Source organism: Pseudomonas sp. NFIX28 (assembly GCF_900107395.1).
Taxonomy (GTDB): Bacteria; Pseudomonadota; Gammaproteobacteria; order Pseudomonadales; family Pseudomonadaceae; genus Aquipseudomonas.
On the sequence record NZ_FNPW01000001.1, the window covers coordinates 58,127 to 111,848 of the forward strand.

At 63.1% G+C, this 53,722-nt stretch carries 49 protein-coding genes and 3 pseudogenes; 29 read left to right on the plus strand and 23 right to left on the minus strand.

Going from position 1 to position 53,722, the window contains the following annotated elements; translation table 11 throughout:
• The 5 genes and pseudogenes from BLV20_RS00185 to BLV20_RS00205 form a co-directional block, all read right to left on the minus strand.
• Positions 1-1,724 (minus strand): annotated as a pseudogene (locus BLV20_RS00185) (hypothetical protein); the annotation flags it as partial.
• 292 nt (positions 1,725-2,016) lie between these two features.
• Positions 2,017-4,854, minus strand: coding sequence for a DUF5801 repeats-in-toxin domain-containing protein (locus tag BLV20_RS00190; protein WP_092295259.1), 2,838 nt, complete (start codon positions 4,852-4,854; stop codon positions 2,017-2,019).
• A gap of 164 nt (positions 4,855-5,018) precedes the next feature.
• A pseudogene (locus tag BLV20_RS00195) lies at positions 5,019-5,210 on the minus strand (methylmalonyl-CoA epimerase); the annotation flags it as partial.
• Between the two features lie 189 nt (positions 5,211-5,399).
• Entirely contained in the window at positions 5,400-5,906 is a 507-nt protein-coding gene (locus BLV20_RS00200; RefSeq protein ID WP_139192646.1) for a hypothetical protein, read from the minus strand.
• A gap of 514 nt (positions 5,907-6,420) precedes the next feature.
• Positions 6,421-8,175 carry a dipeptidase gene (locus BLV20_RS00205; protein ID WP_092295265.1) on the minus strand — a complete coding sequence of 585 codons (1,755 nt, stop codon included), beginning with the start codon at positions 8,173-8,175 and terminating at the stop codon, positions 6,421-6,423.
• Positions 8,176-8,610: 435 nt separating this feature from the next.
• On the opposite strand from BLV20_RS00205, the gene BLV20_RS00210 reads away from it, so the two are divergent.
• Positions 8,611-9,627: a GlxA family transcriptional regulator gene (locus BLV20_RS00210; RefSeq protein WP_092295268.1), complete on the plus strand. Its 1,017-nt coding sequence runs from the start codon at positions 8,611-8,613 to the stop codon at positions 9,625-9,627.
• 19 nt (positions 9,628-9,646) lie between these two features.
• Here BLV20_RS00210 and BLV20_RS00215 read toward each other — a convergent pair whose 3' ends face one another.
• From BLV20_RS00215 to BLV20_RS00240, 6 genes are all read right to left on the minus strand, one after another.
• Positions 9,647-10,129: a DUF4265 domain-containing protein gene (locus BLV20_RS00215; RefSeq protein ID WP_092296939.1), complete on the minus strand. Its 483-nt coding sequence runs from the start codon at positions 10,127-10,129 to the stop codon at positions 9,647-9,649.
• Between the two features lie 106 nt (positions 10,130-10,235).
• Complete coding sequence (locus BLV20_RS00220; RefSeq protein ID WP_092295271.1) at positions 10,236-10,616, minus strand: c-type cytochrome; 381 nt, start codon at positions 10,614-10,616, stop codon at positions 10,236-10,238.
• Positions 10,617-10,669: 53 nt separating this feature from the next.
• Complete coding sequence (locus BLV20_RS00225; protein WP_092296942.1) at positions 10,670-10,978, minus strand: immunity protein Imm33 domain-containing protein; 309 nt, start codon at positions 10,976-10,978, stop codon at positions 10,670-10,672.
• A gap of 53 nt (positions 10,979-11,031) precedes the next feature.
• Entirely contained in the window at positions 11,032-11,481 is a 450-nt protein-coding gene (locus BLV20_RS00230) for a hypothetical protein (protein WP_092295274.1), read from the minus strand.
• A gap of 81 nt (positions 11,482-11,562) precedes the next feature.
• A complete protein-coding gene (locus tag BLV20_RS00235; RefSeq protein ID WP_256577625.1) occupies positions 11,563-12,735 on the minus strand; it encodes an MFS transporter in 1,173 nt (390 codons plus the stop codon).
• A gap of 147 nt (positions 12,736-12,882) precedes the next feature.
• The gene (locus BLV20_RS00240) at positions 12,883-13,932 is read right to left on the minus strand and encodes an NAD(P)-dependent alcohol dehydrogenase (RefSeq protein WP_092295279.1); all 1,050 of its coding nucleotides are present in this window, start codon (positions 13,930-13,932) and stop codon (positions 12,883-12,885) included.
• A gap of 167 nt (positions 13,933-14,099) precedes the next feature.
• On the opposite strand from BLV20_RS00240, the gene BLV20_RS00245 reads away from it, so the two are divergent.
• Complete coding sequence (locus BLV20_RS00245; RefSeq protein WP_092295282.1) at positions 14,100-15,008, plus strand: AraC family transcriptional regulator; 909 nt, start codon at positions 14,100-14,102, stop codon at positions 15,006-15,008.
• Between the two features lie 61 nt (positions 15,009-15,069).
• Here BLV20_RS00245 and BLV20_RS00250 read toward each other — a convergent pair whose 3' ends face one another.
• Positions 15,070-15,513, minus strand: coding sequence for a helix-turn-helix domain-containing protein (locus BLV20_RS00250; RefSeq protein ID WP_092296945.1), 444 nt, complete (start codon positions 15,511-15,513; stop codon positions 15,070-15,072).
• A 79-nt stretch (positions 15,514-15,592) separates the two neighbouring features.
• Here BLV20_RS00250 and BLV20_RS00255 point away from each other — a divergent pair, with 79 nt between their 5' ends.
• The 10 genes from BLV20_RS00255 to BLV20_RS00300 all read left to right on the plus strand — a co-directional run bounded on the left by BLV20_RS00255 (position 15,593) and on the right by BLV20_RS00300 (position 25,179).
• On the plus strand, positions 15,593-16,111 hold the full coding sequence (locus tag BLV20_RS00255; protein ID WP_092295285.1) for a DUF2938 domain-containing protein: 519 nt from the start codon (positions 15,593-15,595) through the stop codon (positions 16,109-16,111).
• Positions 16,112-16,250: 139 nt separating this feature from the next.
• A complete protein-coding gene (locus tag BLV20_RS00260) occupies positions 16,251-17,144 on the plus strand; it encodes an amidohydrolase family protein (protein ID WP_092296948.1) in 894 nt (297 codons plus the stop codon).
• Positions 17,145-17,179: 35 nt separating this feature from the next.
• Positions 17,180-18,154 carry a dienelactone hydrolase family protein gene (locus BLV20_RS00265; RefSeq protein ID WP_092295288.1) on the plus strand — a complete coding sequence of 325 codons (975 nt, stop codon included), beginning with the start codon at positions 17,180-17,182 and terminating at the stop codon, positions 18,152-18,154.
• A 235-nt stretch (positions 18,155-18,389) separates the two neighbouring features.
• Complete coding sequence (locus BLV20_RS00270) at positions 18,390-19,385, plus strand: GlxA family transcriptional regulator (RefSeq protein ID WP_092295291.1); 996 nt, start codon at positions 18,390-18,392, stop codon at positions 19,383-19,385.
• A 346-nt stretch (positions 19,386-19,731) separates the two neighbouring features.
• A complete protein-coding gene (locus BLV20_RS00275; RefSeq protein WP_092295293.1) occupies positions 19,732-20,421 on the plus strand; it encodes an ABC transporter permease in 690 nt (229 codons plus the stop codon).
• A complete protein-coding gene (locus BLV20_RS00280) occupies positions 20,418-21,416 on the plus strand; it encodes an ABC transporter ATP-binding protein (RefSeq protein ID WP_092295296.1) in 999 nt (332 codons plus the stop codon). The genes BLV20_RS00275 and BLV20_RS00280 overlap by 4 nt, the downstream gene beginning before the upstream one ends.
• A 2-nt stretch (positions 21,417-21,418) precedes the next feature.
• Positions 21,419-22,087 (plus strand): ABC transporter permease, encoded by a 669-nt coding sequence (locus BLV20_RS00285; protein WP_092295299.1) that lies wholly within the window; start codon positions 21,419-21,421, stop codon positions 22,085-22,087.
• Positions 22,088-22,141: 54 nt separating this feature from the next.
• On the plus strand, positions 22,142-23,023 hold the full coding sequence (locus BLV20_RS00290; protein ID WP_256577626.1) for a glycine betaine ABC transporter substrate-binding protein: 882 nt from the start codon (positions 22,142-22,144) through the stop codon (positions 23,021-23,023).
• Positions 23,024-23,183: 160 nt separating this feature from the next.
• Positions 23,184-24,728: an amidase family protein gene (locus BLV20_RS00295; RefSeq protein ID WP_092295305.1), complete on the plus strand. Its 1,545-nt coding sequence runs from the start codon at positions 23,184-23,186 to the stop codon at positions 24,726-24,728.
• A gap of 163 nt (positions 24,729-24,891) precedes the next feature.
• Entirely contained in the window at positions 24,892-25,179 is a 288-nt protein-coding gene (locus BLV20_RS00300) for a hypothetical protein (RefSeq protein WP_092295308.1), read from the plus strand.
• 39 nt (positions 25,180-25,218) lie between these two features.
• Here BLV20_RS00300 and BLV20_RS00305 read toward each other — a convergent pair whose 3' ends face one another.
• The 3 genes from BLV20_RS00305 to BLV20_RS00315 form a co-directional block, all read right to left on the minus strand.
• The gene (locus BLV20_RS00305; protein ID WP_175540131.1) at positions 25,219-25,764 is read right to left on the minus strand and encodes a histidine phosphatase family protein; all 546 of its coding nucleotides are present in this window, start codon (positions 25,762-25,764) and stop codon (positions 25,219-25,221) included.
• A 172-nt stretch (positions 25,765-25,936) separates the two neighbouring features.
• Complete coding sequence (locus BLV20_RS00310) at positions 25,937-26,989, minus strand: SDR family oxidoreductase (RefSeq protein ID WP_092295313.1); 1,053 nt, start codon at positions 26,987-26,989, stop codon at positions 25,937-25,939.
• Between the two features lie 3 nt (positions 26,990-26,992).
• The gene (locus BLV20_RS00315; protein WP_092295316.1) at positions 26,993-27,412 is read right to left on the minus strand and encodes an ester cyclase; all 420 of its coding nucleotides are present in this window, start codon (positions 27,410-27,412) and stop codon (positions 26,993-26,995) included.
• 116 nt (positions 27,413-27,528) lie between these two features.
• Here BLV20_RS00315 and BLV20_RS00320 point away from each other — a divergent pair, with 116 nt between their 5' ends.
• The gene (locus BLV20_RS00320; RefSeq protein ID WP_092295319.1) at positions 27,529-28,437 is read left to right on the plus strand and encodes a LysR family transcriptional regulator; all 909 of its coding nucleotides are present in this window, start codon (positions 27,529-27,531) and stop codon (positions 28,435-28,437) included.
• A 67-nt stretch (positions 28,438-28,504) separates the two neighbouring features.
• Here the strand turns inward: BLV20_RS00320 and BLV20_RS00325 are convergent, their stop codons facing one another.
• The gene (locus BLV20_RS00325; RefSeq protein ID WP_092296951.1) at positions 28,505-29,269 is read right to left on the minus strand and encodes a tetratricopeptide repeat protein; all 765 of its coding nucleotides are present in this window, start codon (positions 29,267-29,269) and stop codon (positions 28,505-28,507) included.
• A 200-nt stretch (positions 29,270-29,469) separates the two neighbouring features.
• On the opposite strand from BLV20_RS00325, the gene BLV20_RS00330 reads away from it, so the two are divergent.
• Positions 29,470-29,970, plus strand: a complete 501-nt coding sequence (locus BLV20_RS00330; protein ID WP_092295322.1) for a GNAT family N-acetyltransferase — start codon at positions 29,470-29,472, stop codon at positions 29,968-29,970.
• A gap of 57 nt (positions 29,971-30,027) precedes the next feature.
• On the opposite strand, the gene BLV20_RS00335 is transcribed toward BLV20_RS00330, so the two are convergent.
• A complete protein-coding gene (locus tag BLV20_RS00335; RefSeq protein ID WP_092295325.1) occupies positions 30,028-30,699 on the minus strand; it encodes a class I SAM-dependent methyltransferase in 672 nt (223 codons plus the stop codon).
• Positions 30,700-30,795: 96 nt separating this feature from the next.
• Complete coding sequence (locus BLV20_RS00340) at positions 30,796-31,785, minus strand: TerC family protein (RefSeq protein ID WP_092295328.1); 990 nt, start codon at positions 31,783-31,785, stop codon at positions 30,796-30,798.
• Between the two features lie 261 nt (positions 31,786-32,046).
• On the opposite strand from BLV20_RS00340, the gene BLV20_RS00345 reads away from it, so the two are divergent.
• The 3 genes from BLV20_RS00345 (at position 32,047) to BLV20_RS00355 (ending at position 36,107) form a co-directional block, all read left to right on the plus strand.
• Entirely contained in the window at positions 32,047-32,568 is a 522-nt protein-coding gene (locus tag BLV20_RS00345) for a sigma-70 family RNA polymerase sigma factor (protein ID WP_092295331.1), read from the plus strand.
• Entirely contained in the window at positions 32,565-33,524 is a 960-nt protein-coding gene (locus BLV20_RS00350; RefSeq protein ID WP_092295334.1) for a FecR domain-containing protein, read from the plus strand. The genes BLV20_RS00345 and BLV20_RS00350 overlap by 4 nt, the downstream gene beginning before the upstream one ends.
• A 102-nt stretch (positions 33,525-33,626) precedes the next feature.
• Entirely contained in the window at positions 33,627-36,107 is a 2,481-nt protein-coding gene (locus BLV20_RS00355) for a TonB-dependent siderophore receptor (protein WP_092295337.1), read from the plus strand.
• Positions 36,108-36,165: 58 nt separating this feature from the next.
• Here the strand turns inward: BLV20_RS00355 and BLV20_RS00360 are convergent, their stop codons facing one another.
• Positions 36,166-37,818 (minus strand): hypothetical protein, encoded by a 1,653-nt coding sequence (locus BLV20_RS00360; protein ID WP_092295340.1) that lies wholly within the window; start codon positions 37,816-37,818, stop codon positions 36,166-36,168.
• Positions 37,819-37,874: 56 nt separating this feature from the next.
• Here BLV20_RS00360 and BLV20_RS00365 point away from each other — a divergent pair, with 56 nt between their 5' ends.
• The 9 genes and pseudogenes from BLV20_RS00365 to BLV20_RS00405 all read left to right on the plus strand — a co-directional run bounded on the left by BLV20_RS00365 (position 37,875) and on the right by BLV20_RS00405 (position 47,625).
• The gene (locus tag BLV20_RS00365; protein WP_092295343.1) at positions 37,875-39,224 is read left to right on the plus strand and encodes a hypothetical protein; all 1,350 of its coding nucleotides are present in this window, start codon (positions 37,875-37,877) and stop codon (positions 39,222-39,224) included.
• 251 nt (positions 39,225-39,475) lie between these two features.
• Complete coding sequence (locus BLV20_RS00370) at positions 39,476-39,919, plus strand: CopD family copper resistance protein (RefSeq protein WP_092295346.1); 444 nt, start codon at positions 39,476-39,478, stop codon at positions 39,917-39,919.
• Positions 39,920-40,007: 88 nt separating this feature from the next.
• Positions 40,008-41,366: pseudogene (locus BLV20_RS00375) on the plus strand (coproporphyrinogen III oxidase).
• Between the two features lie 140 nt (positions 41,367-41,506).
• Positions 41,507-42,298, plus strand: coding sequence for a CbbQ/NirQ/NorQ/GpvN family protein (locus BLV20_RS00380; RefSeq protein ID WP_092295349.1), 792 nt, complete (start codon positions 41,507-41,509; stop codon positions 42,296-42,298).
• On the plus strand, positions 42,282-42,881 hold the full coding sequence (locus BLV20_RS00385; RefSeq protein WP_092295352.1) for a cytochrome c oxidase subunit 3: 600 nt from the start codon (positions 42,282-42,284) through the stop codon (positions 42,879-42,881). Before BLV20_RS00380 ends, BLV20_RS00385 begins: the two co-directional genes overlap by 17 nt.
• Positions 42,882-42,891: 10 nt before the next feature.
• Positions 42,892-43,170, plus strand: coding sequence for a cytochrome C oxidase subunit IV family protein (locus tag BLV20_RS00390; protein WP_092295355.1), 279 nt, complete (start codon positions 42,892-42,894; stop codon positions 43,168-43,170).
• Positions 43,171-43,267: 97 nt separating this feature from the next.
• Complete coding sequence (locus tag BLV20_RS00395; protein ID WP_092295358.1) at positions 43,268-43,708, plus strand: c-type cytochrome; 441 nt, start codon at positions 43,268-43,270, stop codon at positions 43,706-43,708.
• A 3-nt stretch (positions 43,709-43,711) separates the two neighbouring features.
• Positions 43,712-45,136 (plus strand): cbb3-type cytochrome c oxidase subunit I, encoded by a 1,425-nt coding sequence (locus BLV20_RS00400; RefSeq protein ID WP_092295361.1) that lies wholly within the window; start codon positions 43,712-43,714, stop codon positions 45,134-45,136.
• 653 nt (positions 45,137-45,789) lie between these two features.
• Positions 45,790-47,625, plus strand: coding sequence for a nitric oxide reductase activation protein NorD (locus tag BLV20_RS00405; RefSeq protein ID WP_092295364.1), 1,836 nt, complete (start codon positions 45,790-45,792; stop codon positions 47,623-47,625).
• A gap of 373 nt (positions 47,626-47,998) precedes the next feature.
• On the opposite strand, the gene BLV20_RS00410 is transcribed toward BLV20_RS00405, so the two are convergent.
• From BLV20_RS00410 to BLV20_RS31290, 3 genes are read right to left on the minus strand one after another with little or no spacing between them, the layout of a single operon-like run.
• Positions 47,999-48,193 (minus strand): protein DnrP, encoded by a 195-nt coding sequence (locus tag BLV20_RS00410; RefSeq protein WP_092295367.1) that lies wholly within the window; start codon positions 48,191-48,193, stop codon positions 47,999-48,001.
• Positions 48,190-48,873, minus strand: a complete 684-nt coding sequence (locus tag BLV20_RS00415; protein ID WP_092295370.1) for a Crp/Fnr family transcriptional regulator — start codon at positions 48,871-48,873, stop codon at positions 48,190-48,192. The genes BLV20_RS00410 and BLV20_RS00415 overlap by 4 nt, the downstream gene beginning before the upstream one ends.
• Before the next feature lie 42 nt (positions 48,874-48,915).
• Positions 48,916-49,068 carry a hypothetical protein gene (locus tag BLV20_RS31290; protein ID WP_175540110.1) on the minus strand — a complete coding sequence of 51 codons (153 nt, stop codon included), beginning with the start codon at positions 49,066-49,068 and terminating at the stop codon, positions 48,916-48,918.
• Positions 49,069-49,489: 421 nt separating this feature from the next.
• Here BLV20_RS31290 and BLV20_RS00425 point away from each other — a divergent pair, with 421 nt between their 5' ends.
• Together BLV20_RS00425 and BLV20_RS00430 are read left to right on the plus strand one after the other, a co-directional pair.
• Positions 49,490-50,680, plus strand: a complete 1,191-nt coding sequence (locus BLV20_RS00425) for an NnrS family protein (protein WP_092295376.1) — start codon at positions 49,490-49,492, stop codon at positions 50,678-50,680.
• Between the two features lie 29 nt (positions 50,681-50,709).
• A complete protein-coding gene (locus BLV20_RS00430; protein ID WP_092295379.1) occupies positions 50,710-51,150 on the plus strand; it encodes a CopD family copper resistance protein in 441 nt (146 codons plus the stop codon).
• A gap of 52 nt (positions 51,151-51,202) precedes the next feature.
• On the opposite strand, the gene ytfE is transcribed toward BLV20_RS00430, so the two are convergent.
• Positions 51,203-51,931 carry an iron-sulfur cluster repair protein YtfE gene (ytfE, locus tag BLV20_RS00435; protein ID WP_092295382.1) on the minus strand — a complete coding sequence of 243 codons (729 nt, stop codon included), beginning with the start codon at positions 51,929-51,931 and terminating at the stop codon, positions 51,203-51,205.
• Positions 51,932-52,087: 156 nt separating this feature from the next.
• On the opposite strand from ytfE, the gene norR reads away from it, so the two are divergent.
• Positions 52,088-53,614 carry a nitric oxide reductase transcriptional regulator NorR gene (norR, locus tag BLV20_RS00440; RefSeq protein ID WP_092296954.1) on the plus strand — a complete coding sequence of 509 codons (1,527 nt, stop codon included), beginning with the start codon at positions 52,088-52,090 and terminating at the stop codon, positions 53,612-53,614.
• Positions 53,615-53,722: the final 108 nt, after the last annotated feature.

Sequence of the window (53,722 nt, forward strand, 5' to 3'; positions counted from 1 at the left end):
TAGGCACCCGCGGCGCTGAGGCTGAAGGTGAATACGTCGGTGGTGCCGGCCTTGGCCGTCAGGGTGTCGCCGACCACGCTATAGACCAGCGCCACACCGCCCGAACTCAGGGCCGGCAGGCCGCTGGTGTCGCTGGACAGCGAATAGCTCAGCGGCACATCGACCCCCGATTGGAAGATGCCCGCGACGCTGCCGCTGGCGGTGGTGAGCTCGCCTGGTACGTCGCCGACCCCGCCGGCAATGCCGTTGGCCAGGCCGTCTTCATCGACGGTGCCCGCTTCGGCGGTGCCGGCCGCTGCCGGTCCATCGTCCTCGAAGACCATCTTCGAGCCGATTTCCGCGGTCGCGGTGGAGACCTCGCGCAGGGTGAAGCCGCCGATGTCGAAGTCGGCGTGGTCATTGCCCTTGGCGTCGAGTGCGGCGCCATTCTCGATCAGTACGCGGTTGTGGTCCGCGGCCGTGGTGTATTCGATCTGGTAGCCGGCCGTGACCCCGGTAATGGTGGCGACGCCGCCATCGAAGCTGATGGCAATGTTCGCGTTATCCACCGAGCCGTCCGAGTTTTCGATCACCAGCCCGGTGCTCTTGTCGATGACCAGCACCTGGGTGATGGCCACCGGCGTATCGTCCGCGTAGCCGTTGATGAAATCGTCGCCGGCTTCGACCTCGGTGCTAAAGGCACTGATCTCGACTACGGCGCTCTTGCCGCTTTGCAGCTGCACGACATCGAATCTGGCCGTCCTGGCATTGAACATCGCGGTGTAGTCGATATTGGATTCTTCGTCCGCTTCGTTCTGGTCCAGGTTGGGCACGGTCACGTCTTGCCGGGCACCGGTGACGAAGGTAAAGCGAATGCCTTCCTGCTCCGTGATCATCTGGTTATTGGTGCCGAAGGTCGCCGGGCCGCCCGCCTGGCTGGTGTTGATGGTGTCGCCGGTGTTGATGTTGACGCCGCTGGACTCGTCGGCGGGGTCCTTGCCGGTGGCGATGATCGTTGGATCGGTGATGCGCGAGGTGCCATTGTCATCGACCACCGTTGGGTTGGCCGTGGTGAACATCAGGAACAGGTTCTGCCCGGACGGTGCGTTGGTCAGGCTGAACGCCAGGTCCTGGCTGGCGCCGATAAACACCTTGTCCAGCAGGCTGAGGGCATCGTCCGGGTTGCTGCCGTCCGGATGCTTGAGCGGCTGGTATTCCACGGTCCAGAGCTTGCCGCCGCTGACCGGATCGCCGGTTTCCTCGATATAGGCGGCGAACACGATCGCGCCGTCGGGCCCGCCGGCGCGGCCCAGCAGGATGTTGTTGTCGGTATCGGTGTACAGCAGGATGGCGGTGCCATCGAGGGTGTCCAGCCCACTGTCCAGGCCATCGAGCGGCGCGCCAAGGCTGTCGGTAAAGCCGATATCGGTGATGGTCGCGCCGGGCGCCAGGTTGAGGGTGAAGGCATTGCTGCCGGTGTCGTCCACGGCCCCGGTATAGCCACTCAAGGCGGCATCGGTTGCGGTACCGGCGCCGAGTGCCGTCAGGCGGGTGGCGAAGGCCGAGGGCAGGGCGGCCAGCAGAATGTCATTGTCGTCGGCATCTCCCGCGGGAGCTGGCGTGGCGGTGGCGTTCTGCAAGCCGGCGGTTTCGTCCAGCGTGACGTTGACGCCGGTCGCGACAATGAGTGGAACGTCATTGAGCAGGTCGCTCGTGAGGGATGTGTTCTCTTGCAGGGTGGTCATGACATTCTCCTAGGCAGTTCCAGCCACGGGGCCGCATTCGGGCCCTCTGCTGGCAGATACAACAACTATGGGGACACACCGCTGATTGCACATTGGCCGATACTCCCAGGCGGCCTGGGAGTTTCAGCCTATGGGGAGCTATGGGAGGGCAGGTAGATAGGGGGGCTAAACGAGGGGCTAAACAGGAGAGAGCAGGGGCCCGTCGTTCAAGCGGCCCGCATGGCCGCTGCGGCTGTTGGCGCTGCAAAAAAAGCGAGGGTGGTTTCCAGGCCACCCTCGCATTGGCGATGGTTCAGACGCTGCCCAGGACGATGTCGGTGTTAAGCAGGTCGACCCCGACCAGGGTAATGGTCGTCAGCTGTCCGCCGGTCTCGGCGACCGTGACGACGCTGTCGGCGCCGGCGTTGTCGATCGACTGCACCACGGCCCCCGCATCGCCGATCAGCACCACCGCATCGCGTTGGCCTGCTCCCACATCGAAGCCGCTGATCTGGTACTGGCTCTCGACGGCCGCCAGGTCGATGTTGAAGGCATCCCGCTCACCACCCGTGCCCACCAGCCGGAAGTCGAAGAGGGCGTCGGCGGGGTCGTTGGCGAACAGGTTGGCGTCGAACGCGCTTGTTGCCGTATCCCCATCCTTGTCGGTTGTCGTCGCGTTGAACGACAGCAGGATGTCGCTGGCCAGGCTCTGGGTTTCCTGGATGAACTGGATCACCGGGATCTTGATCGTCCCGGTGCCCATCGTCAGCTGGACCGCGTCGATCATGTGGGAGCCGTCCCACTCGATGAGGAAGGATTTCTGGCCTTTGGCTTCCGCCTGCAAGTCGGCGGCCTGCACCTTGATGGGCGCGCCCGAAGTGGTGCCGTTGTCGTAGTAGATCGTGTAGTACAGCTCTTCCGTGGCCGGGTCGTAGCCCTGCACCGAGTTGTCGATGAAGACCTTCATGGCCGTCAGCAGGGTTTCGGGGTTGATCACGAAACTCTCGTCACCGGCGTTGATGCCGGCGGTGGTGTTGCCCTCCAGGTTGTTGTTGGCAATGCCGATGCCGGAAGTGCTGACGTTCATCGCCGCCGAGCCGATGAACGACGGCAGCGGGTTGGTCTGCAACTGGCCTTCGGTGGGGTCGGACGCGCCGAGCCCGATGCCGGTCAGGATGCTGTTGTCGCCGGTTTGCGGCGCCAGCGGGTTTGCCCCGAAGAACACCACTTCCTCGGTGCCAATGGTCAGCGTGCGTACCGGGTCTGGCCCGCCGGCGTCTAGCGAGCCGTCGGCGCTGCTGAGGACGATGGTCGAGCGGAAGCCTTCCAGCAAGTCCAGGGCGTAGGTGCCGTTGGCGTAGGCGGTCAGCGTGTAATTGACGGTGGTATCCGCCGTGGCCGCGTTGTTGTCGAAGTCACCGGTCAGGGCCCCGGCGAACTGGTAGGCGCCACTGCCATCCGGCGAAGGCGACTGCTCGACGAGCGTGCCGCTGCCGATGGTGGTGGTGTTGTCCGGCCGGACCAGGGTGAACTGGCCATTCACCAGCGAGATATCCAGGCCATCCGCATCCAGCCCGTCGGCGCCAGCCCCCATGTTCCAGTAGCCCTGTTGCGCCAGCTGGGTGCCGGTGCCGATCAGGTTGCCGAAGGCCAGGGTCGGTCCATCGTCCTCGAAGATCATGTGCGAGCCGATTTCGGCGGTGGTGGTGGAGGCCTGGCGCAGGGTAAAGCCGCCGATGTCGAAGTCGGCGTGGTCATTGCCCTTGGCATCGAGCGCCGCGCCGTTCTCGATCAGTACGCGGTTGTGGTCCGCGGCCGTGGTGTATTCGATCTGATAGCCGGCCTTGACGCCGGTGACGGTGGCCACGTCGCCAGTAAAGCTGATGCCGATGCTTGGATCATTCACCGAGCCGTCCGAATTTTCGATCACCAGCCCGGTGGCGATGTTGATCACGCGAACATTGGTGATCGCCACCGGCGTATCGTTCGCATAGCCATTGACGAAGTTCGCGCCACTTTCAACCGCGGTGTTGAAGGCACTGATCTTGACCACCGCGCTCTTGCCGCTTTGCAGTTGCACGATATCGAAATTGGCCGCCTTGGCATTGAACATCGCGGTGAAGTCGATGTTGGACTCCTCGTCCGCTTCGTTCTGATCGAGATTGGGAATGGTCACGTCCTGCCGAGCGCCGGTGACGAAGGTAAAGCGGATGCCTTCCTGTTCCGTGATCATCTGGCTGTTGGTGCCGAAGGTGGTCGGGCCGCCTGCCTGGCTGGTGTTGATGGTGTCGCCGGTGCTGATGTTGACGCCGCTGGACTCGTCGGCGGGGTCCTTGCCGGTGGCGATGATCGTCGGGTCGGTGATGCGCAAGGTGCCATTGTCATCGACCACCGTCGGGTTGGCCTTGGTGAACATCAGGAACAGGTTCTGCCCGGACGGCGCGTTGGTCAGGCTGAACGTCAGGTCCTGGCTGGCGCCGATATATACCTTGTCCAGCAGGTTGAGGGCATCGTCCGGGTCGCTGCCGTCCGTATGCTTGAGCGGCTGGTATTCCACGGTCCAGAGCTTGCCGCCGCTGAGCGGATCGCCGGTCTCCTCGATGTAGGCGGCGAACACGATCGCACCGTCGGGCCCGCCGGCCCGGCCCAGCAAGACGTTGTTGTTGGTATCGGTGTACAGCAGGATGGCGGTGCCATCGAGGGTGTCCAGCCCGCTGTCCAGGCCGTTGAGCGGTGCGCCGGAACTGTCGGTGAAGCTGACATCGACATTGATCGCCCCGGGCGCCAGGTTGAGGGTGAAGGCATTGCTGCCGGTGTCCCCCACGACACCGGTATAGCCACTCAAGGCCGCGCCCGTCGCGGTACCGGCGCCGAGTGCGGTCAGGCGGGTGGCGAAGGCCTCGGGCAGGGCGCTCAGCAGGATGTCATTGTCGTCGGCATCTCCCGCGGGGGCTGGCGTGGCCGTGGCGTTCTGCAGCCCGGTCGTTTCGTCCAGGGTGACGTTTGCGCCCGTCGCCACCACCAGCTGAGCGCTGTCGGCCAGGGCGTTGACGGCCAGCGTGTCGTCGGTGGGAAAAACGGGATACAGGTCGGTACTGCTGTTGGTGCTCAGGTCACTGGTGGGTGACAGGGTCGGTTGGCGGATAGTCATGACGCTCTCCTGGGTGAACCAGTCTGAAGAGGCCACGACGTGGCCCTTTGCTGGCAGGTGCGACAACTATGGAGAGGCGCCGAAGGCGGCGCATTGCCCGATACTCCCAGGCGACCTAGGAGTTTCAGCCTATGCGGCAGGAGAAACGCGAGAGCGCTGGTGCCTTACCTGTCCTCGGCGAATGCTTCCTCGATGAAGGCCTCCAGCTCCGCCTCTTCAAGCAGTTCGATGGAGAAATGCCCGAAGTGCTTGGGCAGCCAGAGGATGCGGGTGCCGCTGGGGGACTGGAGATTGTCCCGCGACAGGGGCTTGCCGTTCTCGTCTTCCGGCTGCACACCCTTGGCCACCAGCACGTCTACGTGGCTGAATTTCAGTTGCAATGGCTTCTCTTTTTTTCCGGGTGCGGCTCGTTGGCCGCAGGTCCGGCCAGGCTACCCATTTACCGCCTCGGGATGCACAAAAAAGCCACTCGCTGGAGTGGCTTTTTTTATGCCCAAGGCTGGCCTCGCCGCCAAACGGCCTTGGCGCAGGACGCTCGCATCGGCTCAAGGTTTGGGCGGCGGGGGCATGGTGCCCGGGCAATAGGCGGCTGTCCCATAGTTCTGGCTTTTCTTGACGATTTCGCTGAGGTCCGCCGCGCTGTTGAAGTCGTAGGCATAGATCCCCAGCTCAGGGTCGAAGAAAAACAGGTTGGTGGTGTTCCTGTAGATGCCCATCGCATGTCCGCCGCCGGCCACGCTGTGGCCCTCGGCGGAGACGAAGATGAAGTTTCCGGCCTTGAGGGCCTTCAGCGAATCCGCAGTGGTCGGCACCGGGTTGAACGGGGCGAAACTTGAAGTGGGCAGCAGCAGGGGGGGCAACAGGAAGACGAATGTCTCTCCGTCTTCTACCTGGTCCTGCAGGTCGTCGCATTGCTTGGGTGTCAGCTTCATGGCCTGGGCCAGGCCGGCGTTGTCGATGGCCGCCAGCCACTTCATCACGGCCGCCTCACAGACACCCTGGGGGTGCCGGTCGGTCCTGTTGATCCATTTGACTAATAGTTTTCCGCTCATGACCGCTCCTTGGTGATGCCTCTGTCCAGTTGTCCGGTGCGTTGAATGCCTGGCTCGCCGCGGGCGCGGCGAAGTCCAGGTCGCTGCCACCGTTGCCGGCGGCCTGTTGAGGTATAGATCGGCTTTTTTGCCTTCACAAGAAGCTCACGGCGCTGGCGCGATGACCGGTGCAGTGGCCCGCTCGGCGGGCCCTTGTCAGGGCGTGTGCAGGGCCAGCGCCGGGTCCGGCGGCGGTTTGATGAACCACGGCAAAAGCCCGAGGCAGAGCGCTTTGCCTGTGCGCGGCGCGGGTGTCGAGCCATCGCTCCGCCGCCGGTTGTCGAGTCTATCCTTTTGAATGGAATCAAAGTGCCACTTTTTTTATGGCGGGCAGGCGCAAAGCGGCTCGCGCCAGCAGGGCGCCGCACGTTGGACTTTCAGCTCGGGGGAGGTGGATCGAAGGGTCGCCCATGCCGGCGCGACCCGATGTTGCGGTCGATGCGCGGACCCGCCAGGGCGGCGGGCCCGCTCGGGCTTAGAGTTTCGGTAGCTGGCCGATGCGGCCGAACATTTCCGTGACGATCTGCAGGTCCAGCTGGAACTGCTCGACGGTCTTGAACTCGTTGTCGTTGTGGCCGGTGTACTTGACCTCTGGGCGGGCCAGGCCGAATTGCACGCCGTTGGGCAGTTCATGCACCGAGGTGGCGCCGGCGGAGGTGCCGAACTCGTGCTTCATGCCGAGGTTTTCGCTGGCCACCGCCAGCAATGCCTTGACCCATTCACCCTCGGGGTTGCGGTACATCGGTTCGGCGATCTTGTAGTCGAAGTTCACCGCGACCCGGTTCTGCTTGCTCCAGGCGGCCAGCTTGTCGGCGATCTGCTTTTGCAGCACCTCGGGGGTCTTGCCCTTGGGCACGCGCAGGTTGACCGCCAGCTTGAAGGCCTTTTCGTCCTGGCCGACATAGGTCAGGGAGGTGGTCAGCGGGCCCATGAAGTCATCGGCGAAACCCACCCCGAGCTTGTTGCCCAGGTAGTCCAGGCCCCAGTTGTCGGCGGCGTAGCGGGCGGCGTCGGTGATCTGGTTGTGCTTGAGCGCGACCTTGCCTTCGAGGCTGTTGATGAAGTCGAGCATGCGCGCCACTGGGTTGACCCCGGACTCGGGCTCGGAGGAGTGGGCGGACACGCCGGTGACCGTCAGCTTGACGTCCTTGCCGTCGACCTTGGCGGCCACGCTGAAGTCGCCGCCATGGGCCTTGGCGTACTCGGCGCCGGCCTTTTGCAGGCTGGCGGCGAGTTTCGCGGGCTGGTCCGTCACCAGGGTGGCGACCGAGGCGCCCGGGATCTGGTTGGTGGCCAGGCCGCCGGTCATCGAGACGATTTGTGCGCCTTTGCCCTCGGCGGCACGCAACGGGAAGCTGGCCATGACGGTGCCGTAGCCCTTCTCGGCGATCACCACCGGGTAGCCGCCGTCCAGCGCCAGGTTGTAGTTCGGCGTGGGGTTGCGTTCGAAGTAGTAGGGAATCGCGTCGCCGCTGGTTTCCTCGGTGGTGTCCACCAGCAGCTTGAAGTTGCGCGCCAGGGGCAGCTTCTCTTCCTTGATGATCTTCATGGCGTACAGCGCCACGACTATGCCGTTCTTGTCGTCCTCGGTGCCGCGGCCGTACATGCGGTCGCCGACCAGGGTGACCTTGAACGGGTCGAGCTTGGTGCCGTCCTGCAGCACCCAGTTCTCCGGCGTTACCGGCACCACGTCGGCGTGGGCGTGGATGCCCACCACTTCATCGCCGCTGCCGGCCAGGGAGATCTCGTAGACGCGGTTGTCGATGTTGCGAAAGTTCAGGTCGAAGGCCTGGGCCAGGCTCTTGATCTTGTCGGCGATCTTGATGAACTCGGGGTTCTCGTGCTGCGGCACGCCGTCGACACGCACGGTGGGGATGGCCACCAGCTCGCGCAGGGTCTCGGTGGCGGCCTTGCCGTACTTCACCCGCGCATACAGGCCAAGCAGGCGATGGATCTCGTTCTGCTGTTCGGCGGAAAGCGTCTTGTTGGCGAGGAAGGCGTTGATGGCCGGGCCGAGGTTGGCTTCTTTGACCACCTCGCTTTTGGCCGCCTCATTTTTGCTCAAGGTGCCGAGGAACTGGCGGAAATCCTTGACCGAGGCATCGGCGAAGCTCTTGAGGATCGCCGCGTTCTGCTGCGGGGTGATGTTGGCGTGGGCAGGGGCGGTGAAGGCTGACAGGCTGGCCAGCACCAGGGTGGCCGCAGCCAGTTGCTTGAGGGAGAAATCCATTGCGGGAGGCGTTCCTTGCAGATTGTTAGGAAATGTCTGATCGAACTTCCGCAACCTAACACCACGAAGCAGCGGTGCGGGAGCCCCCGAAATGGGATCTGTCGCACAGAACGGCAAAAGCGACGCAGAAACGAAAAAAAACGGCCCCAGGGCGACTGGCAGATCGGCTGCTTGTTAGCCGGCACGCAAGGCTCAAGCTCGAGGCTTGGCGGCCGTTTTTTTAAGGCTGCGCCCTGGCCGATATTTTCTGCCCCTGTGGGCCTGCGGGGGCAGTAGAATCCCGTCGCCCGGTGACGCCTGCGAGGTTGACACGGCAGGCCACGGCGGCGTTGTTGGCGCTGGCGTCCGGGCAGGTTTTTTGGCGTGGGCAGTGCCGGGTTTCTCCGGTGATTTACACTGAAACCGCATTGGGTCGGGTAAGACAGGCGAGGGCGTATGGCGGTTGAACGACGGGATTTCAGTGGCGGCATGAAGGGCAAGAACCTGCGTTACCTGGAAGAGGCGCGGGTGGCGCCTGCGGCCCATGCGCGGGCGGGCTTCCTGCTGCTCGAGCACTTCTCGTTGCCGGCCTTCACCCAGGCCCTGGATACCATCGTCACCGCCAACCTGCTGCGTCCCGCCTTGTTCTCCTCGACGACCTTTGGCTTGCAGGACGGCGAAGTCACCAGCGACCTCGGGCTGGTGATCCGCCCCGATGCGCGCCTGGATGCGGCGGCGCTCAAGGACCTCGACCTGCTGGTGATCTGCGGCGGCTACCGCACGGAGCTCAAGCTCGACCCCCAGCTGACCGGCCTGCTAAAAAGCGCCGCCGAGCTGGGCATCGCCCTGGCCGGGTTGTGGAACGGGGCCTGGTTCCTCGGCGTCGCGGGGCTGCTCGAAGGCTACCGCTGTGCGATCCACCCGGAGCACCGCCCCGCGCTGGCGGAAATTGCCAAGGCCAGTTGTGTCACCAGCGAGGCCTTTGTGGTGGACCGCGACCGGCTCACGGCGTCCAGCCCCGCGGGCGCCTTCCATATGGCCCTGGAGTGGATCAAGGGGCTGCACGGCAAGGCGCTGGTCGAGGGCATCGAAGACATCCTGTCGTTCGAGGAATCGCGCTACCGGCGCATCAAGCCGACGATGCATGTGTCGTTGAGCGCGCCTTTGCGTGAGGTGGTCAACCTGATGGACGCCAACCTCGAGGAGCCGCTGCAAATGGACCAGCTGGCGGAGTACGCCGGGCGCTCCCGGCGGCAGATCGAGCGCTTGTTCAAGGAGCAGCTGGGCACCACCCCGCAGCGCTATTACCTGGAACTGCGCATCACCGAAGCGCGCCGATTGCTGCAGCACACTGAACTGTCCCAGGTCGAGGTGCTGGTGGCCTGTGGCTTCGTCTCGCCGAGCCATTTCAGCAAGTGCTACAGCTCGTATTTCGGCTATCGGCCTTCGAAGGAAAAGCGCCTGGTGAAATGATCGTGGACGTCGGTATCTTTCAGCTTTCGAGCCACCAATCTAAAAGTGTCTCATCCTCGTCATCCGCCAGGTTTTTGTAGATGTTGGCGTAGTACCACTGGATCTCTGTTCTATCTCGGAACCTGTCAAAGAAGTCGTTGATCTTCTCCATCCCATTGCGCGCCGGAACCGCGAATGACAGGTTTCCCTCAAATACACCATCCAAGGTTCCGCCCAGCTCATGAACCACACCGTTTTCCAGCAAGGCCAGTTCTTCTTGAGGAATGGAGTCTGCATAGATCTGGATGCAGAAATTCCCACCCCGCTTCAAGACGACTGCCGGTGCTTCCCTGTCCTTGATTGAAACAATATCTCCTCGTGCCAGGTTCAGCGCGAGACCAGGAGAGGAGAGCAACTCGTAACTATCCTGGTCAATCTTGCGAGCAGGCAGCTCTTCAAAAAAAGGGCCGTCATCATCCGTTACATAAACGTGAATCAGAACAGGTGCTTCTTTAGTGTCCATGCACTGCTCCAGGGTTGTTCTGCTCAGCCTGCTGTTTTGTAGGAGGGGCATTTAAATCAATATTGTTCATTGGCGAAGTGCTCGTGAGAGGGCGACTGGCCGAGGATTATCGACTTTTTGAAATCACACTGTTCATGTATTGGTTTAAATCGCGCAGATCCTTAATGCTCCAGGCGTGCGGCGGTATCTTTACACCATTCTCGCGCAAGGTTCTGGGAATCAGGTCGCCATTGGGGCGAAGTATTATCGACGAGACAATAACGCCCGGATAATCATTGAGTCGTTTTTTGAACGCGGATGTTGTGAGGTCAGGTGTGGGAGGATTGCTTTTATGGGCCAGGGGGCCGGTTCCTTTGATATCGGCGCCGTGGCACACGGCACATCGCTGCGAATAGAGATTTTTCCCGTTGTTGTCGGCGAAGGACAGTGATGTTTGAGTTAGCGATAGAAATCCTAGCGAAGCGATGAACAATACATTTACTTTCAACTTTCATACGTCCTTGTTGTGTCAATCAGACCTGAATCGAGGGCAAACGCTGGTCAGCCTTCCATCCACACATCTTCGTAGCCTTGATTGTCGATAATGAACTTGGCGCCAGCGGGTAGGCAGAGGTAATTCATCACCTGTGGCAGCATTTCACTGAGATGCTCAGTGTGAACCGCTTGATAAAAATCATCAGCGTTCGAGTGTTCTCCACAGTGAATAAACCAACTGACATTGCCACCCTCCGGCAGCGAAATGCGTGCGCCATAAATAGGTGACTGGCCCAGAGTGGCAATCGCGATGGCGACCATTTCGTCTGGTGGAAGTACAGGTAGGCCGTATTTTTCACAAATATCATTCTGCATATCGGGCAGTGCCTCGAGGTACTTCGATCGGGTATGAGCAAGCGTTTGTGGGGTCATAACTTTTGAAAATGCTCAAAAAACGCCTGCGTCGCATCGGGGGCTACGTTCTTCAAGTAAAGATAAAAATAAAACAGTGGCGTTTCTTCGCCCGAACCATCTCGTAGCCAGTCGCTTTCATTGCCAAAGCAGCAAATAACAGTGCGGGCCAGGGCGGAGAGCGCTGGGTCCGACTCTCGATAGCTTTTTTCGATAGGCCATAGCTTGAGAAAGGATGCTTGCCTTAGGCTCTCATTGGATTCCAATGTTCCAGGGGCAATGGCTTGTTTCAAATAACAAGCCATTTCTTGAAGTTTCTCGTCAGAGATATTCTTTAGTTTTCTATTCTGGACAAGCTCAAGCAACAAATTTGCATAGTGACGTACCATGTCGTTAATTGAAATTTCATTGCCCAGCAATTGTGACTCAAGAGATTCAATGTCTTCGATTTCTTGATTGTCGATCATCTTGCTTTTTTGTGCCCGTAGTTGACATGGATCGAAGCGCTATCGAGAGGTCAGGCTTTTAAACCAAGCTAAAGGCAGTTGTCAAAGATTGCTCTTTATACGCAAAGCCGCCACCACGTTCGCTGCCGCGCAAGGCTTTACGGTGGCGGCGCGGGCGGCCAGTACCGCCAGCACGGCGGCTACTACCAACAGTGCCGCGCTCAGTTCGAAGGTCGCCCGATAACCGCTCAGGTCGAAGGCCAGGCCGCCCACCGTGGCGCCCGCGGCAATCGCCAGCTGGACGATCGCCACCATCAACCCGCCGCCGGCTTCCGCATCGTCCGGCAGCGCCCGGGTCAGCCAGGTCCACCAGGCGACCGGAGCGGCGGTCGCCACCAGGCCCCAGAGGCCCAGCAAGAGCGTGGTGACCGACACCGAGGCGCCAAACGCCACCAGGGCCAGGGCGATTGCCGCCATCATCAGCGGGATGATGATCAGCGTGCGATACAGGGCATTTTTCAGGAAGGCTTCGATCAGGAAGGTGCCCGCCAGGCCGGCCAGGCCGATCACCAGCAACATCAGCGACAGCGTGCTGACACTGACCTGGGTGACCGTCTCGAGGAAGGGCCGCAGGTAGGTGAACAGCATGAACTGGCCCATGAAAAACAGGCTGACCGCGAGCATGCCCAAGGCCACCGGCATTCTTTTCATCAGGCTGAAGGCATTGCCGGTGCCGGCGGCCGGCTGCGCTTTCAGGGTCGGCAGGCTGGCCAGCAGCCAGAGGGCGGCGAGGGCGGCCACCGGCACCACGCAGAAAAACGCCCCGCGCCAGCCGATGAGCGCGCCGAGGAAACTGCCCAGGGGCGCGGCGATCACGGTCGCCAGGGCGTTGCCGCCATTGACGATGGCCAGGGCGCGCGGCACCTGGTCCTCGGGTACCAGGCGCATGGCCGTGGCCGCCGACAACGACCAGAAACCGCCGATGGCCACGCCGATCAGCGCGCGGCCGGCCATGAAGGCCAGGTAGTTCGGGGCGAACGCCACCACGGTTCCGGAGACGATCATCAGCAGCGTCAGCGACAACAGCAGCCGCTTGCGCTCGACCCGGGCCGCCAAGGGGGCGATCAGCAGGCTGGTGAACAGGGCAAACAGCCCGGAGACGGCAATGCCCTGGCCGGCTTGCCCCTCGCTGACTTGCAGGTCGGCCGCGATCGGGGTCAGCAGGCTGACCGGCATGAATTCGGAGGCCACCAGGGCAAAGGCGGCGAGCGCCATGGCCAGCACGGCGCCCCAGGTGTGCCGGCGCTCGGGCGGCGCGGAGGGTATCGGTCATGGGGAGGGGTTCTCTATTTGTGCAAGCGCCCAGGCGGCCCGGCGATCATTGCCGGCCGGGCTACCGGGACGCTGGAGCAACGGTGGCGTTCAGCCCGCCAGGGTGGCGTTGTCGATGACGAAGCGGTACTTGACGTCGCCCTTGAGCATGCGTTCGTAGGACTCATTGATCTGGTCCGCGCGCACCAGCTCGATGTCGGCGACGATGCCGTGCTCGGCGCAGAAGTCGAGCATCTCCTGGGTCTCGGCAATGCCGCCGATCATCGAGCCGGCGAGGGTCCGGCGTTTCATGATCAGGTTGAACACATTGGGCGAGGCATGCGGAGTCGCCGGGGCGCCCACCAGGGTCATGCCGCCGTCGCGCTTGAGCAGCACCAGGAAGGCGTCGAGATCGTGGGGCGCGGCCACGGTGTTGAGGATCAGGTCGAAGCTCTTGGCATGGGCGGCCATTTCCTCGGCATTGCGCGACACCACCACTTCGTCGGCGCCCAGCTGGCGAGCGGCCTCGCGCTTGGCGTCGGAGGTGGTGAACGCCACCACGTGCGCGCCCAGGGCATGGGCCAGCTTGATGCCCATGTGGCCCAGGCCACCGATGCCGACCACGCCGACCTTCTTGCCGGGCCCGGCCTGCCAGTGGCGCAGCGGCGAATAGGTGGTGATGCCCGCGCACAGCAGCGGTGCGACGGCGGCCAGCTGTTCCTCGGGGTGGCGGATGCGCAGCACGTAGCGCTCGTGGACCACGATCTGTTGCGAGTAACCGCCCAGGGTCCAGCCCGGGGCGTCCGGCGTCGGGAAGTTGTAGGTGCCGATCATGCCGTCGCAGTAGTTCTCCAGGCCGTCCTCGCAGTCGGCGCAGTGCTTGCAGCTGTCGACGATGCAGCCGATGCCCACCAGGTCGCCCGGGTGGAAGCCGTGCACATGGGCGCCGACCGCCGCGACCCGGCCGACGATCTCGTGGCCGGGCACGCAGGGAAACTGCGTGCCATGCCACTCGGCGCGAACCTGGTGCAGGTCCGAGTGGCAGATGCCGCAGAAGGCGATGTCGATCTGCACGTCATGGGCGCCGGGGGCGCGACGGGCGATCTGCAGTGGTTGAAGAGGTTGGTCGCCCGCATGGGCGCCATAGGCGTTGACTAACATTGCACACTCCATCCTGCGTTACGTTAGATGATCATTCTCCCGGGCAGGCGCAGGCGGCCAGTAGTGCATTTCGCTGGAATTCTTGCCTGATTCTCTGGACTTTGGTTTTTTCGGTAGGAGCGGCACCGGGGCCGGGTTAACGTCTGGCAAGGAGGGTCCATACCGACATGACACGCCCACACGACACCCGCGCCCAGGCGCCCCAGGAAACCCTCGCGCGCCTCATTGGCGCCTGGATTAAACACTCGGGAGACTGCTCGACACCCATCCCCGGTCTGGGCTTCTTTCGCCGCGACATCCCTTCGCCGCCCTCCGTGTGCATGGTCGAGCCGAGCATCGTCCTCGTCGCCCAGGGAGCGAAACAGCTGTGGGTCGGCGGCGAAGCCTACCCGTACGACCCCTCGCGCTTTCTCGTGACCTCACTGGACCTGCCGGCCAATTCCGAGGTGACGGCGGCCAGCCTGGAACAACCCTGCCTGGGGCTGGGCTTCAAGCTCGACCCGCGCATGCTGGCGGAGCTGGCTGCCCAGGGCGGGTTGCTGCAACCTCGCGATCGAGGCGCAGGCAAGGGCGTGGGCATCGGCACCGCGACGCCGGCCATGCTGGCCTCGTTCGTGCGCCTGCTGCAGTTGCTGGACGAGCCCGAAGCCATCCCGGTGCTGGCGCCGCTGATCCAGCGCGAGATCCATTACCGCTTGCTGCTGAGCGACCAGTCGGCGCGGCTGCGGCAGATCGCCTCCGTCGACGGCCAGGGCCACCGGATCGCCCGGGCCATCGACTGGCTGAAGCTGAATTACACCGCGCAACTGCGGGTCGACGAACTCGCCGCCCGGGTGCAGATGAGCACGCCGACCTTTCACCACCATTTCCGCCAACTCACCGCCATGAGCCCGCTGCAATACCAGAAATGGCTACGCCTGACCGAAGCCAAACGCCTGATGATGAACGAACACCTGGATGTCTCCAGCGCCGCCTTCAGGGTCGGCTATGAAAGCCCCTCGCAGTTCAGCCGCGAATACGGCCGGCTGTTTGGCGCGCCGCCCAAGCGGGATATTGCGCAGTTGCGGGGAGTGTAGGAGGGGGTAGGAGTATTAGGGTTTAAGGAGTGCCTGAACTGAAAAAGGTGCGCGACCGTGACTAAGGCTTTTTTCGTCTGTGCAGGTCGCCTTTTCTGGTTTTTCTCTGGATATCCCCCGTACTGACGGCATTGAGCATTTTCTGAAACTTTGAGCATTCAATGTGACGAGCCGCAGGGCAGGACGCTACTCGACGAAGCTCGTCGCGTATGGCGCTGAGTCGCTCGATGGTGCGGTCCAGTTCGTCAGCCTTGTCGTTCAGCCGCTGGCGATCAATGTCAGGCTGGCCCTGCGCGTCCAGCATGGCGACGAGATCGTCCAGCGAAAACTCGGCCGACTGGCCGAGCGCAATCAAGGACAATCGCTGGAGTACATCGGCACGAAACACGCGACTCAGGCCCCGACGACCTATCGAACTGATAAGGCCTTTCTCTTCGTAGTAGCGCAGCGTTGAAGCCGGTAGACCGGAACGTCGCGCCACTTCACCAATATCCAGCTCTTTCATGCTTGACCTCAAGTCGACTTGAACTTGCAGACTGCTCGGATCAAACCGCCAAAACAGGTTCAAGGCAAGGAGCAATACCATGGGAACAGCCGAGACAGCACTGCGCATTCTGTTTGTTGGAATGGGGGCCACGCTGATCATGGACGTAGCGGCTTTTATTCAAGCGCGAGTGTTTGGCCTGGCGTCGCTTGACTATGGCCTGGTGGGTCGTTGGTTGGGCCACATGTTCCACGGGCGGTTTAGTCACTCCCCGATCATGACGGCGGCTCCTGTCAGGAATGAACGCCTGATGGGGTGGGTGTTCCATTACGTCACGGGCATTGTCTTCGCGATGGTGCTGATCGGTGCGAAAGGGCTTGCCTGGATCTGCAACCCGACGTTGGTGCCTGCGCTGGTGATGGGGTTGGTCAGTGTGATTGCGCCTTTCTTCATCATGCAGCCCGCGTTCGGTTTCGGCGTTGCTGCTTCGAAAACAGCGGCACCGAACGTGGCAAGGCGCAGAAGCGTTACTGCGCATCTGACGTTCGGACTGGGGCTTTTTGTGGCGGGATGGCTATTGATGCTGCTCTTTCCTGCATCGTCCTGTTCTGCAGTTTAAATCCGAGCGGTTACTCTCGAATCTTCCCTGTTCATAAAACCGTATATGGCGAAATTTTGATACTACACGTCGAGTTGGCGGGAGCGACGAGGTGCTAACGACGATTATTGTTTTCGCACAAAAGCCGGAAACAATAATCATGCTGCCGCTGACCGAAAGAATAGACAGTCACGTTCATTTTTATACGTCGGAAGATCTTCGTCGGGTGGCCGGTTCGTTGCCTTATACATTGCCTGAACCGCATCCGCTTACAGCCTATCTGGATATATTGATCGATGCCGGAATCACTCCGACGCTCCTCAATAATGTCCATCTAAGTATTCTGCCGGATTCCGAAAACGTATTTGCCTCATTTGACGAACTCAAGCAACTCCAGGCCATCAATCCTCAGCGTTATGGGAACGTCAAACTGGTGGGGACGATCAAGGCCGACCCGGCTTACGCCACCCAAGAGCGTCTCGCGCATCCCCAGGTGATTGGCGCTCGAATCGTTCTGCACGATGCAAGGCCTGAAACGGTTTCCGCTACATGCTTCAGCGATGAGTCGTGGTCGGCGTTGTATGCGCGCCTTTCGCCGCACCAGCACCTGCACATTTATGCGAAGGAAGCTGAGACCAATCTGCGTGTATTGCGCCAGATTCCTCGCGATGTGAGGGTGATCATCGATCATTTGGGCACTTGCCATTACGAGCGGGACGTCATCGAGCCGGCTTATATCGCGCTACTCGCCGAAGCGAGCGAGCGGGGCAACGTGTGGTTCAAGGGCCCTGGCTATCGAACCTCTGTTGATCCCGAGAAAACGGCTGGCTTCGTGAAACAGATTGTTGGCATGGTCGGGGCGGACAAGCTCATATTGGAAGCCACCGATGCTCCCCACGTCGGGACCGACAATCAGCGATCGCCATATTCCAAGTGTTTTGATTCAGGCAAGGCATTCAAATTTGTGGATGCCGTCGCCCAGCATGTTTCCAAACAAACAAAAATTCCTGTTGAACAACTTCTCCGAGGAGCAGTTGGCCAATTAGGCGCTTGATTTACTCCCACGCTTTAACTTCGAGATGATTAGCGATGACCAACATTACAACAAAAGAAATCAATTTTACCGTTAAGTACGGCGATGAAACCCTGAGCCTCAAAGGCACGGTTTTTCAGCCAGAACAACTTGACGCTACGTCGCAAAAACTGCCGCCGGTTATCTTCAACTCCGGTTTCACCGGCGGGGTGACGATGTACGGCCAACTATTCGGTCGCGCTCTCGCAGCCCGTGGTTATCGCGTGATGACCTACGACGTGGCGGGTTTCTTCTCCAACAAGCACATTCGCAACACCATTGTGTCGGGCGATAAAGTCATCACTAACGTCAACCTTGAAGACCAGAAAGACGAAGTCCTGGGTGCCGTTGAGTGGGCGCGAGAGCATTTTGGTGAGATGCCGGTAGTCGCGTCCTGGGCGATGGGCTCGGTGGCCAGCCTTGGCGCCGTGGCTGAATTGGCCGCGGCTGGTGGCGAGCAGATTCGCTTCTGGGTGCCGATGAGCTACACCAACATTCGCAAGCTGCAGGCCTTGCGTGCAGATGCCGTTGCGGCCGACGCAGCAATTGAGCAACTGGAAGATAATGCAGCGATCCCGCCGTTCGATACCGGCACCGATGCCACCCGTCTTGGCTACTATCCGCTGGATGCAGACACTCAGGCCTACGTTGATTCGCAATTGGGCGGCTACACCGAAGCTGGCGGCGCAGACCGCTGGCCTGGTTGCACCCACGTTACGGCGAAGTCCTACAAATCCTATGTGGTGTACGACCCGGAGCAATCCATCGAAGGTGCAAAAGGCTTCCCGCCTGCGCTGATCATTCATGGAGCCGACAACACTTTGCATATGCCCTCGGAGTCGGTGCGTCTGCATCAGAACTATCCTGGCGATGCCGGCTCAAGCGCGCTGATTATCCCGCACATGCAACACGGCCAGCAGAACCAGGTTGACAGCCTGGTGTTCAAGTCGATGATTCAGAGCATTGACGACGCCATCCGCGCGCGCGGCTGATTCGCTCGCCAATATCCCTGCGTGACCTTGGAGACCAGGTTGCGCGGGGGGTTCCAACATCTCCCCACCGGCATTGTTATCTGTCGCAATCCTCGGTCGGTTGCCTGGTCGTTCCATCGATTCAATCTGGCTGAATGAGTGCCTAACCCATAACATGGCGTGTCCAAAGCCACTCCTTCGGGCTGGCCTGAGCGGTTCAGCCGAACGTCTGGTACCTCCATGAAAGGATCCGGCGATGACAGCCTCAACAGAGTCACCGACACCTTCGATCGGCAATATCACCAAGCGAATCGGGCTGCTCATTCTGCCCGAGTTTTCCATGATGGCGCTGGCGGGTGCGAGCGAGCCATTGCGCTCTGCCAATCGGTTGTCCGGCAAAACGCTGTATGAGTGGACCTTGCTTACGGAGTCGGGTGGGCCGGTGAGTTCCAGCAGCGGCATCGAGATCCAGACCGTACCGGTCGATCAGGCGCCGGAACTGGATCGCGTGTTTGTTCTGGCGAGCCTGGACATCGAACATCAGAAACCGCCGAAAATATTGCGCTTTCTGCAGCGCGCAGCCGCTCGGGGAAAAACCGTTGGCGCCCTGAGCACCGGTACGTTCATTCTGGCGCGTGCGGGACTGCTGGACGGCAAGCGCTGCACGTTGCATTGGGAATGCATCGGCCAGTTTTCAGAAGAGTTCCCGGCAATCGAAGTCACCAAGGATTTGTACGTAAACGATGACAACCGTTGGACGTGCGGGGGAGGGACGGCGGCCATCGATTTGATGCTGGCGCAAATCGCCCTTGATTTCGGCAATCCGCTCGCGGCCAGTGTGGCCGAACAATTCCTGCATGCCAGGATAAGAGCCCCGGAAGAACATCAGCGGATGTCGATTCAGTGGCGATTTGGCATTCACGATCGACGGCTCACGGCCGCCATTGCCTTTATGGAGAATAATCTGGAGCGCGTCGTCGGCATCGAAGAGATCGCCGATCGGTGCAATCTGTCGCACCGTCAACTGGAGCGCTTGTGGCACCAGCACTTCGCGATGACCCCGAAAAAATTCTATCTGGAGTTGCGGCTGAACGAAGCGCGCCGTTTGTTGCGTGAAAGCACTCAGCCTATTGCCTCCATCGCCTACACCTGTGGCTTCGTGTCGGCCTCACATCTGGGCGCGGCGTATCGTCGAATCTGGGGCTGTACACCCGGGGAGGAGCGACGGAAATTTGATGATGCGCACTCCTGATCGCCGTCCCTGATCGCGATAAACCCAGGTAGAGGGGGCCTTCCATGCAACCGCTGGCATCTTCCACTTCGTAGAACCACATAGCTAGCTAATGACTTGGCTTCGCCGGGCGATGCGTTCGGCACGCCTGGGGTCCTGGACGATCCCGACACCTCTTTCTTCGTTTCACCCTTGATGGGGCATTGCCAGCTGGTGAAACGCGTGACGTCGGTTTTTTGATAGAAATCGTCGAACTCAAAGCTCAGGCTCCGTCCAGTAGCGCGGTAGTGTTTCTTTCATATCCGGCGTTCACTTCCAGATGCACGACCGAAAAACAACAACAATGACGTACAGAGGCATTACAACCATGGAAACCTTGAGTTTCATTCTGGAAAACGGCGGACTGATCAGTCTGTTGCTTGGGCAGCACCTGCTCATCGTGACGATAGCCGTGGGATTGGCAATTCTCACCGGTGTTCCAGTCGGGATCGCTATCTCCCAGCATCCCAGAACCCGCCGAGGGGTCCTGGCGTTCGCCGCTGTCTTGATGACCATTCCCTCCGCCGCGCTGTTTGGCCTGATGATTCCGGCCCTATCGCTGATTGGCTACGGAATCGGTGTTGTGCCGGCGGTCATTGCACTGTTTCTCTATTCCCAACTGCCCATTATCCGCAACACCACCACTGCGATCTCCAATATCGACCCCGCATTGCGCGAAGCGGCGATCGGCATGGGCATGTCGACCTGGCAGCGCCTGAGCAAGGTTGAGTTGCCCATCGCGGTGGGGCTGATCATGGCGGGTGTGAGGATGGCAACCGTGATCAACATCGGTATTGCGGCCATCGCGGCCTACATCGGCGCTGGGGGCTTGGGCAGCCTCATCATTCGCGGTATCGCCCAATCGGATACCCGACAGCTGGTGGCCGGCGCGATCGTCATCAGCGTGATCGCCATTGCCGCCGATTACGCGCTGTACGGCTTGCAGCGTGTCCTGACACCCAAAGGCCTGAACAAGAACAAAGTGGCCACTGGCCGAATGAAGGAAGCTACGACGTGATCCAGATCGAAAATTTAAACAAGAAATTCGGCTCAATCACTGCAGTAGAAGATGTCTCATTCAATGTTGAAGAGGGGCAGATCTGCGTACTGCTTGGGCCATCGGGCTGCGGTAAAACCACGACGCTGAAGATGATCAACCGACTGATCACGCCGACCTCGGGCACGATCCGGATCGGTGGTCGCGACACGTCCGAACTGGACAGCGTCACCCTCAAACGCTCCATCGGTTACGTGATCCAGCAAGTCGGGCTGTTCCCGAACATGACCGTCGAGGAAAACATCTGCGTCGTTCCCAATCTGTTGGGCTGGGACAAAACCAAGAGCCGCAAGCGTGCCGCGGAATTGCTCGAGGTTGTTGCGCTGGATCCGTCCAGATTCCTCAAGCGTTACCCGTGCGAACTTTCGGGAGGCCAGCAGCAACGCGTGGGCGTGGCCCGAGCCTTGGCCGCGGATCCACCGGTGATGCTGATGGATGAACCGTTCGGTGCGATCGACCCGATCAACCGGGAAGTGATCCAGGACGAGTTCATGCGCATTCAACGCCTCGTCAATAAAACCGTGCTGTTTGTCAGTCACGACATCGATGAGGCAGTGAAGATGGCGGACTGCGTCGCCTTGTTCCACAACGGCAAAATCCAGCAGTTCGGCAGCTCGGATGATTTGCTGGCGCGGCCCAACAGCGATTTCGTGGCCAACTTCATGGGTGGCGACCGGATCATGAAACGCCTGCGTCTGCTGCGGGCCGCGGACGTGGCCAGCAAGGTACCGCCGCGGGAGCATATGCAGGTAGTAGGCGGCACCAGCGGCGTAGCTTCGCACACGCATCTGGTCGTCAGGCCCGGGGATGATCTGCGCCAAGTGCTCTCGCAGTTGTTGGGGCGTGGCCAGGACTGGGCGCTGTGCAACGACAACGACGGCCGCTTTATCGGCTATGTCCACCAGGCCGACATCCTGGCGCGACTTGTTGAAAACATTACTCCGGTGGTGCATTGAAGATGTCTGACTTTCTGATCAGATTGTGGCAAGGGCTGCAGTTTTACTGGGGCGACATCAGCTACCTGACGGTCCAGCATCTGCAGATCGTGGCGGTCAGCGGGGCGCTGGCCCTGGCCATCGCTCTACCGTTGGGCGTCTGGATGAGCCGTCCGAAGAACCAGCGGTACGCCATGGCCAGCATGCAGATCCTGAATGTCGGCCAGGCGATCCCCAAACTCGCATTGCTGGCCTTGGCCATGAGTTTCATTGGCGTTGGCAGCGGCGCAGCGATCATCGGCTTGTTTGTCGCGACGTTGTTGCCGGTGGCCGTCAACACCTATGAGGGATTGCGCGCGGTCCCGCAGCACTTGGTTGAAGCGGCCGAAGCCATGGGCATGACGCCACGCGAAACGTTGTGGAAAGTCGAAATTCCCAATGCGATGAACGTGATTTTCGCCGGCATCCGCACGGCGCTGGCGATCAACGTCGGCACGGCGCCGCTGGCCTTCCTGGTCGGCGGCGGGGGATTGGGCGAGTTGATCTTTACCGGGATCGACCTGAATGACTTCGGCATGATGCTGGCCGGTGCCGCGGCGACCGCACTGTTGGCGATTGCGGTCGATCTGGGCTGCGGCTTGATTCAAAACATTGCTGTGTCACGGGGCTTGCGGTTGACCGGGCGCGAATGAATCTGAAGACCATATACAAAAATCAATAATATGAGGTGCGCGATGATTTATCGAATGCTGGCCAGTCTGATCTTTTCCCTGAGTCTTATTGCAAGTGGTATGGGCAGTGCTTCCGCCAACGCAACGATTGTGGTCGGTGGCAAAAAATTTACCGAGCAACAGCTGGTCGCCGAGATGACCACGCAACTCCTGCGCGCTAATGGTTACAACGTCGATAAACGACCGGACCTGGGTTCTTCCGTATTACGCGCGGCACAAGAGAATGGTCAGGTCGATGTGTACTGGGAGTACACCGGCACTTCGCTGATTACTTACAACAAAGTTACAGACAAGCTTGACGCTGACCAGACTTATAAGAAGATCAGCGAGCTTGACGCACAGAAGGGCATCACCTGGTTGAACCCTTCCAAGGCCAATAACACTTACGCTTTTGCCATGCGCAAGGACGAGGCCGAGAAAGATGGCGTGGCCTCGATCAGCGATCTTGCGAAAAAAATCGAGACAGGCAAGTCCTATAAGTTTGCGTCCAACGCCGAGTTCTTTTCCCGACCTGACGGTTTGCGTCCTCTGCAAGAGATGTACGGGTTTGAATTCGAGCGCAAGAACATCGTCCGCATGGACGGCGGGCTGACCTATCAGGCGCTCCGGGACGGTCAGGTCGATCTGGCTCTGGTTCTGTCGACGGATGGGCGGATTCCGGCGTTCGGCTTTGTGTTGCTGAAGGACGATAAACGCTTTTTCCCTAGTTACGCGCTGACACCCGTGATCCGTACGCAAGTGTTCAAAGACAATCCGAAGATCGGTGAATTGCTCAACGCGCTGTCCTCCAAGTTGGACGACGACACCATTGCGGGCCTCAACTCCCGAGTCGACATTGGTCGTGAATCCATCGAGAGCGTGTCCAAGGAGTTTCTGCAAAAGAACCAGTTGCTCTAATTAACCCGCGGTGCTGTCCAATCACGCGGTTTGCTCATGAGTGTCCGGGCCGGCTGAATATCGCTGGCCTCTTTTTATCCTGCCAAGTTGTGACGCTCATTCCACTCGCTTGGGGCATGGGCTCATTGCGTTCGTCTGTACTTATTAGGGGAAGAACCCGATGCAGTTGAATAAAAAGTTAGTTGCATGCTCGTTTTTGATATGGGCGGCAAGTGCCCAGGCGGATGACGGCATCGAGCGCATGACCCTTGCCGATATGCGCCATGCATTGGACACCGGGACCCTCACTTCCGAGCAACTGGTCCAGCACTATCTCAATAACATTCAGGCGAACAACCATCAGGGTCAGAACATCAATGCGCTGGTGACCGTCAATCAACAGGCGATCGATCAGGCCCGGGAATGGGATGCTCAACGGGCGAAAAATCCAACGGCCAGGTACGCTCCGCTCGCCGGCATTCCATTCGTGGTGAAGGATAATTTTGATACTGCCGGCATGGTCACTTCGGGTGGCTCCTACGTGCTGCGGTCTTCAGTGCCAAGCCAGGATGCTTTCGTCGTAAAGAAGCTGATCGACGGGCAAGCGATTCTGCTCGGCAAGGCCAATTTGTCGGAGCTGGCTGCGTCGTTTGGCTGGTTTGGCTACAGCTCGTTTGGTGGTCAGACATTGAACCCGAGAAACACCAAGCGCGATGCCTCCGGCTCGAGCAGCGGTTCTGCCGCCTCGGTAGCGGCGGCATTTGCACCTTTTGCCTTGGGCTCGGACACCAGCGGCTCGATCCGCGCGCCGGCCAGCGTTACTGGCACGGTCGGTCTGCGACCTTCGCTGGGGCTGATCAGCCGCAGCGGCATTATCCCGCTTTCGCTTGCGTTCGATACCGGTGGCGTCATCACCAACAGCGTGCTGGATCAGGCCATCGTGCTCGACGCGATCAAGGGCCAGGACGCCACCGATCCGGCGACCCTTGACATCGCCGCGGACAAAATACAGTTCGAATCCGCGCTAAGTGCTACCTCGCTGCAAGGCAAGACCATCGGGGTGGTCACCAACTTCAGAGGCGCGAATCCTGAAGTGGATGCGGTCTTCGAGTCTGCCCAGAAAACCCTCGCTAAACGCGGTGCGAAGGTCGTTACCATCGAACTGCCAAAAGCCTTTGAAACCTTATGGAGCGACGTTCTTGGCCCTGTGGGGGAGAGCGAATTCAAACCTCAGTTCGAACGCTACCTCGCCACGCTCAATCCAGGTCAGCCGCGCACGCTTGCGCAGTTTCTCGAGCTGGCCAGAAAAAACCAGGCTGAAAGCGGACCGCATGGCATGAATCCGGCGCGTCTGGCTGGACTGGAAACGGTAGCGAAAACCACCAGCACCGATTCGCCGCAATACATCTCCATCCTCTCGCGCAAGATTCCGCAATTGCGCGCACAACTGACAGACATCATGCACAAGAACAACGTCGATAGCCTGTTCTTCGCGACCATCAACTGCCCGGCTTCGGTGGTCCATGGCGTGACCGATGACAGTTATGTTTGCTCATCCGGAGATACATATGCGTCGTCCTACATTGCCTCGGCGACCGGATTCCCCGAGATCACCATTCCGGCGGGCACCATCAAGGGCAATCTGCCGGTCGGGGTGTCGTTCCTCGGTGGCTATGGCGAGGACGCCAAGGTTGTCAGTTTCGGCTACGCGTATCTCGGTCGGTAATCGTTCCGATACGGCTCCAATAGTGGTTTGATTTTTTCCGTGATTAGACCGATAAGAGAACAGCCTGCACTCCGCCTGCCTCAACTCGACCAACTATCGCCGCTCTCAAAAATGCCAGGAACACCAGGATGAAGACCCAACGGCCGCCAACGATGCCGCGCTCATGAAAACACTGCTGATCGCAACCACCCTGGCGTTATTGGCGGTGTTTTATGTCGGCTATTACCAGGCGCTCGAGGATGGCGATATCGAGACGATCGTCTTCATAAAGAAGCACCCGACGCTTCAAATGAAGTTCTACAACCTGCACGCCAACGATGGCGAGATCAGGAGAGTCGAGCGCCTTACCGAGCAGGAGCGGCGCTGGATCGTCGATTACTGCCGCTACCGGTTGGGCATCGACACCGCGTTTACCCGCCAGGACGAGGTGGAAACCTGTGGGAAAAAATAGCCATTAATAGGGCGTTCGGGATACTCCTCCGGCCACGGCCTAAACACCGCCGTATCGATATACCGTCGCACTCCAATAGCGGCTGCCACCGTTATGGGTTTGGCGGACCCACCCCTGTGTCTTCAGTTGTCGGGCGATCAGTCGATTCATGACGCCATGGCCGAGCAGCAGAACCGGTCCGTCGCTGGCGAGGGCTTGAAGGCGTTGCGCGGCGGTGCTGGCGCGGGTCCTTGCGGTGGCGGCGGATTCGACGCTGGGCGAGTAACCGCACAACCACAGGACCCGAAGGATAAATGCCCAGGTAAACGGCGATAGCCGTGGCCGTTTCCAGCGTCCGTAAGGTAGTTGCGCTTCAGAGAAAAGCGCATCGACCAGGGCCGGTTTCAGGCCCAGCGCCTGGACAGAGGCCAGCGCCCGCGGCGCGTTGCTGGAGACAATCACCCTGGCGGTGGCGGCGAGTTGCAGGCTGGCCCGCGGGACGGGCTGCTGGGTGATTTCGCAGCGGTTGTAGTGTTCGATCCAGCCCTTCATGTCGAGCGCGGACAGTTTGTCGGTGGCGGCCAGTTTTGGCTGGCCGTGGCGCATCAGGATGATTTCCCTGTTCACAGTCTTTTACGTCCTTGAGGTGAGTGTGGAGAGGGTACGCGAAGCGCGGTCGCGGGCACTCGAAGTATCTCTCGGGTGCCGGCGCGAAACCGCAGCAATGCGAGGCGAGCCCAGCGGCTTAGGGCTCGACGGTCACGCCATCGGCAACAAGTCAGTCTTCGGCCATGGCGCGGGCGTGTCTCGCACCCTGGGTTTCAAACCAGTCGCGGTCGCGGTACCACGCCACGGTGTCGGTGATCGTCAGCTCCAGCGCCCGAAAGTTCAGGCCCAGTTCTTGTTCGCTCTTGCGGTGGTTGAAACGGCTGCGGTCCTTCTCCCGTACCAACAGGCGCAAGGTGGCCAGGCTCAGCAGGATGGGCCTGCCGGTCAGGCGCGCGTAGACCTCCTGCACCGCCGCCAGGGTGTAGAGCAGGGGCAGCGGCACGTAGCGAGCAGGGGTCTTGACCCCGGCGATACGCCCGAGCACAGGCACCAGTTCGGCCATGGTCATATGCCGGCCCGCCGCCAGATAACGTTCGCCTCGCCGCCCGTGGCTGGCCGCGGCAATCTGCGCCAAGGCCACATCGCGGGCGTCGACGACGGAAAAGCTGCCGGGGATCAGCCCGGGCAACTTGCCGTGCAGGACATCGTCGACCAACTGCCCCGAGGAGGTCGGGCCCAGGTCGCCAGGGCCCCACATCCAGCCCGGCAGGACCATGCAGGCCTGCATCTCGGGATGGGCCTCGAGGAACGTCAGGACGGCACGGTCGGCGAGGATCTTGCTGCGGTAGTAGCCATCCGCGTTGGCGTCGGCGCGCAGGCAGGTTTCATCGATGGCGCTGCCAGGCGCGCCGTCGAGCACGGCAATCGAGGACGTATGGATGAACCGGCGGATACCGGCGCGGTAGGCCTGGTCGAGCAGTTCCCGGGTGCCGATGACATTGATCTTTTCCAGTTCCTGCCAGTGGCTGCCGCCCTTGTAGTTGTCGCGAAAGAACGCCGCGGTGTGAAACACCGTATCGCAGCCTCGCAGGGCCGCAGCGAAGGCCTCGACATCGCCCATGTCGCCAACGACCAGTTCCACGCCCGACAGGTTCTTGAACTGCTGTTCACCCTTGGCCCTCGAGCGCACCAGGGCCTTGACCGCGCAGCCACGCGCGAGCAATTCGCGCACCAGGTTGTTGCCCAGCAAACCGGTGGCGCCAGTCACGAATGCACAACGCATGGCTCAACCCTCGCTCGGTTCGGCTGACGGCATCAATATCGCGCTGTCGAAGAACACCTCTTCATGGATGGCCAGCCCGCCCTTGAAGGTGAAGTGCGCGGCGTAGTGCACGGCAATAAAGCGTCCATGGGGTGCAAGCACCCGGTCCGGCAGCACCAGGGGCGCTGCAAAGGTGCCGCTCAGCATGGCCGTCAGCGCCAGGCGATCGGTTCCGACGGCGAACGGGCTGAGGATAAGGTGGCCATCGGGAAAGGCTTCGAACAACGCGGTTTCTCGTTGGCGCATGGCTTCGCGGCCCACTTGTATTCCCATGCTATCGAGGTAGGTGAAGTCTTCGCTGACCAGCGCCAGCAGCGCCTCAATATCTCGGCGATTGAAGGCATTGGCGGCGCGTTGCGCATAGTCGTTGGGGCAAATCGGCATACAGTCCATTCCAGTCGTTTCCAGGGCCTGTAGATATACCGTCGAGCTCCCTCTCGAAAAACAGCGACTCCTGCATAATGGCTTTGCATATATGCAAATCAGGGAGCAGATGAAACATGGTGTCGGAAGCGAATTGGGACGATCTTCGCCTGCTGTTGGCCGTCTCGCGGCGTGGCAGTTTTCTGCAAGCGGGCCAGTCGCTGGGGATCGCGGCGTCTACCGTGTCCCGTCGGTTGACCCAGCTTGAGGAGGCCCTGGGCGAGCCGCTCGTCGAGCGCGGTGTCGAAGGATGCCGGTTGACCTCGCGGGGCCAGTCCCTGGTGGAGGTCGCCCAGGCGGCGGAAGCGGGCTTGAGGCGGCAAACCGTGACCGGTATGTCCGCGCTGGACAGCGAGCTGTCGGGCAGTGTCCTGGTCAGTGCGGGGGAGGGCTTTGCGTCGTGCGTGCTGGAGGCTGCGAGTCGCTTCACCGCGCTTCACCCGCGTTGCACGGTGGAATTGCTGGTGGCCGCCGACTTTCACAAGATCGTGCGCGGCGTGGCCGACATCGCGGTGCGCACTGCGCACCTGGGCGAGCCGTCATTGATTTATCGACCCATGGGCCGGCTCGCCTACGGGGTCTTCGCCGCTGCGGATTATCTGCGGCGGTTGCCACAGGTGACGCCGGCCACGGCCGTCAATATCGGCCTGCTGCCGCCGCTGGACATGTTGCCGCAAGTGCGCGCGGCCAAGGCCGCCGGCCTGGAGCGCGCGCAGATCAGCGTGAACTCGTTCGCCCTGCAGCTGGACGCGGTGAGGCGTGGCCTGGGGGTGGCAGTACTGCCGCGTGTGCTGGCGCAGGACTTGATTGAGTTGTTCCCGCAGCTCCAGCTTCCCGATATGGAGGTCTATCTGGTGACCCGGCCACAGGCCTTGAAGCAGGCTCATATCAGCTGTTTCTTTGCCATTCTGCAGCAGGTGCTGCTCGAAGCCCTTGCCCTGGAAACGGTTGAAAGTGACGCCTTGGGGGCGAGGCCTGAGGGGTGAAGCGATCCCGGTTTTCCTGTGTTATGCATGATCGGCAGAGCGCGGTCAGAAGCGGGCAGTCGGACACTCAACCCTGCACCAGGTAAGCTCCGGACGGAACCCGATCGCGCAGCTTCTTGCATTTGCCGGGTTTGGGTTGATGCCCCGGCGGGCGATCAGGAAACCAGATTCGACATTTACCCGGAGGCGGTCGATGGCCACGGGGAATTTCAACCTCGTCGTATGTGGGGGCTGGCTCGGCGGAAGTCATTCGCAGTCGCCCTTCGGGGCTTGGCCTGCCATCCGTCGGCCAGTCTGCTGCGCTCTGCGCCGCTTCGCGGGTGAAGTTCTCAGTGCGGCGCTCAGTGTCCGGAGTGGGCTGCTCAGCCGCGACAGTTTCTGCAGCACGGCGCCTTTTAACCTCTTCTTCCAGACCCTCCCGTACGGCAACCAGACGCTCGTCGGCGTTGGGTGGGTTATTCGACACCTGGGCCTTTTGCGCCGCCTGGATCAATTGGAGGTTGCGATTGCGTAACGCGAGGTTGCGACCAACCCGCATGTTGGAGCGCGTCGCGAGCGCTTCAGCCTGCTGATACTGCCCCTGCTGGAGACGCAACACGCCGAGGTAATGCAGCGTCGCGGGATTGTTCGGTTGGATATGCAGGGCACGCTCCAGCGTGGCGGCGGCCTGGTCCAACTGGCCATCTGCATACTGCTGCGAGGCGGATTCAATCAGGGTTGTTGAAGCGTTGTTACTTTGCTGAGAGGCTTTGCGCTCGGCAGCAACCGAACAATGCGACGCGGCTGCGCAGAGCGCCAGGATCAGACCCGGCAGAAAACTCTTGGTTGGCATCAGGGGGCAGACTCGGTTGATCATCGACGGCACTGGCATAAAACAGGCCTTCAGCGCTGCTTGGCTGGGGTTTGTTCACTGTCCCGCCATGCCCGATGAAGGGGCTCCTATCGACCTGGCCCGTACCCTGAAGTTCCTGCTGGAACGGCCAACAGGTGGGCAGGTCCATGCAATTACTCATGAGAAAAGCAGAGGTGTGTATGCCGCCATTCAAAATGCGCGAGCTAAGCCGTACCGATACGCAAGCGCTGCTGGCGTTCGAAACCCGGAACCGTGAGTGGTTCGAATCCCATATCGAGGCGCGCGCCCCGGCTTTTTATTCGTTGCAGGGCGTCGCCGAGCATATCGAGGGCTACCTGGCCGATTTCGCCGCTGGCACCTGGCATCCCTTGGTGATCGAGGATTGCAGCGGAAACATCATCGGCCGCGCCAACCTGAAAAACATCGATAAAGCGCAGCGTTCCGCCGAGGTCGGCTATCGGATTGCCCAAGACGCCTGCGGCCAGGGGCTTGCGACCCAGGCGCTGCGGCATCTGATCGAGCAAGCGCGGACGCGCTGGCACCTGACGCGGCTGGTGGCGTATGTCTACAAGGAAAATCTCGGCTCGACCAAGGTCGTGGAGCGTTGCGGGTTCTTGCCGGAGCAACCCGTAGAAGACGGCAAGGCGGGAGCCGAGCGCCGATTCGTGTTCCTGATCTAGATAGGGCTTGTGGCCGTTTACCGCGCTGCAACGGCTGGCTTTCAATCGCTACAGACCTTATCCGCGCCGCTCGGCCACCAGCAGCAACGACTGCGGCGCCGGGCTCTGCGGGTGCTGCGGTTCCTGCAGGCCGGCGAGCTGGAAGCCGGCCATGTCCAGGGCGTTGAACCAGCTGGAGAGGGTGCGCAAATACCACGGCATGGGTTGCCACTGGCCCTTGAGCCCGGCGAAGGTCTCTTCGCGCCAGCCATCCTGATAGTCGCCCGCCGCTGCGGTCCAGGGGTGCAGCGTCTGGATCACCAGCGCGCCGCCGGGGGCGAGCAGGGCGTTCATGGCGGCCAGCAGCGGGATGATGTCCTGGTGCAGCAGGGCAAAGTTGGCGCAGATCAGCGGGTAGTCGTGGCCGATGTCTACTTGCGCGTCCACCAGCGCTTCATAGCTGGCCAGATGCACCGGCGCCGAGCCTGCTTGGCGCGCCGCTGCCACCAGCGTCGCGTCGCCATCCACCCCAACCGCCTCGATGCCCCGTTGCGCCAGGGCGCGCAACAGCCAGCCCTCGCCGCAACCGAGGTCGAGCACCCGCGCGGGCTGACGGCCCAGCACAGCCAGCAGGATCGCCTGGTCGGTGACCTCGCGGCGGCTTTCGATGGCGCCGCCGCGGACGGCCTCGATCCAGGCCTGGGCGTTGTGCTGCCAGCTTTGAAGAAGGGCGGATTCTGGGGCAAGCATGTCGGTGTCCGGAAGAGGCGAGCCTGCTGGGCGATAGCGCTGACGTTAGCAGGCAGGGCGCCGGCGTCCAATACTGGGTTCGCCGCTCAGGCGCGCCTAGAGGATTCGCATCCGATCCTCGTCAGGCGATTTGCTGCGACGGGTGACCAGGCTCAGCAGCACCGACGCCAGGATGATCCCGCCGACAACGGCCAGCGACCACTCGATCGGCAGGTGAAAATCGAGCCACGGCATCAGGGTCATCTTGCCGCCGATGAATACCAGCACGATCGCCAGGCCGTACTTGAGCAGGTGGAAGCGCTCGGCCATGTCGGCCAGCAGGAAGTACAGGGCTCGCAGGCCCATGATCGCGAAGATGTTCGAGGTGAACACGATGAACGGGTCGGTGGTGATGGCGAAGATCGCCGGGATGCTGTCGACCGCGAACATCAGGTCGCTGGCCTCGATCAGCACCAGCACCAGGAACAGCGGCGTGGCCCAGCGCTGACCGTTTTGCAGCACGAAAAAATGCTCGCCATGAAAGCTTTCGGTGATGCGCATATGGCCGCGTATCCAGCGCAACAAGGGGTTCTTGTCGAGGTCCGGTTGCTGATGGGCGAATATCAGCATCTTGATCCCGGTAATGATCAGGAACAGCCCGAACACATACAGCAGCCAGGCGAATTTCGACACCAGCCACACGCCGGCGAGAATCATTGCCCCGCGCATCACGATCGCTCCGAGCACGCCGTACAGCAGCAACCGGCGCTGCAACTCCGGCGGCACTGCGAAGTAGCGGAAAAACATCACGAAGATGAACATGTTGTCGATCGACAGTGACTGCTCGATCAAATAGCCAGTCAGGAATTCCAGGGTCTTGTGGTGCGCGACCCCGGCGCCGAACTCGCCCTCCAGGTACCACCAGAGCAAACCCGCGAACACCAGCGCCAGCGAAGCCCAGGCAATCACCCAGCACGACGCTTCGCGCACCGACACCCGATGCGCCTTGCGCCCGCCGAACACAAACAGGTCGACGGCGAGCATGGCAAGAACGAAGGCGATGAAGGCGAACCACATCCAGGGCTCACCGATGTGCATGGACTGCATGTCGTTCTCCCTGACTGAAGGTGTGTGGAGCCGACCAGGTCATGCTAGCGGGCAGGTTGCGGCGAAGAAAAATCGATTATTCCTCACCCATGATTCGGTAATGACGAAGTGTTGCGCTGGCGTTACAACCTTGGCTGCGTTCGGGGCAGCCGCTGGGCCTTGAAAACGCGCCTGGAACCATGGCCTGCAGGTATTTGTTGCAAGCTGCGATGGCGCACATGACAATGCGAGTCATTATCAGTCGCGAATTATTCCATTGTCATGCCCGCCAACGATTTGTCCTTACGCAGTGCTGTCAACGATCTGTATTGCGACCATCACGGTTGGCTCCAGGGCTGGCTGCGCAAGCGCCTGGGCAACGCTTTCGATGCCGCGGACCTGACGCAGGACACCTTCGTCCGGGTGATCAAGGCCCGCTCCGCGCTGGATATCCGCGAGCCGCGCTCGTACTTGTCGATGATCGCCAAGGGCCTGCTGATCGACCTGTTTCGGCGGCGCTCGCTGGAGCAGGCCTACCTCGAAGTACTCACCGCGATGCCCGAGGCCCTGCAGCCGTCGCCGGAGGAGCAGGCGATCCTGTTCCAGGCGCTGATGGAAATCGACCGCCTGCTGCAAGGGCTGGGGCCGCGGGTCAAGCAGGCCTTCATCCTGTCGCAGTTCAATGGCCTGACCTACCCGCAGGTTGCCGAGCAGATGGGCGTCAGCGTGCGCACGGTGAACAACCACATGGCCAAGGCCATGGAGCATTGCTGCCTGATGCAGATCCAGTTGCAACTCCCATGAGCCTGCCTGCCGAAGAAATGAAAGCCATCGGTGTCGCGGCGCGCTGGTATGCCCGCTTGCATTCCGGCACGGCGACCGACGCCGATCGGGCCGCCTGGGACAACTGGCTGGCGGCCGACCCGGTGAATCGCCAGGCCTGGCAACGAATGGCCGCGGTGGCCGAACAGATGGCCAGCGTGCCGGGCGCCCTGGCGGCGCCGACCTTGAGCAAGGCCGGCACTAGTTCACGGCGCCAGGTGCTGCGCAGCGCCTTGCTGTTGACCAGCGCCGGTTCCCTGGGCTGGCTGGGCTGGCGCAGCCAGGCCGCACAGAACCTGATGTGCGACTACCGCACCAGGGTGGGCGAGCGCCGGGAATTGCGCCTGGTGGACGGCAGCAGCCTGAGGCTCAACACCGACACCTCGGTCAACTTGCGTTTCGATGGGCGCCAGCGGGTGCTGGAATTGCTGTGGGGCGAGATCCTGGTGAGCACCGCGCCTGATCCATTGCTGCGACCCTTCAAGGTGGTTACCCGCCACGCCGAGGTGCTGGCGTTGGGCACGCGTTTTATCGTCCGCAGCCAGCCCGGCGGCGGCGAGGTGGCGGTGCTGGAAAAGGCGGTGGAGGTCAGTGTGCCGGGCGGCGGTTCGGCGATGCGGGTCGAGGCCGGCAAGCGGGTGGCGTTCAGCGAGCGGAGCCTGGGCATGCCACGCGGCAACGATGTCTCGGTGGGCGCCTGGCAGCAGGGCAGCATCATTGCCATCGACCGGCCATTGGCGGCGTTACTCACCGACCTGTCGCGCTATCGCCCCGGCGTGCTGCGTTGGGACCCGGCCATTGGCGACCTCAAGGTGTCCGGGGTCTTTCCCATCGACGACACCGATCTGGCCCTGGCGGCGCTGGAGAGTGGGTTTGCCTTGCGCGTGACCCGCTACAGCCGTTTCTGGGTCCAGGTCGCGCGGGCCGATTCGCGCTGAAACAGACGCCTTGGAAAAATTTTTGCGGCGCTTGCACTTTTCCGCCGCGCCGTTCGGCTCATCCCTCAGTGAGTTGTTATTGACCGTTTTGGGGGAGGGAGCATGTCTCGGGTGAACGCGCCAGGTCGTCTGGCGAACGCAGTGAAAGTCGCTTTGCTGGCAACCAGCATGGCCAGCGCCGCTTCGGTGAGCGCCGAGCAGGCAACAGGCGCCGCGGCGCAACAGAGCCAGGTCCGCGGCTATGACATCGGCGCCGGCAGCCTGGTGGATGTACTGACCCGATTCTCCAGCGCCGCCGGCGCGGCGATTTCCTTTGATGCGCGCCAGACCCAGGGCCGGCAATCGCCCGGGCTCAAGGGCCAGTTCGGGGTCGACGAAGGTTTTGCGCGGATTCTGCGCGGCAGCGGCCTGCGGGCCGAACCCCAGGCCAACGGCAGCTATGTGCTGCGTGCGGTGCCGGTGCTCGGTTCGGCGCTGGAACTGGGCGCCACCCAGATCGACGGCCAGTTGCTGGGCGCGACCACCGAGGGCAGCGGCTCCTACACCACCGGCGCGGTGACCATCGGCAAGGGCCAGCACTCGCTGCGCGAGACCCCGCAGTCGGTGACGGTGATGACCCGCAAGATGCTCGACGACCAGAACCTGAACAGTATCGACCAGGTCATGGAAAAGACCCCGGGCATCACCGTCTACGACTCGACCATGGGCGGCAAGTACTTCTACTCCCGGGGTTTTCGCATGTCGGGCCAGTATCAGTACGACGGCGTGCCGCTGGACATGGGCAACCTCTACGTCCAGGCCGACAGCTTCAGCGGTGACATGGCCTATTACGACCGGGTGGAGATCCTCCGTGGCGCCGCCGGCATGATGAAAGGCGCGGGCGGCACCGCCGGCGGGGTGAACTTCGTGCGCAAGCGTGGCCAGAGCACTCCGCAGACCGAAGTCACGCTGTCCGGTGGCAGCTGGGACAACTACCGCGGGCAGGTCGACACCGGCGGCCCGCTCAACGCGTCCGGCACGTTGCGCGGCCGCGCGGTGGTGGCCGAGCAGAGCCGCCATTACTTCATCGACGACGCCAGCCGCAAGGACCAGGTGTATTACGGCGCGCTCGACTTCGACCTGAGCCCCGACACCACCCTCGGCCTGGGCATCGCCTATGAAGACGTCGACGCCAACCCGTGCTGGGGCGGCCTGCCGCGCTACAAGGACGGCAGCGACCTGAAGCTCGGCCGCTCGACCTGCCTCGACCCTTCCTGGAACACCTGGCGCAGCAAGCGCACCACGGTGTTCAGCGACCTCAGGCACCAGCTCAACGACGACTGGGCGCTGAAGGTCGCCGGCGTCTACACCAAGAACACGCAGGACATCAAATACGCCTTCGCCTCCGGTTCGGTGACGCCCGGCATCGACACCACCGGCATGCTCGGCAGCATGTACGACTACGACCAGGTCGATTACGGCCTCGATGCCTACCTGGATGGCAAGTTCACCGCGTTCGGCCTGCAACATGAGCTGGTGGTGGGAGCCAACGGCAGTCGCGCGGACAAGGACGATTTCTACTCGGTGGCCTTCCTGCCGCAGCGGCAGAACGTGTTCAACCCGGACCGGCATATCCCGGAACCGGACGACAGCTATTTCATCGAGAAATCGACCCGCGGGGGCCCGGTGAAGACCGTCACCGAGCAGCGTGGCCTGTACTCGACCCTGCGCCTCAAGCTGGCGGAACCCCTGACCTTCGTCGTCGGTGGCCGGGTGAGCTGGTACCGCTCGAAAAGCGATTCGGTGTTCCTCAGTTCGGGCACCTCGGAGCACGCCAGGAGCACCGAGACCGGCCAGGTCACGCCCTTCGCCGGCCTGTTGCTGGACCTCAACGACAACCTGACGGCCTATGCCAGCTACGCGGAAATCTTCACGCCCCAGGGCAATTACCGCTCCGAAAGCGGCTCGGCGCTCAAACCGCTGGTAGGGGAGAGTTATGAGCTGGGGATCAAGGGCGAATGGTTCGAAGGGCGCCTGAACAGCTCCTTCAACCTGTTCCAGACCGTGCAAAAAGACCAGGCGCAGACCGACTACAACTCCAGCTGCGCTTCATCGGACGGCTACTGCTACCTGAACTCCGGCAAGGTCCGCGCCCAGGGCTTCGAAGCCGAAATCAGCGGCGAGGTCATCGAGCGCCTGCAACTGCTGGCCGGCTACACCTACACTCAGACCAAGACCCTCGACGACATCGACAGCGGCCTCAATGGCGCCGCGTTCAACAGCTATGTGCCGCGCCACGTCCTGCGCCTGTGGGGCGACTACGCCCTCGACGGCGCGTTCGAACGCTTCAACATCGGGGCCGGGGTCAACGCGCAAAGCGACAACTTCCGCGTTTCGCCGGCCACCGGGGAAAAAATCACCCAGGCCGGCTATGCGGTGTGGAACGGCCGTATCGGCTACCGCATCGACGACACCTGGTCGCTGGCGCTCAACGGCAACAACCTGTTCGACAAGCGCTACTACGCCACCATCGGCACCGAGACTTTCGGCAACTACTACGGCGACCCACGCAACTTCACCCTGACGCTCAAAGCGCAGTTCTGAGTCGGGCAGCCAATAAAAAACGCCACTCCAATGAGTGGCGTTTTTGTTTGTGGCTGGTTCAGCCGATCTCTACCCATCCCGGGGCAGCGCCAGCGCTTAGCAGGGCATCGACCGGCTGCACGACAATTCGCCCATCCACCGTGCCCAGCGCCAACCGCCCGTCGCGGGCGTCCATGGCGTGGATGAGGGTGGGCAAGCCATCGATCCGCGCCTTGGCGTTCAGGCGCAACCGACCGCTGCGGGCCTCGATCAGCATGAGCGTCCCGTCCAGGAAAGCCGCGGCCACCAGGCCGGCTTCGGGCAGGTGGACGATCGCGCTGGGCGAGGCCGGGGTGGAGTGCCGCCACACTTCCTGGCCACGCTCCAGATGCCGACGGTAGATGAAACCCTGGTACGAGGCGCTGATCGAGGAGGAGTAGTGCTGGCCGGCGATGACCACGCCCGTGCCCAGGGTATCCGCCACGTAAGCGCCGCGGCATTCCATGGCGTGGCTGGCCTGGGTGCGGTCCTGCTTGAGCAGCGGCCAGAGCCTTTGCAGCGTGCCGTCGGGCCGGACGATGCACAGGTATTTGTGTTCGTGGGAGCTGGCCGGCGTGCCCTGGAGTGCGAACAAATGAGGAGCGCCGTTGATGCCGATGTAATGGTTGAAGCAGTCGTAATGGCCGACATCCACCGGCTGGACGCTGTCGCGGGCAGGGTCCAGCAGTACGTCGACGGCCTTCGCGCCGAGGCCTTTCAGGCGGTTGCGTCGCCCCAGCAGGTGGCCGTCGCTGGATGCCGAAAAGGTGTATTCATCGTCGTAGTCCTGCACCAGGACCAGCTCATTGTCCGCCAGCCGATACAAACGGGAGTCGCGCCGATAGGCCTCGGGGCCGTCCTGCACCAGCACGGCGTGCACATGCACGCTGGCCCCGCGCAGGATCTCGGCGCCGTAGCCCGAACCAGTGTGGTGGGCGAGCCGGGTGCCGTCCGTGCTGAAGATGTCCAGCAGGCAGTCGTCGTGGGTGACGCCCAGGCGGTCCGGGCCAAGCCAGGCGATGTCGCGGATTGTGCCCCGGCACGCCAGCTCGGGCACACCCAGCCATTTGGCCAGGCGCGTGGCCGCCGGGCCCTGGTCGTCTGCGGCCAGGCCCGAGGCCTCGACGGTCGCGGCCGGGTCCAGTTCCAGCACCGCGGGCGCTTGCCCAGCCCAGGCTGCCTCGCTGTCATCGGCCGGCACCAGGAACAGGGTGTCGAGGATCACCGACCAGTCGCTGTCGTCCAGCCCGTCCCATTCTTCGTTCCACGGCCGCACCCAGGCTTCGATCCGCTCGCCGCTGGCGTCGTAGCGGCAGCGCACCACTTCGGGAATATCGGCAAAAGGGCGCCGGCTTTCGCCGGTCTGCCAGTTCCACACCGCCAGCTCGCCTTCGAACAGGTAGCCGCCGTCATAGCGGCCGGCGCCGATCACGATGCGCGGCAGGGTGGGGTGGAAACCCACATCGTTGATCGGCAGGCACAGTTCGTCGAAGATGGCGAACGGCACCGGCTCGCCACGTCGGTACAGGCCGAGTCGATGACGCAAGCCGGTGCCGCCATAGGCCGCGCGCGCGGGCGGATTGACCAGCAATGCAAACTCCGAGACCACGGCGGCGATATCCCCCGCCGGGTTGAAGAACGCGCCGGTGATCCTGCCGGTTCCGCGCAAGGTGGGGTCCATGATGCTGGTCATTGCTGCTCCCTGAGTGGTGCTGTATCGATGTGTCGTTTCATTTCCATGGAGGGAGAATGCTCATTCAAACAATCCTGTTTTTCGCCAATCCGGCTAGCAGAGCGACCCTGCGGCGCGCCATCGCGACCGCTGCATTGCTGGTGGCCTCGTCTGTTGCGCCCCTGCAAGCGGCGTCGCTGTCATTGGAGGTCGAACTGGCCGACAGCTCCATTGCCTACCTCGATGAATCGACCCAGGCGCGATTGTGGCCGCAAGTATGGACGGGGGCCGAGCTCGTTGCCTATTACTTCCCCTCTATCGGTAGCAAGGGCAAGACGCAGAAGACGCGGCCCAGCTTGCAACTGTTCACCTGCATGGTCGGTACCGTCTGTGTCCCGGCGCCTCGTTTCGAGATGGAAAGCTTGCCGGTGCGGCGCCAAGTGACGGTTCGCGCACAGGTGTTGCAGGGCAGTGCGGGGCAGCCGCTGAAGCTGCGCTTCGAGTTGCCCGAAACACCTGCCGAGCATTACAGCTTCAGCCATGCCGAATTGCGCGCACCGGCGGAGGCGCTGTGGCGCGAGCCCTTGTTTACAAACTGGGCCCGCGATTTGTCGTGGGAGGCACGGCGGGGGTTCTCCAAGCGACGCAAGCAACCCCTGAGTATTGCGCTGGTCTTCCCGAAGCAGGATGTACCCGGTTATCAGATGGTGGATCTCGCCGTCAGAACGCCAGGGGGAGATAGCCACCCTGGCGACCCTATGGCGGTGACGACCTTGCGTGCCAACCTGAAGGCGCCGGACGGCAGCGTGCGACAGATGGCATGGCCGGGGCACTTGAGCCTGGACCTGCAGGAACGGCTTGAGGCGTCGCCGGACTGGGCCAGGACCGGCCGCGTGCCGGCTGCCGTCAAGCTCAATCAGTTTCCCAGACGACTCTATTCGTATAGTGCCAAGGAACGCATCAGCACCGTCGTGATGCCGGATAGCACACCGCGCTGGTACGGCTTGAAGCACTACAACGCGCCCAAGGGCGTGTGGTTGCATCTGACCCAAAGCGGTCCCCTCGCGCAGGTGGAACTGCTGGCCGAAGCGGGCGCTGAGCGGGCGATCGAGGGGCACGTGCCGGTCAAGCGCGAAACCTGGCTGTTCTTCGCAGGCAAGCTGATGCGCTACCGCGGGCAATTGCATTACAACAATGAGCCCCCGCTGCCCGGCACTGAGTGGCGGATGGACTGGAGCAATGGCGAGCGACTGGAGGCGAGCGCCGCGAATGTGTCGTCCAATTCACTGAGCAAACAGCTGCCGGATTGCCGCTGGAATGGCTGCCGGAAAAACCTGGCCGAAGCTCGGGCCCAGTTGGCGGCGAGCGATGTGCAGTTGCAATCGGAAGGCGAACGTTACCTGCGGCTTGCGGGTTATCGCGATTGAAGCGGCGGATCATGGGTGCGGTCGCTCTTTAGGCCTTACACAGTGAATGGGGTGATTACGACCCTCTCGGGGACTTGTGGCTTTCTTGATTGACGTCAACCGCACCAGCGGGGCGGCGCAGTAGTCTCGCGGCAACGTGCGAGGCCGGGGCGATTCCGCCTGGTCCGAGCCCATCGAGGTGGCGTTCTTTCCCACGCTGACCGGCGGCTGAGGCGCTGGCCCAGGCCGCGCAACTCTGATTCGGAGGGCCCATGATCTATCCGCTGCTGCTCACCCTGCACCTGCTCGCCGCGCTGGTCTTCATCGGCACAGTGTTCTTCGAGGTGCTGTTCCTGGAACACATCCGCCAGCAACTGCCCGCCAAGCTCATGGTGCTGCTCGAACAGGGCACCGCCCGGCGTGCTCGCCAACTAATGCCTTGGGTGCTGCTGGTGCTGTTCGGCGCCGGGCTGGGCATGGTCTGGGTGCGTTACCTGCCGGTGCTGGCGGCGCCCTTGGCGTCGTCGTTCGGCACCTTGCTGATGCTCAAGATCCTGCTCGCCGCCAGCGTGCTCGGGCATTTCCTGATCGCCATGCTGCTGTTCAAGAGCGGGCGCATGAATGAGCGCTACTCGCGCTTCATCCATCACAGCCTGTTCGGCCATATGCTGCTGATCGTGCTGCTGGCCAAGGGCATGTTCTACCTGAGTTGGTAGGTCGGTACCGTCCCCCGCTTGATGCATGTCAAGGAGCCTTCGGCGTTAACCCCGGACACTGGCCATCCACCGCCACCGGAGCCCTGTCATGGCTGATCTACTCCCGCACCGCAGCGAGCCGATCGTGCGACGCGATCAAGGCGTGCTCGATCCCAACTGCCATGCCGACACCCGCCGTTTTCACTCCGGCGTCGGCTCCCTGGACCTGTTGCGGGCGTTGCGCAGCAGCCGGCAGAAGCGGCGGCCACTGTCCCTGAACGTGCAGTTTCCGGCGCGCCTGGCGGGCCTGGCCGCTGGCGCTGGTGAAGATTATCTGCGCCGCCTGGAGCGCGAGATCGACCTGGTGGGCTGCCACCTGGCCCCGGAGCAGCGCATCGAGCAGTTCCACCTGGGTGGCGCCACTCCGCAGGCGGCGCAGTTGCAACGGCTGATGAAGCATTTGCGCCAGCGCTTCAACTTCCTCGAGCACGATTGCGGCGACTACAGCATCGACGTTGACCTGCACCACACCGACTGGGCGACCATGGGCCTGCTGCGCGACCAGGGCTTCAACCAGGTCAGCATCGGCGTGCCGGATATCGGCGGCGACAGCCAGCTGTCGGTGGCTCGCTACCAGGACCCGGCGCCCATCCATTCGCTGATCGACGCCGCGCGCACCTTTGGCTATCGCTCGGTGAGTGTCGACCTCGGCTATGGCCACGCCTGGCAGACCCCGTCGAGCTTCGCGCGCAAGCTGGGCACGCTGATCGAACTGGAGCCCGACCGCCTGCAGGTGTTCGACTACGCCCAGCCGCCCGCGCGCTACCGGCACCAGGGCCAGGAGCAGGCCGGGGCGGCGTGCAGCCAGGACGCCAAGGAGGCGATGCGGCGGATCTGCTTCGAGCGCCTGTTGGCCGCGGGTTACCAATACATTGGCCTGGGGCAGTTCGTGCGCCCCGACGACGACCTGATGATGGCCCAGGAGCGCGGCCGGCTGCGCCGCAACTGCCAGGGGTTTACCTGCCATGGCTACTGCGACCATGTGGGGTTCGGGCTGGGCGCCATCAGCCAGTTCGACGAGCTGTATACGCAGAACCACGAGGGCCTCGAGGACTATCTGCAGCAGCTGGACCTGGGCCAGCTGGCGACCTGCCGCGGCTGGCGCTGCGAGGCGGGCGATTAGGTCCGGCAACTGGTCGTGGAGCGCCTGGCGTGCGACCTGGAGCTGGATATCCTGGCCATCGAAAGCCGCTACGGGCTGATCTTTCGCCAATACTTCGCGGCCGCCTGGCTGCGCCTGCAACAGCTGAGCTGGAACGGGCTGGTGGAGCTTTCGGAGCGTTTCATCAGCATCCTGCCGGCCGGCCGCCTGGAGGTGGACAGCATCTGCCAGCTGTTCCAGCAGGAACCGGGCAGCCCGGGGCTGGCCTGCGCTGGCGAGTGCATCGAGCCTGACGGCGAGCGCTGATCCGGGCTTGTTCCCGGCCGCCGATTGCCGCCCGGCGCGGTGCGCTTGACGGCGATCAAGTTTGCCGGCCGGGTCGCTTGCCGGTCAGGGCGGGCAGCCTTAGCGTGGTCCTCGAACCCCGCTGTTGAATCAGGTAGCCCATGGATCTCGGAACGGCTTGCGAACCCTTCTATCAACCCTTGAACAATGAACAGGCGCTGTTCGAGCAGGCCTGGCGGCACGGCATGCCGGTGCTGATTAAAGGCCCCACGGGCTGCGGCAAGACCCGTTTTGTCCAGCACATGGCGCACCGGCTGAACCTGCCGCTGCACACCGTGGCTTGCCACGACGACCTCAGCGCCGCCGACCTGATCGGCCGGCACCTGATCGGCGCCCAGGGCACCTGGTGGCAGGACGGCCCCTTGACCCGGGCGGTGCGCGAAGGCGGCATCTGCTACCTCGACGAAGTGGTCGAGGCCCGCCAGGACACGGTGGTGGTCCTGCACCCCCTGGCCGACGACCGCCGCGAGCTGTTCCTGGAGCGCACCGGCGAAGTCCTGCGGGCACCGCCGTCCTTCATGCTGGTGGTGTCCTACAACCCCGGCTACCAGAACCTGCTCAAGGGCATGAAGCCCAGCACCCGCCAGCGTTTCGTGGCGATGCGCTTCGACTATCCGCCGCCGGCCGAGGAGGAACGCATTGTCCAGCGCGAGGCGCAAGTGGATGCTGCGCTGGCGCGGCAGATTGTCGGGCTGGGGCAGGCCCTGCGCCGCCTGGAGCAGCATGACCTGGAGGAGGTGGCGTCCACCCGGCTGTTGATTTTCACCGCGCGCATGATCGGCGCCGGCATGCCGCCGCGCGAAGCCTGCCTGGCGTGCCTGGCCGAACCCTTGAGCGACGACCCGGTGACGGTGGCGGCGCTAATGGACGTGGTCGATGTGCACTTCGGCTGAAACCGCTGGCGGAACCACGCGAACGCCCCGGCGGCACCTGCCGGGTGACCTGGCCATGTGGTTTTTCATTCTCGCCGAGCTGTCGGTGTTCGCCATCCTGATCCTGACCTTTGCGGTGACCCAGCAGCTCAAGCCGCAACTGTTCAGCGACAGCCGCCAGTGGCTCGACCGTTCCACCGGCCTGGCCATGACCCTGAGCCTGCTCGGCGCCGGGCTGCTGGCGGCGCTGGCCCAGGAGCGGGTGCGCCAGGCACGGCCGCGCCAGGCAGCGGCGCTGTTGCTGGCGGCCTTGCTGGTGGCCACGGTCTACCTGCTGCTCAAGCTCGACGAGTACCGGCACTTGCTGGGCCTGGGGCTGGACCTGGCGCACAACACCTTCTTCACCCTGTACTGGATTCTCAGCGGCTTTCATTTCCTCCATGTGCTGTTGGGCATGCTGATTTTGGCCTGGCTGGCGCGGGGCTGCCTGTGTGGCCGCCATGGCGCCGACAACCCCTCGGGCTTCGAATCGGGCGTGCTGTATTGGCACATGGTCGATCTGGTCTGGGTACTGCTGTTTCCACTGGTCTACGCTCTGGATTGACGAGGTGCGCATGTCCTCCGGCAGGTTTTTGCTGAGCTGTTGGGCCGCCCTGGCCAGCCTCAGCCTGGGCACGGTCTGGCTGGGCAGCTGGCTGGCGCCGGGGGCGTCGCGCGGGGTGGGGCTGCTGATCCTGCTGCTGGCGGTGGCCAAGGCCTGGCTGATCGTCGACGGCTTCATGGAACTGCGCCACGGGCCGCGCCTGTGGCGCTGGCTGCTGCTTGGCTGGCCGCTGGCGCTGGTCGTGCTGCTGGGGCTGATCCTGAACCTGAACCTGAACCTGGGCGGCTAATACCCGAGCAAGACCATCGGCGTTTCTTGATCGCCATCAAGCAGGTTTGCCACCCGCGCTTCCTATCATGGCCTGGCCAAGCAAAGAGGAAGCGAGCATGTCGCAGAACTTCACCAAAGGCATGGCCAGGAACATCTATTTCGGCGGAAGCGTGTTCTTCTTCCTGATCTTCCTGGCCTTGACCTATCACACCGAGCAGACCTTCCCCGAACGCAGCAACGACGCGCTATTGAGCGCAGCGGTGGTGCGCGGCAAGACGGTCTGGGAGCAAAACAATTGCATCGGCTGCCACACGCTGCTGGGCGAGGGCGCGTACTTTGCGCCGGAGCTGGGCAACGTGTTCCAGCGCCGCGGCGGCGAGGCGGGCTTCAAGCCTTTCCTGCAGGCCTGGATGAAGATGCAACCGCTGGGCGTGCCCGGGCGCCGGGCCATGCCGCAGTTCAACCTGAGCCAGCAGGAGGTCGACGACATCGCTGAGTTCCTCAAGTGGAGCTCGAACATCAATACCAATGGCTGGCCGCCAAACAAGGAGGGCTGAACGATGCGTCTTGCCAATCCACACCTGAAATTCGCCTCGCAGGCCGTGGCCAAACCTTACTTCGTGTTTGCCCTGATGCTGTTTCTCGGCCAGGTGCTGTTCGGTTTGATCATGGGCCTGCAATACGTGATCGGCGATTTCCTGTTCCCGATCATTCCCTTCAACGTGGCGCGGATGGTCCACACCAACCTGCTGATCGTCTGGCTGCTGTTCGGCTTCATGGGCGCGGCCTACTACCTGATCCCGGAAGAGGTCGACCGCGAACTGCACAGCCCGAAACTGGCGCTGCTGCTGTTCTGGGTGTTCGCCGCCGCCGGCGTGCTGACCATCCTCGGCTACCTGCTGGTGCCCTACGCGGGCCTGGCCCGGCTGACCCACAACGAGCTGTTGCCGACCATGGGCCGCGAGTTCCTCGAGCAGCCGACCATCACCAAGATGGGCATAGTCGTGGTCTGCCTGGGCTTTCTCTACAACATCGGCATGACCCTGCTCAAGGGCCGCAAGACCACCGTCAGCATGGTGATGATGACCGGGCTGATCGGCCTCGCGGTGTTCTTCCTGTTCTCTTTCTACAACCCGGCTAACCTGGCCCGTGACAAGTTCTACTGGTGGTGGGTGGTGCACCTGTGGGTGGAAGGCGTGTGGGAGCTGATCATGGGCGCGATGCTGGCCTTCGTGCTGATCAAGATCACCGGCGTGGACCGCGAAGTGGTGGAGAAATGGCTCTACGTGATCATCGCCATGGCGCTGATCAGCGGGATCATCGGCACCGGCCACCACTTCTTCTGGATCGGCGCGCCCGAGGTCTGGCTGTGGGTCGGTTCGATCTTCTCGGCGCTGGAACCACTGCCGTTCCTGGCCATGGTGGTCTTCGCCTTCAGCATGGTGAAGAACCGCCGCCGGCAACACCCCAACCGCGCCGCCACGCTGTGGGCCAAGGGCACCACGGTGACGGCGTTCTTCGGTGCCGGGGTCTGGGGTTTCCTGCATACCCTGGCGCCGGTCAACTACTACACCCACGGCACGCAACTGACCGCGGCCCACGGCCACCTGGCGTTCTACGGTGCCTACGCGATGATCGTCATGACCCTGATCAGCTACGCCATGCCGCGCCTGCGCGGGCTCGGCGAGGCGGCGGACGAGCGCTCGCAGACCCTGGAAGTCTGGGGCTTCTGGCTGATGACCCTGTCGATGGTGATGATCACCCTGTTGCTCACCGCCGCCGGCGTGGTCCAGGTGCTGCTGCAACGCTGGGCCGAGGACGGCACGGCGATGCCGTTCATGGCCACGGTCGAGCATCTCAGTGGGCTGTTCTGGGCGCGCCTGATCAGCGGGCTGGGGTTCTTCGCCGGGCTGCTGTGCTACCTGCTGAGCTTCCGCCAGCGCGGCCGCGCCGCCTTGCGCGTCGCCACCGTCATGACCCCCTGATGCGTACCCGCCCGTACCCGCAGCCTCGCGGGCTCGGCAGCGGCTACAGCATCATGTCGGTCCATGTAGCCGCTGTCGAGCGCAGCGAGGCTGCGATCGGTTTGGGCGGCATTCCGACGAAGCGGCCGCAAACCGGTCCATGCGGTCTTTCCGATACACCGCGTGCGCAGGTTTTGCGAGGACTACGTCCTCGGTCGCAGCCTCGCGGGCTCGGCAGCGGCTACAAGACCGCGCATGGCTCTGGTCTCTAGGTGTAGCCGCTGCCGAGCGCAGCGAGGCTGCGATCGGTTTGGGCGGCATTCCGACGTAGCGGCCGCAAGCCGGTCCATGCGGTTCTTCCGGCAAACCGCGTGCGCAGGTTTTGCGAGGACTCCGTCCTCGGTCGCAGCCTCGCAGGCTCGGCAGCGGCTACAGCATCACGTCGGTCCATGTAGCCGCTGTCGAGCGCAGCGAGGCTGCGATCGGTTTGGGCGGCATTCCGACGAAGCGGCCGCAAACCGGTCCATGCGGTCTTTCCGATACACCGCGTGCGCAGGTTTTGCGAGGACTCCGTCCTCGATCGCAGCCTCGCGGGCTCGGCAGCGGCTACGGACAACGCACGGTAGCGGCTACGGCCGCGGGCTGTTTTTCTTGCATTCGAAAAAGGAGGCTCCATGGCCTTCACCCTGGAACTGGAAGAGTGGGTCGGCAGTGTCTGGCATCGCTTTATCACCCGTCGCGCCAGCGTGGATTTTCCCGAGGCGCGGGTCGAGCTGGCGCCGCGCCAACGTTCCCTGGCCCTGCTGTTGCGGGCCATGGGCGGCGACGGTCGCGGCGTCGAGGCGGCCAGCGAGCGCGACCTGCTGTTGCGTCGCAGCCTGTTGCAGCAGCTCGCCGGCACCTGCCGGCAAACGCCCTTGGCCTGGTGCGACGCCGACAACCTGCGCCTGCCGGCCAGCCTCGCGGTGTTCCCCGAGGCCGCCTTGAATGAGGAGCTGTACCGCTGGCTGGCCCTGCTGGCGGCACAATCCGGGCCGATGCGCCATTGGGGCCGGGACAACCAGCGCTGGACCCGGCGCCTGCTACAGCGCTACCCGGCGCTGCGCGAGCGCTACCGGCGGTTGGTCGAGGCGCACCTGCAATTGCGCCCGGATCCGTCCTCGCTGAGCCATGCCGAAGCGGCGCTGGAGCGGGCCCTGTGCCAGGCCTTGCGCGAGCCCGGCAGCGTTGCCGAGTTTCCCCGCAGCGAGCGCGCGGCCTGGCCGGTGCCGCTTTGGCTGTATCCGCCGCTGCACCTGGCCAGCCCGCAGGCCGCCGACCTCCAGGACTCGCCCGAGGACCTGGCCACCGCTGTCGGCGAGCAACAGGGCGGGCGCAAGCGTGCCAGCCGGGTCGAGGACCATGGCCGCGACGGCGGCCTGCTGATCGTGCGCCTGGAAAACCTGTTCAGCTGGACCGAGCATGTGGACCTCGACCGCTGGGCCGACGACAGCGAAGACCCGGACGCCGCGCGGGTCGCCGACGACCTGGATGAGCTGACCCTGTCGCGCACCCGCCTGCGCAAGGGCGGCGGCCTCAAGCTGCACCTCGACCTGCCGCCGGCAGACGTCGACGACATCCCCCTGGGCGAGGGCCTTCGCCTGCCGGAGTGGGACTACCGCAAGGGCCGCCTGCAAGAAGACTTCGTCACCCTGCAGATGCTGCTGCCGCGCGATTGCCAGGCGCAGCCGCTGCCGTCGCGTCTGAAGGCCTCGGCGCAACTGTTGCGGCGGCAGTTCCAGCAGCTGCGCAATGACCGCCAATGGTTACGCCAGCAACCCCAGGGCGCGGAACTGGACATGCAGGCCTGGCTGGATTTTCACGTCGAGCGCGCCCATGGTGGCAGTGCCGAGCGCGGCCTGTTCATGGAACAGCGCCATACCCGGCGCGACCTGGCGTGCCTGCTGCTGGCGGATGTCTCGATGTCCACCGACGCGCACCTCAACGATGAACACCGGGTGATCGAGGTGATCCGCGACAGCCTGCTGCTGTTCGGCGAAACCCTGGCCGGCCTCGGCGATGACTTTGCCCTGTACGGGTTTTCCTCGTTGCGCCGCCAGCAGGTGCGCATGCAGGAACTCAAGGCTTTCGACCAGCGCTACGACGACCACACCCGTGGGCGTATCCAGGGGCTCAAGCCGGGTTTCTACACGCGCATGGGCGCGGCCATCCGCCAGGCCACGCGCCTGCTCGGCGGCTGCAAGCGCCAGCGCAAGCTGCTGCTGTTGCTGACCGACGGCAAACCCAACGACCTGGACCTCTACGAGGGCCGCTATGGCGTCGAGGACACCCGCGAGGCGGTCCTGGAAGCGCGGCGCCAGGGGCTGACGCCGTTCTGCATCACCATCGACCGCGAGGCCGCGGCTTACCTGCCGTACCTGTTCGGCGCCAATGGCTACACCCTGATCCGCCAGCCCGAGCAACTGCCCCTGCGTTTGCCGCAGCTGTATCGGCAACTGACCCAGCCCTGAGGCGCGACACCTTGACGGCAGGAGCCTGGCTCGCCAGCGCGAAGACCCTCGGCTGTTGCCCGCCGCCTGTGGCGCCTTCGCCGGCCAGGGCAGGCGAGGGGGAAGGGTTCAATGTTCCAGGCAAATCGGGTGCGCAGGCGTTGCGAGGACTGCGTCGCAATGCCGCCCACCAGACGATGTGTGGTTTCAGGTGGAGCCAGTGCACAGACCTTGCGAGGACTGCGTCCTCGATCGCAGCCTCGCTAACGCTTGGCAGCGGCTACACGTAGAGACCAGAGCTATGCGCGGTCTTGTAGCCGCTGCCGAGGCTGCGATCGGTATGGGCGGCATTCCGGCGTAGCGACCGCAACGGTGTTCCAGGCAAAAGCGTCCGCTAGGAACGTGGCAGCCAGAAGAACATCGCCACGCAGAACAGCGTCAGGCCGATGCAGAACCCGGTGAAGCGCCGCAGCCGGCGCCGTTCGGCGTGCGCCGCGGTGGCTGGCAGTGGCATGCCGCAGTGGCGGCAGGAGGCTTGCCGAGGCGGGTTGGGGCCTTGGCAATACAGGCAGACGGGCCCGGCGCTCATTCGAATTGCTCCAGGCGCGGACGGTCGAGAATGACGATCTGGCGGCCGTCCTGGCTGATGATCTTTTCATCGATCAGGCGGCGGATGATCCGCGAAAAGGTTTCCGGCTGGATCGCCAGGTGGCCGGCGATCAACTGCTTGGCCATCGGCAGTTCGAAGCGGCGCTCCACCGGTTGCAGCTGCATCAGCTGCGTCAACAGATAGCGCACCACCCTGTGGGTGGCGTTCTTCAGCGACAGCGTTTCGATTTCGTTGACCCGCTGGTGCAGGCGCACGCAGAGCTTGCCGAGCAGGGCGAAGGTCAGGCGGCTGTTGCCTTGCAGCAGGCGCAGGTAGATGTCGTTGGACAGGCGATAGAGCTGGGTCGGGCCGATGGCTTCGGCGCAGGCCACATAGTCCGGCGTGTCCATCAGCATCATCGCCTCGGCGAAGGTCTGGCGCGGGCCGATGACCTCGAACACTTTCTCCTGGCCGTCGGGGGTCAGGCGGTAGATTTTCACCGCGCCGGCAATCACGAAATAAAACGCCTCGGCCGGCTCGCCCTGGCGGAACAGCGGGTCGCCCTTGTCGAGGCTGAGCAACTGGCTGGCCGCCATCAATTCGTCCAGCTGTTCCTCATTCAAGGGTTCGAACAGGTGATGGCTGCGCAGGATCTGGTGATGGACGCGGTGGAGCACCATGAATATTCATCCTTATGGCTGGGGGAAAGGTGCTGCTGTGGCTCAGGCGAGGCCGAGGGCGACGCGGCTGGCGAGGGCGAGGATCGCGCCCAGGACGAAAAACCAGGTCAGTGGCTGGAGGGTTTTTTTCAGGGCAGCCCCGGCGGCTTTCAGGGTAGCCCCGGCGGTTTTCAGGGGGGCTTCGGCGGTATTCATGGTGGCTCCGGTCATTCGGCAGGGGTTGGGGGTGCGCTGTGCTCAGCAAGAGCTGGGCCAGGCGCCAGGCCCCCGGCGTGCGGGGCGATCGGTTGCGGCGTGGTCAAAAAGACCAGGCGATTTCGGGTTCAAATGACTAGCCAATAGTCATTTTGACCCTCTCGCCGGAAGCCGCCCGCCGGCGCCGCGCCGGCCGCGACCCCGGCCTGCCTGCCGATGGCCGCCGCAAGCGGCGACCTGGCCTTGGGGCACGGCCTTTGCACTGGCTGGCGGGACGGCGGGCAGATTGGCCCGCCGTACCCCGGGCAAGCTTGATTTGCGACAACGGCAAGGGCGAGCCAATGGCCGATCATGGCCGGGTTTTTCATTCGCCGCGTGCCGACCGTTTCCGGGTCGGCCGCTGGGTAAAGGAGTGGGCTTGATGCAAGTACTTGACCGTCGTGCCGCGATGGCAATCGTGCCGCTGTTACGGCTGGCCTTCCGGCCGTTTTTCCTCGCCGGTTGCGTCCTCGCGCTGCTGGCGGTGCCGCTGTGGCTGGCGGCCCTGCACGGCGCCCTGGGCGACTGGCAACCGGCGGGGGGCTGGCTGGGCTGGCACCGCCATGAACTGCTATTCGGTTTCGGCCTGGCGATCATCGCCGGGTTCCTGCTCACCGCGGTGCAGACCTGGACCGGCCAGCCGGGCCTGAGCGGCAAGCCGCTGGCGGCCCTGGCCGTGCTCTGGCTGGCCGCGCGCCTGGCCTGGTTGAGCAGCGCGCCATGGCCGCTGCTGGCGGTGCTGGAGCTGGGGTTTCCCGTGGCGCTGGCCGGGCTGATGGGCCGCATGCTGTGGAAGGTGCGGCAGCGACGCAATTACCCGATTGTGCTGGTGCTGCTGTTGCTCGCGGCGGCGGACGCCGTGTCGGTGGCCGGCCTGTTGCAAGGCCATGAAGGCTGGCAGCGCCAGGGCGTGCTGGGCGGCCTGTGGCTGGTGGCGGCGATGATGAGCCTGATCGGCGGGCGGGTGATTCCGTTTTTCACCCAGCGCGGCCTCGGCCGGGTCGAGGCCGTGGCGCCCTGGCCCTGGCTCGATTACCTGTTGCTGGCAGGCTCGGCGCTGGTGGCGCTGCTGTATGCCGCCGGGCCGGCGCTGGCGGCCAATGCCGGAGTCGGTGCGCTGTTCCTGCTGCTGGCGGCCGGGCATCTGCTGCGGTTGTGGCGCTGGCAGGATCGCGGCCTGTGGCGCGTGCCGCTGCTGTGGTCGCTGCACCTGGCCTACGCCTGGCTGGCGCTGGCGTGCCTGGGCATGGCGCTGTGGCATTTCGGCGCGCCGCTGAACCCTAGCCTGGCCGTGCACGGCCTGACCATCGGCGCCATGGCCGGGTTGATCCTGGCGATGATCGCCCGGGTCAGCCTGGGCCACACCGGCCGCCCATTGGAGCCGCCGGCGGGCATGACCCTGGCGTTCATCCTGCTCAATCTGGCCTGCCTCAGCCGGGTGCTGCTGGTGCTTTGGCTGCCGGTGGCGGCGTTGTGGCTGGCGGGGGCGTGCTGGGCCCTGGCCTTTGCCCTGTACGCCTGGCGCTACGGGCCGATGCTGCTGCGGGCGCGGGTCGACGGGCACCCGGGCTGAGCCCTGAATGCGGAGCAAGGAGATGGGCAATGATTTACCCCTGGTTACTGGTCACCCATTTGCTGGCGGCCATCGGCTTTATCGGCACGCTGTTCTTCGAGGTGTGCATCTGGCACACGGCGCGCCGGCAACTGGCGACCGGCGCCCTGGTGACGGCGGAGCAGGCCATCGCGGTGCGTTCGCGCAAGGTGCTGCACGGCGTGGTGCTGCTGTTGTATGGCGCCGGCATCGGCCTGGCCTGGCAGCACCGCGGGGCCTTGAGCCAACCGCTGGCCAGCAGTTTCGCCAGCTTGTTGAGCCTGAAAATCGTCCTGGCCCTGAGCATCATCGGCCATTACCTGTTGCTGGCGTACTGGCTGAAAACCTCGCGGCTGAGCGCCAGTCGCGCCTGCTGGATCCGCCGCAGCGTGCTGGGGCACATGCTGCTGATCGTGGTCCTGGCCAAGGCGATGTTCTATTGGCAGGGCTGAAGCTGGGGGGAGGTATCGCGCCAGCCGCTGGGCTGGCGCGCAAGGGCGGGGATCAAGCGTTCAGGGCATTGACGAACAGCACATTGTTTTCCAGGTGGATGTGCTGCATCAGGTCGTCGCGAAACTCGCTCAGCCCGCGATACAGCGCGCGCCAGGTGTTGCAGGCGTCGGCGGGCGGGGTGATGCGGTCGGTCAGCACCAGCAGTTTTTCCAGGGCTTCGCCATGTTGCTCGTGCTCCAGGCGCAGCACATGGATCGGCGGTGCGGCGCGGCGGCCCAGGCCTTGTTGCAACATCGGGAACAGCACCTGTTCTTCCTTGAGCATGTGGCCTTCGAGTTCCTGCTGCATGTCCCGCAGATGGTCGGCCAGGCCGTTGGGGCAGGCGGCGCGGGCACCGTGCACCTGCTCCACGCGGCAGGCCAGGCGGATCAGTTCCGGCAGCTGTTCGCGGTGGCGGGCGTGGTAGCGGGTGAGGATATGGGCGATCAGCGCCTCGCCCGGCTGCTCGCGCCAGTCGTGCTGGTCGGCATCGCCTTGCAGGTTATGCAGGGCCTCGGCGATTTGCGCGGGGTCCAGGCGTTTGTTCAAGGCGGCTTCGCGCAGGGTTTTCTGCCCGCCGCAGCAGAAGTCCAGGTTGAAGTCATGAAACACCCGCGTCGCGCCGGGGATGTCACAGGCCAGCTGGCCGAGGCTCTGCTCCAGCAGGTTTGGTTGTGAAGAATCGGGGCGCGCAGCGCTGGGTTGGGAAAGACCGGGTTGTTCCGGGAGTGACGGGTTCATCAGGGGGTTCCTTGTTGGAATGGCAACGGTTCCCCTGGGCCGTTGCATCCGCCATGCCATAGCTATCTGTTTGAAAGTAATGGACTAATTTTTTGTCGTGGTGCGGATGACCCTGGAACCTCGGGGTCAAAACCACCAGAAAGGGTGATGACTACCATGTTGCGTGAAAGTCTGGCGGCCGACCTGATTGTCGAGTTGCCCAATGCCGTGCGTTTGCAGCGTCTGGTGCAGACCCTGCGCGAATATTTCAAGGCCGGGGCCGTGGGCCTGCTGCGCCTGGACGACGACAGCCTGCGGCCGCTGGCCACCGTCGGCCTGGTGCATGAAGCCCTCGGGCGGCGCTTCGTGATTGCCCAGCACCCGCGCCTGGCGGCGATCATGGCATCGCGCGAGCCCACCTGGTTTGAGCCCGACAGCCGCCTGCCAGATCCGTATGACGGGCTGCTCGACCAACCGGACAGCGGGCCGCTGGCGGTGCACGACTGCATGGGCGTGAGCCTGTATGTGGAAGGGCGGGTCTGGGGCGCCATCACCCTCGACGCGCTGCAGGCCGGGACGTTCGACCGCCAGGCGCGGGACGAGCTCAAGCGTTGCAGCCTGCAGATCGAAGCCGCGCTGCGGGTCACCCGCCTGGAGCAGGAGAACCGCAGCCTACGCCTGTCGCGCAGCGAGCCGCAGGATCTGCGCCGGCCGCTCGAGGAAAGCGAGATCCTCGGCCAGAGCGAGGCCTTGCACCAATTGCTCAACGAGCTGGATGTGCTCGCCGATTCCGAGTTGCCGGTGTTGCTGCTGGGCGAGACCGGGGTTGGCAAGGAGCTGTTCGCCCGGCGCCTGCATCGGTTGTCCCGGCGCGCCCACAAGCCGCTGGTGCAGGTCAATTGCGCGGCGCTGCCGGAGTCCCTGGCCGAGAGCGAGCTGTTCGGCCACGTCAAGGGCGCCTTCTCCGGCGCCACCAGCGACCGCGCCGGGCGCTTCGATGCGGCGAACGGCGGCACGCTGTTTCTCGACGAGGTCGGCGAGCTGCCGTTGAGCGTGCAGGCCAAGTTGCTGCGTACCCTGCAGAACGGCGAGATCCAGCGCCTGGGGGCGGACAAGCCGCTGCATGTGGATGTGCGCATCATCGCCGCGACCAACCGGCACCTGCCGGACAGCATTCGCGACGGGCTGTTTCGCGCCGACCTTTACCACCGGCTGTCGGTGTACCCGGTGCCGATCCCGCCGTTGCGCGAACGCGGCCCGGATGTGTTGATGCTGGCCGGGCATTTCCTCGAGCTCAACCGCAGCCGCCTCGGCCTGCGTGGCCTGCGCCTGGCGCCGGCGGCCGAGCGCGCGCTGCTGGCTTACCCCTGGCCGGGCAATGTGCGGGAACTGGAACATGTGATCAGCCGCGCCGCGCTCAAGCAATTGAGCCGCGGCGGCAGTCGCAACCAGATCCTGACCCTGGAGCCGGAAGTCCTCGATCTGGACAGTTCGGTAAAGGCTGCGGAACCCTTCGAACCACGCTCCGAGGTTGCTGCCGATGGGCCGTTCCAGCCGCTGAGCGAAGCCGTCGACGATTGTCAGCGGCAGAAAATCCACCAGGCCCTGAGCCGCTGCCGCAACAACTGGGCCCGCGCCGCCCGGCTGCTGCAAGTCGACCCGAGCAACCTGCACAAACTGGCCCGACGCCTGCGGCTCAAATAGCGGATCTCCAAGGCTGACGTGGGTAGCCTGGAGTTCCGCGTCGTTCTCGGGGATTTTCGCGGGCAAGCCTCGCTCCTACGCAATCGCGCAGGCCCTGCTTTCGTAGGA

Bases quoted from the DNA above. Each gene is read 5' to 3' on its own strand.
- BLV20_RS00315 (WP_092295316.1), bottom strand. From the start codon at position 27,412: ATGCCGATTTGCCCCAACGACTATGCGCAACGCGCCGCCAATGCCTTC.
- BLV20_RS00335 (WP_092295325.1), bottom strand. From the start codon at position 30,699: ATGCTTGCCCCAGAATCCGCCCTTCTTCAAAGCTGGCAGCACAACGCC.
- BLV20_RS00200 (WP_139192646.1), bottom strand. From the start codon at position 5,906: ATGAGCGGAAAACTATTAGTCAAATGGATCAACAGGACCGACCGGCAC.
- BLV20_RS00360 (WP_092295340.1), bottom strand. From the start codon at position 37,818: ATGACCAGCATCATGGACCCCACCTTGCGCGGAACCGGCAGGATCACC.
- BLV20_RS00230 (WP_092295274.1), bottom strand. From the start codon at position 11,481: ATGATCGACAATCAAGAAATCGAAGACATTGAATCTCTTGAGTCACAA.
- BLV20_RS00345 (WP_092295331.1), top strand. From the start codon at position 32,047: ATGCCCGCCAACGATTTGTCCTTACGCAGTGCTGTCAACGATCTGTAT.
- BLV20_RS00275 (WP_092295293.1), top strand. From the start codon at position 19,732: ATGGAAACCTTGAGTTTCATTCTGGAAAACGGCGGACTGATCAGTCTG.
- BLV20_RS00430 (WP_092295379.1), top strand. From the start codon at position 50,710: ATGATTTACCCCTGGTTACTGGTCACCCATTTGCTGGCGGCCATCGGC.
- BLV20_RS00405 (WP_092295364.1), top strand. From the start codon at position 45,790: ATGGCCTTCACCCTGGAACTGGAAGAGTGGGTCGGCAGTGTCTGGCAT.
- BLV20_RS00425 (WP_092295376.1), top strand. From the start codon at position 49,490: ATGCAAGTACTTGACCGTCGTGCCGCGATGGCAATCGTGCCGCTGTTA.
- BLV20_RS00380 (WP_092295349.1), top strand. From the start codon at position 41,507: ATGGATCTCGGAACGGCTTGCGAACCCTTCTATCAACCCTTGAACAAT.
- BLV20_RS00355 (WP_092295337.1), top strand. From the start codon at position 33,627: ATGTCTCGGGTGAACGCGCCAGGTCGTCTGGCGAACGCAGTGAAAGTC.
- BLV20_RS00235 (WP_256577625.1), bottom strand. From the start codon at position 12,735: ATGGCGCTCGCCGCCTTTGCCCTGGTGGCCTCCGAATTCATGCCGGTC.
- BLV20_RS00245 (WP_092295282.1), top strand. From the start codon at position 14,100: ATGACACGCCCACACGACACCCGCGCCCAGGCGCCCCAGGAAACCCTC.
- BLV20_RS00270 (WP_092295291.1), top strand. From the start codon at position 18,390: ATGACAGCCTCAACAGAGTCACCGACACCTTCGATCGGCAATATCACC.
- BLV20_RS00350 (WP_092295334.1), top strand. From the start codon at position 32,565: ATGAGCCTGCCTGCCGAAGAAATGAAAGCCATCGGTGTCGCGGCGCGC.
- BLV20_RS00370 (WP_092295346.1), top strand. From the start codon at position 39,476: ATGATCTATCCGCTGCTGCTCACCCTGCACCTGCTCGCCGCGCTGGTC.
- BLV20_RS00305 (WP_175540131.1), bottom strand. From the start codon at position 25,764: ATGCGCCACGGCCAGCCAAAACTGGCCGCCACCGACAAACTGTCCGCG.
- BLV20_RS31290 (WP_175540110.1), bottom strand. From the start codon at position 49,068: ATGAATACCGCCGAAGCCCCCCTGAAAACCGCCGGGGCTACCCTGAAA.
- BLV20_RS00255 (WP_092295285.1), top strand. From the start codon at position 15,593: ATGGGAACAGCCGAGACAGCACTGCGCATTCTGTTTGTTGGAATGGGG.
- BLV20_RS00365 (WP_092295343.1), top strand. From the start codon at position 37,875: ATGCTCATTCAAACAATCCTGTTTTTCGCCAATCCGGCTAGCAGAGCG.
- BLV20_RS00400 (WP_092295361.1), top strand. From the start codon at position 43,712: ATGCGTCTTGCCAATCCACACCTGAAATTCGCCTCGCAGGCCGTGGCC.
- BLV20_RS00210 (WP_092295268.1), top strand. From the start codon at position 8,611: ATGGCGGTTGAACGACGGGATTTCAGTGGCGGCATGAAGGGCAAGAAC.
- BLV20_RS00190 (WP_092295259.1), bottom strand. From the start codon at position 4,854: ATGACTATCCGCCAACCGACCCTGTCACCCACCAGTGACCTGAGCACC.
- BLV20_RS00310 (WP_092295313.1), bottom strand. From the start codon at position 26,989: ATGCGTTGTGCATTCGTGACTGGCGCCACCGGTTTGCTGGGCAACAAC.
- BLV20_RS00295 (WP_092295305.1), top strand. From the start codon at position 23,184: ATGCAGTTGAATAAAAAGTTAGTTGCATGCTCGTTTTTGATATGGGCG.
- BLV20_RS00290 (WP_256577626.1), top strand. From the start codon at position 22,142: ATGCTGGCCAGTCTGATCTTTTCCCTGAGTCTTATTGCAAGTGGTATG.
- BLV20_RS00330 (WP_092295322.1), top strand. From the start codon at position 29,470: ATGCCGCCATTCAAAATGCGCGAGCTAAGCCGTACCGATACGCAAGCG.
- BLV20_RS00385 (WP_092295352.1), top strand. From the start codon at position 42,282: ATGTGCACTTCGGCTGAAACCGCTGGCGGAACCACGCGAACGCCCCGG.
- BLV20_RS00260 (WP_092296948.1), top strand. From the start codon at position 16,251: ATGCTGCCGCTGACCGAAAGAATAGACAGTCACGTTCATTTTTATACG.
- ytfE (WP_092295382.1), bottom strand. From the start codon at position 51,931: ATGAACCCGTCACTCCCGGAACAACCCGGTCTTTCCCAACCCAGCGCT.
- BLV20_RS00320 (WP_092295319.1), top strand. From the start codon at position 27,529: ATGGTGTCGGAAGCGAATTGGGACGATCTTCGCCTGCTGTTGGCCGTC.
- BLV20_RS00285 (WP_092295299.1), top strand. From the start codon at position 21,419: ATGTCTGACTTTCTGATCAGATTGTGGCAAGGGCTGCAGTTTTACTGG.
- BLV20_RS00415 (WP_092295370.1), bottom strand. From the start codon at position 48,873: ATGGTGCTCCACCGCGTCCATCACCAGATCCTGCGCAGCCATCACCTG.
- BLV20_RS00250 (WP_092296945.1), bottom strand. From the start codon at position 15,513: ATGAAAGAGCTGGATATTGGTGAAGTGGCGCGACGTTCCGGTCTACCG.
- BLV20_RS00390 (WP_092295355.1), top strand. From the start codon at position 42,892: ATGTCCTCCGGCAGGTTTTTGCTGAGCTGTTGGGCCGCCCTGGCCAGC.
- BLV20_RS00225 (WP_092296942.1), bottom strand. From the start codon at position 10,978: ATGCAGAATGATATTTGTGAAAAATACGGCCTACCTGTACTTCCACCA.
- BLV20_RS00215 (WP_092296939.1), bottom strand. From the start codon at position 10,129: ATGGACACTAAAGAAGCACCTGTTCTGATTCACGTTTATGTAACGGAT.
- BLV20_RS00240 (WP_092295279.1), bottom strand. From the start codon at position 13,932: ATGTTAGTCAACGCCTATGGCGCCCATGCGGGCGACCAACCTCTTCAA.
- BLV20_RS00395 (WP_092295358.1), top strand. From the start codon at position 43,268: ATGTCGCAGAACTTCACCAAAGGCATGGCCAGGAACATCTATTTCGGC.
- BLV20_RS00340 (WP_092295328.1), bottom strand. From the start codon at position 31,785: ATGCAGTCCATGCACATCGGTGAGCCCTGGATGTGGTTCGCCTTCATC.
- BLV20_RS00410 (WP_092295367.1), bottom strand. From the start codon at position 48,193: ATGAGCGCCGGGCCCGTCTGCCTGTATTGCCAAGGCCCCAACCCGCCT.
- BLV20_RS00265 (WP_092295288.1), top strand. From the start codon at position 17,180: ATGACCAACATTACAACAAAAGAAATCAATTTTACCGTTAAGTACGGC.
- BLV20_RS00300 (WP_092295308.1), top strand. From the start codon at position 24,892: ATGAAAACACTGCTGATCGCAACCACCCTGGCGTTATTGGCGGTGTTT.
- BLV20_RS00205 (WP_092295265.1), bottom strand. From the start codon at position 8,175: ATGGATTTCTCCCTCAAGCAACTGGCTGCGGCCACCCTGGTGCTGGCC.
- norR (WP_092296954.1), top strand. From the start codon at position 52,088: ATGTTGCGTGAAAGTCTGGCGGCCGACCTGATTGTCGAGTTGCCCAAT.
- BLV20_RS00325 (WP_092296951.1), bottom strand. From the start codon at position 29,269: ATGCCAACCAAGAGTTTTCTGCCGGGTCTGATCCTGGCGCTCTGCGCA.